Below are 55,741 nucleotides of genomic sequence, written 5' to 3'. Positions count from 1 at the left end.
GCCGCTCGGGAACCCCACCACGGGGTAATGCTTTTTTACTGGCCTGCTTCCTGCTGGAAGCGGGGCGCATCATATCAAATGAGACGCCCCTGTAAAGCATTCCTTTAGGGAAAAGAAGCTGTTTGCCTGCTTTTTATCCGTAAAGGCGCAAAGCTAATCAATTCATTTTCCGAAAGATTAAAGAATGATGGTTCTGTTACCGTAGACAAAGACACGCTGCGCCAGCACCTGATACAGGGCACGACTCAACACGTTCTTCTCAACGTCACGTCCGGCGCGCATCATATCTTCTGCGGTGTAGGTGTGATCCACGTGAATCACGTCCTGCATGATGATGGGACCTTCGTCCAGATTGTCATTCACGTAGTGCGCGGTTGCGCCGATAATCTTCACGCCGCGCTCGTACGCCTGGTGATAAGGCCGCGCGCCAATAAAGGCTGGCAGGAACGAGTGGTGAATGTTGATAATCTTGTTCGGGAAGCGGGCGACGAAGGAAGGCGTCAGCACGCGCATATATTTCGCCAGCACCACGTAGTCCGGGTTATGCGCTTCAATGGCAGCAGCCATCAGGTTGTCGTGCTCTTCACGGGTATGGCCTTCATGGCTCACCAGCTCAAACGGAATATCAAAACGCTCAACCAGCGTGCGCAGGGTTTCGTGGTTGCCGATAACAGCGGCAATTTCTACGTCCAGGCCGCCGTAATTGGCCTTCATCAACAGATCGCCCAGGCAGTGAGCTTCTTTCGTCACCAGAATCACAATGCGACGACGGCCCGCAGGATTCAGCTCACGCACGGAACCGTCCGGCAGCGCGCTGTCCAGATCGGCCAGCAGGGTGGTGTCGTTGAAAATGCCTTCCAGTTCGGTACGCATGAAGAAGCGACCGGTACGGTGGTCAACGAACTCGTTGTTCTGCACGATATTCAGTTCATGCTTGTAGCAAATATTGGTGATTCGTGCGATCAGCCCTTTTTGATCGGGACAGATAGTGCGCAGAACTTTACGTTGTAATGATTGCATCGCCGGGAAATCCTGTTTGTATTTGCGAAGTCTGGGTTGTCAGGCGTTACTGCCCGCAACACTTTTTGAATTTTTTTCCTGAACCACAAGGGCAGGTATCGTTACGACCAAACTGTGGGCGCGTACCGTCAATATAGTACCACTGCCCGCTTTCCTTTAAGAACCGGGAACGCTCGATAATGGCGCCAGGCCTGGCGTTCTCGGTAAAACGGGCAACAAAGCTGACAAAGCCTTCGTCGTGGTGGCTACCGGGTGAAGATTCAAACACGGTAAGCCCAAGCCAGTGGGTGTTGGCGAACCCGGCTTCGATCTCCTGTCGGAAATCGGCGGCGTGGCAGGACGGGTGCCAGGTTTTTATCAGGTAGTCTGCGTCTTTGATCACAAAAGCAGTATACCGTGAACGCATGAGGTGTGACGGATCCGGTGCAACCTGATTGCCAGAAAGATATCGCTGGCAACATAGGCTATACTCCAGAGCGCTACCACAGGGGCAGAGTTGAGACACGATTCTCTTCCTGGAACAAAAAATAAGGGCGTAAAACGCCTCGGGTAGCACTATGTTAACTGAGCAGTTGCGTTGACGCTATGTCAGGAATCCAGGGGAAGTAAAACAGGGCTAATGAGAAAGGTTAAAATTGGACTGGCGCTGGGATCAGGTGCAGCCCGGGGATGGTCTCATATCGGCGTGATTAATGCCTTAAACAAGATGGGCGTTGACGTTGATATCGTAGCAGGATGTTCAATCGGATCGCTTGTCGGCTCCGCCTACGCGTGCGGCAAGCTTCCGGATCTCGAAACCTGGGTGCGCTCCTTCAGCTATTGGGACGTGCTGCGTCTGATGGATCTCTCCTGGCAGCGCGGTGGGCTGTTGCGCGGTGAACGCGTCTTTAACCAGTTCCGCCGGGTGATGCCTCTCGAAGACTTTACTGACTGCCGGATGCCTTTCGGCGCCGTCGCAACTAATCTCAGCACAGGCCGTGAACTCTGGCTGACCGAAGGGGATATTCACCTTGCGGTGCGTGCTTCATGCAGTATTCCTGGGCTTATGGCGCCCGTGCCCCATAACGGTTACTGGCTTGTCGATGGTGGTGTCGTTAACCCGGTTCCCATCTCTCTGACGCGCGCCATGGGGGCGGACATCGTCATCGCCGTTGATTTGCAGCACGACGCTCATCTGATGCAGCAAGACCTTATGCCGGTCAATCTGCAGAGCGAAGATGCCGACATCGAAAAGCTTGCCTGGCATGAACGCCTGCGCGGAAGAATTGGTCGCCTGGCCGCACGACGCTCGGTTGCCGCACCGACGGCCATGGAGATCATGACCACCTCAATTCAGGTTCTTGAGAATCGCCTTAAACGTAACCGTATGGCTGGCGATCCTCCGGATATTCTTATTCAGCCTTACTGTCCGCAAATCTCTACCCTTGATTTCCATCGGGCTGAGGCCGCCATCGCAGCGGGCTCGCTAGCCGTCGAAAAGAAAATAGACGAGTTGCTGCCGTTTGTGCGAACAGCACGTTAAGCACCTTTTTTTGACTACTTCAGCAAAATCTGACAGGCGATAGTGCCGATAGCATGCCACTATTTAGTAACTGTCAGCCAGGGGAGGAACCATGACGCAGCCATTGGCCGGAAAACACATTTTGATTGTTGAAGACGAGCCCGTTTTCCGATCGCTACTGGATTCGTGGTTATCCTCGCTGGGAGCAAACACTTTACTGGCTGAAGATGGTGTCGACGCGCTGGAAAAAATGACCGGTATTACGCCCGATCTGATGATTTGCGACATCGCGATGCCGCGAATGAATGGACTGAAACTGGTTGAACATCTGCGCAACGAGGGTGACCAGATGCCCATTCTGGTGATCTCCGCGACAGAAAATATGGCGGATATTGCCAAAGCATTACGTCTTGGCGTTCAGGATATTTTGCTGAAACCCGTCAAAGATCTGAACCGGTTACGTGAAACGGTATTAGCGTGCCTTTATCCAAATATGTTTAATTCCCGCGTTGAGGAAGAGGAACGCCTTTTTCAGGACTGGGACGCGCTGGTGAGTAATCCGCCAGCGGCGGCGAAATTGTTGCAAGAACTTCAGCCTCCCGTTCAGCAAACTATTTCCCACTGCCGCGTAAACTATCGCCAGCTGGTGGCGGCCGATCAGCCTGGGCTGGTGCTGGATATTGCACCTCTGTCTGATTCCGACCTCGCATTTTATTCTCTGGACGTAACCCGTGCAGGGGATAATGGCGTATTAGCTGCATTGTTACTTCGCGCGCTCTTTAATGGATTATTGCAGGAACAGTTATCACATCAGGGACAACGGCTCCCTGAGTTAGGCAGTTTACTCAAACAGGTAAACCAGCTTTTTCGTCAGGCCAATTTACCCGGACAGTTCCCGCTGCTGGTTGGTTATTACCATAGCGGTTTAAAGAATCTTATCCTCGTTTCTGCAGGTCTCAACGCGTCACTGAATACCGGGGAACACCATATTCAGGTGAGTAACGGGGTGCCGCTTGGAACACTGGGAACGGCGTATCTAAATCAAATTAGCCATCGCTGTTCTTCCTGGCAGTGCCAAATTTGGGGTGCCGGGGGAAGGCTTCGCTTAATGTTGTCCACGGAATAAGCAATTGGATCTTAATTTTAAGATTGCTTTACCTGTGTTTTCTCGGGAGTGCTACTATCGCTGCCCAGATTCATGCGTATTTGTCCTAATTCATCGGCAACGCGTTCTTTTCAGACCCGGACTGCGGGGCGAGGCTGATATACTCAACGCGTTATTTATTGCATAAAAGTTCAAAACTTGAACAGCTCAGGAGAATTTGAATGGCTGCCCTAAATTCGAAAGTCAGAAAGGCCGTCATCCCGGTAGCGGGATTGGGGACCAGGATGTTACCAGCAACTAAGGCGATTCCTAAAGAGATGCTGCCTCTGGTTGATAAGCCATTAATCCAGTATGTCGTTAATGAGTGTATCGCGGCCGGCATTACTGAAATTGTGCTGGTTACGCATTCATCTAAAAACTCTATCGAAAACCACTTCGATACAAGTTTTGAACTCGAAGCCATGCTGGAAAAACGCGTTAAGCGTCAGCTGTTAGAAGAAGTTCAGTCTATTTGCCCTCCGCACGTCACCATTATGCAGGTTCGTCAGGGGCTGGCTAAAGGTCTGGGCCACGCGGTTATGTGTGCACACCCGGTTGTGGGTGATGAGCCCGTCGCGGTTATTCTGCCTGACGTGATTCTGGATGAATACGAATCCGATCTTTCCCAGGACAACCTGGCTGAGATGATCCACCGCTTCGACGAAACGGGCTGCAGCCAGATCATGGTTGAGCCAGTTGAAGACGTGACCGCTTACGGTGTGGTTGACTGCAAGGGCGTGAACCTTGAGCCAGGCGAAAGCGTGCCAATGGTTGGTGTCGTAGAGAAGCCTAAAGCCGACGTAGCGCCGTCTAATCTGGCAGTGGTGGGTCGCTATGTCCTGAGTGCTGAAATCTGGCCACTGCTGGCGAAAACGCCTCCAGGAGCAGGGGATGAAATCCAGCTGACGGATGCCATTGATATGCTGATCGAGAAAGAGACCGTTGAGGCTTACCACATGAAAGGTAAGAGCCATGACTGCGGTAATAAGCTCGGTTATATGCAGGCGTTCGTTGAATACGGCATTCGACATAATACGCTGGGTGAAGAATTTAAAGGCTGGCTCAAAGAGAGTATGGGTATTAAGAAATAATACAGGCGTAAATCTATGAAACCGGTGTGGCGCTGCCCACCGGTTTTTTTATGCCCATAAGACGCCATGACCAGCCTGTTTGTAAGCGAAACTAAATAGCCAAATAACGCTTTATGACGGAGTGTAAGAGGATGTTAGTGATAAATTGCGGGCAAAAAAAATCCCACCAGAGGCGGGATTTTTCTGAATTCGGCTTGATTAATCCTTGATCAGGAAGTCATCCAACTGTTTACCTTGCTCATCCATAGCTTTCTTGATTACAGCAGGAGTACGGCCCTGGCCGGTCCAGGTTTTAGTTTCGCCGTTCTCATCAACATAGCTATATTTAGCAGGACGGGCAGCGCGTTTTGCTTTGGTACCGGTTTTTGCAGCAGCAATGCTGTTCAGCAATTCATTTGGATCGATACCATCAGCAATCAGCATTTCACGATATTGCTGCAGTTTACGCGTACGCTCTTCGATTTCAGCTGCAGCAGCGCTTTCTTCTTCGCGACGTTCATTAACTACAACTTCTAATTTTTCCAGCATTTCTTCGAGCGTTTCAAGGGTACATTCTCTTGCCTGCGCACGAAGAGTACGGATGTTGTTCAGAATTTTAAGTGCTTCGCTCATTGTAGTAATCTCAAACTTATAATGGGGGGTGGTTTGTTGACCTAATAATAGAGCCATAAATTCAGATGTGCAATAGCCAGGAATGTAAGGAATTCAAAAAATACTAAATAAAGCCGCTATTATTAATTACGCTAACTTAAATTTCCTCTTTGGCAGTCTCGCTTGTTATCACGATAACCTGCTTAACCCCGCCGCTTGCATCTTTTTTTTGTGACATTTGCCGCAGGAATTATAGTTTCGGCGGATAAATATCAGCCTTTTGTATTAGTTCCAGGCGACGGTGTTAAGGCAGGAATAGTTAATAAATAGTGAATTTTAATGAACGTAGATTCCACAATAAAAAGAAGTGTTATGTTTGGCTAATCATATAACCTGTTCACCAGCATGACCGTCATTACTCTCTGTTTTAGCGGATTATTTTTGCGAAAAGAGGGCGTTTTACACCTTTCAGCACGGCATCGTTTGTGCGGCGTGTCGCTGATGACCAGACAAAATATGGTACAATGAATCATCGGGAATATTACACATTGATTAGGGTTTTACGGCCAATGGCACAACTTTATTTCTACTATTCGGCAATGAATGCCGGGAAATCCACCGCACTGCTGCAATCCTCATACAATTACCAGGAACGAGGAATGCGTACCGTTGTTTATACCGCTGAAATCGACGATCGCTTCGGTGCAGGGAAGGTGAGTTCCAGAATAGGCCTCTCTTCGCCAGCCAGGCTGTTTAACCCGCAAACTGACCTGCTGGAGGATATCCGCGCTGCGCATGCGTCAGAGCCCATTCACTGCGTGCTGGTTGATGAGAGCCAGTTCCTGACGCGTGAACAGGTGCACGCGCTCTCTGAAGTGGTTGATGAGCTCGATATCCCCGTTCTGTGCTACGGGCTGCGTACGGACTTCCGCGGGGAGCTGTTTGCCGGAAGCCAGTATTTGCTTGCCTGGTCAGATAAGCTGGTTGAACTAAAAACTATCTGTTTCTGCGGACGCAAGGCCAGCATGGTGCTTCGTCTCGACCAGGCTGGAAAACCTTATGCGGACGGTGAGCAGGTGGTGATTGGTGGCAATGAACGCTATGTGTCGGTCTGCCGTAAGCATTATAAGGAAGCGTTGTCCGTAGGCTCGCTGACGGCGATCCAGCACGACAACAGAAAATAATATCTGCCGTTATTCAGACATAAAAAAAACCCGCCATACAGGCGGGTTTTTTCCTCAGACTGTCAATTAAGCGCTTTTCTTCGCTTTCTTGTCAGCTTTAATGATCGGAGCTTCTGCTTTCACAGCAGCAACGACACCTTCTTTGAACTCACGACCGTAGTAGGTATCCAGCAGAATCTGTTTCAGCTCGGAGATCAGTGGGTAGCGCGGGTTAGCACCAGTACACTGGTCATCGAAGGCATCTTCAGACAGCTTGTCTACGTGAGCGAGGAAGTCAGCTTCCTGAACGCCTGCTTCACGGATAGATTTAGGAATACCCAGTTCAGCTTTCAGACTTTCCAGCCATGCCAGCAGTTTCTCAATCTTCGCAGCAGTACGGTCGCCCGGTGCGCTCAGACCAAGGTGGTCAGCGATTTCAGCATAACGACGGCGCGCTTGCGGACGGTCATACTGGCTGAACGCAGTCTGCTTGGTTGGGTTGTCGTTGGCGTTATAGCGGATAACGTTGCTGATCAACAGGGCGTTCGCCAGACCGTGAGGAATGTGGAACTGTGAACCCAGCTTGTGCGCCATAGAGTGGCAAACACCCAGGAAGGCGTTCGCAAACGCGATACCGGCGATGGTTGCTGCACTGTGGACACGTTCACGTGCTACAGGGTTTTTAGAACCTTCATTGTAGGACGCTGGCAGGTTTTCTTTCAGCAGTTTCAGAGCCTGCAGAGCCTGACCGTCAGAGAACTCAGACGCCAGTACAGAAACGTAGGCTTCCAGCGCGTGAGTCACGGCATCCAGACCACCGAACGCACACAGAGACTTCGGCATTTCCATTACCAGGTTGGCATCAACGATAGCCATATCTGGCGTCAGCGCGTAGTCAGCCAGCGGGTATTTCTGACCTGTTGCGTCATCTGTTACTACCGCGAATGGCGTCACTTCTGAGCCGGTACCGGAAGTAGTGGTGACGGCGATCATTTTCGCTTTCACGCCCATTTTCGGGAACTTGTAGATACGTTTACGGATGTCCATAAAGCGCAGCGCCAGCTCTTCGAAGTGGGTTTCCGGATGTTCGTACATAACCCACATGATTTTCGCGGCGTCCATTGGGGAACCACCACCCAGTGCGATAATCACATCTGGTTTGAAGGAGTTCGCCAGTTCAGCACCCTTGCGTACAACGCTCAGGGTTGGGTCAGCTTCAACTTCGAAGAACACTTCAGTTTCGACGCCAGCCGCTTTCAGCACAGAGGTGATCTGGTCAGCGTAGCCGTTGTTGAACAGGAAACGGTCAGTCACGATGAGCGCACGTTTGTGGCCATCAGTAATCACTTCATCCAGCGCGATTGGCAGAGAGCCACGGCGGAAGTAGATAGATTTCGGAAGTTTGTGCCACAACATGTTTTCAGCTCGCTTAGCAACGGTTTTCTTGTTGATCAGGTGTTTTGGACCAACGTTTTCAGAGATGGAGTTACCACCCCAGGAACCACAACCCAGAGTCAGGGAAGGTGCGAGTTTGAAGTTATACAGGTCACCGATACCACCCTGAGAAGCAGGGGTGTTAATCAGGATACGGGCAGTTTTCATCATCTGACCGAAGTGGGCAACACGCTCTGGCTGATTATCCTGGTCGGTGTACAGACATGAGGTATGACCGATACCGCCCATGGCAACCAGCTTCTCGGCTTTTTCTACCGCGTCTTCGAAATCTTTCGCACGGTACATAGCAAGCGTAGGAGACAGTTTTTCGTGAGCAAACGGCTCGCTTTCGTCGACAACTTTAACTTCACCGATCAGGATCTTGGTGGTCGCCGGAACGGTAAAGCCTGCGAGTTCAGCGATTTTATAGGCTGGCTGACCTACGATAGCAGCGTTCAGCGCGCCATTTTTGAGGATGATGTCCTGAACCGCTTTCAGCTCTTTGCCCTGCAGCAGGTAGCCGCCGTGGCTGGCGAAACGCTCGCGTACTGCGTCGTACACGGAATCAACAACAACTACAGACTGTTCTGATGCACAGATAACGCCGTTATCGAAGGTTTTAGACATCAGCACAGACGCAACAGCGCGTTTGATGTCAGCGGTTTCATCGATAACAACGGGGGTGTTACCTGCGCCTACACCGATTGCTGGTTTACCGGAGCTGTATGCTGCTTTAACCATACCAGGACCACCGGTCGCCAGAATCAGGTTAATGTCCGGGTGATGCATCAGCGCGTTAGACAGTTCAACAGAAGGTTGGTCGATCCAGCCAATCAGATCTTTTGGTGCGCCCGCAGCAATTGCTGCCTGCAGAACGATGTCTGCTGCTTTATTTGTTGCGTCTTTCGCACGTGGATGTGGAGAGAAGATGATTGCGTTACGGGTCTTCAGGCTGATCAGCGATTTGAAGATAGCCGTTGAAGTAGGGTTAGTCGTTGGAACAATACCGCAAATGATGCCGATAGGTTCGGCGATGGTGATCGTCCCGAAGGTGTCGTCTTCAGACAGAACGCCACAGGTTTTCTCATCTTTATAGGCGTTGTAGATATACTCAGAAGCAAAGTGGTTTTTGATCACTTTATCTTCAACGATACCCATGCCAGATTCGGCAACGGCCATTTTAGCGAGAGGGATTCGAGCATCTGCAGCAGCCAGAGCGGCCGCGCGGAAGATTTTATCAACCTGTTCTTGGGTGAAATTGGCATATTCACGCTGGGCTTTTTTAACGCGCTCGACGAGGGCGTTCAGTTCAGCGATATTAGTAACAGCCATAATGCTCTCCTGATAATGTTTAAACTCTTTTAGTAAACCAGCGCTCGATACGTCAGACAGTATAGACAGTGCCAATACGACTTGCGTTACATAAAGTAAAACAAAGGGTTACTTTATGCTCCAGTACACTAATTTACTAAAAGAGCCTTACCTTAGCATCATCCCTTTTTGTCAGGTGACCTCCCTGGGGGCGTAATCAAGATTACTCACTTCTGAGTACGGAAATCATGATCTGCGTCAATTTCCCACCAAGCTGATACCTTTCAGCAGGGTTATTTAATGGATATATTTCCACTGTTAATTAATTAAGTAACTATTGGAAGTGACGCTATCATTGTCTCAACATATGTTTAACATTCTGAAATGCTAACGTTTTGGCACAGATTTCTGGTGAAGTATGCTAATAAAAAGCGTATCTTCAGCGCGATTTTTCCTAACAATGTAACTGTCCCGGGCATGCGCAAAAGCGGAGCAAAACGTGATCCAAACGCTCTTTGATTTTCCAACGTATTTCAAATTTTTTATTGGTCTGTTTGCCCTGGTCAACCCGGTGGGGATCATTCCTGTCTTCATTAGTATGACCAGTTACCAGACGGCGGCGGCCCGGAACAAAACCAATCTTACCGCTAACCTGTCTGTGGCAATCATTTTGCTCACCTCGCTTTTCCTGGGTGATGCCATTCTCCAGCTCTTTGGCATCTCGATTGACTCCTTCCGCATTGCGGGCGGGATCCTGGTGGTGACCATTGCCATGTCCATGATCAGCGGTAAGCTGGGTGAGGATAAGCAGAACAAGCAGGAAAAGTCAGAAACCGCCATCCGCGAAAGTATCGGCGTGGTTCCGCTGGCATTGCCCCTCATGGCCGGGCCGGGTGCCATCAGTTCAACCATTGTCTGGGGCACGCGTTACCATAGCCTCATGCATTTGATTGGTTTTTCTGTCGCGATTGCCTTTTTCGCGCTCTGTTGCTGGGGCGTATTCCGTATGGCGCCGTTGCTGGTACGCCTGCTGGGGCAGACCGGCATCAACGTTATTACGCGTATCATGGGGCTGCTGTTAATGGCACTCGGGATCGAATTCATTGTCACGGGTATTAAAAGCATTTTCCCCGGCTTGTTACATTGATATTTCATACGAAAGAACGGCGCTTCGGCGCCGTTTTTTTTGTATCAATATCAGCAAATCATATAAATAAAGTTGAAAAGCTTACCTGTCATAATAAATTCTACTAATAATGTTCATCTCATATATTTCATAGAGTTATGAATTCATCTCAAGCCTGTCTGCACAGAAAATCTTCGAACGCACTGTTATTTTACTCACACGATAGTCTTGGGCTTGCTGCGGGATAACCGAAATGATATTAGTAATTTCAATATTTCGTTAGATGAATGTGCTAAATAATAATCAATTGTTAAATTTTTGTACAAAACTACGCGATGAGAATGCAGCGACGCGCCTGAAGAGAAAATCTTCCATATTAGTTTGAATTTCAAGTGTTTTTTAGGGTGCTCAACGTATGGAAGGGCTGGGCAAGACGATACGACCTGGGCCGTAAAAGAGAATTGCTTAACAAATTTGCAAAATGTATTGGCGCGTGTTTACGCCATTTGATACTTTCCGGCCTACTATTTTGCAGCCTAAAACAAGTAGATGAGAATTATTTTCATATAATCCTCTTCTCAGATATCCAGCACAGGTCTCAAACAGGGGAGGCCTGGCAAGAATCGACGCAAGACGGCCATACGAGCGGTCAGTAATAAAAAAGTCGGTGATAGCAAGCAGTAAAAAAAGAACCTGACAGCAGCAAAAAAAACTCCTGCGCTGTACAGGCCCCAACAGGGGATTAGACAGCTGGCGAAAGCCAGTAATTATAATGAGTGGAGTACCAACACAATGTCCATCATCACAAAAAAAAATCTGGTAGCGGCGGGGATTTTAACTGCGCTAATCGCGGGAAACGCTGCAATGGCTGCGGACGTTCCTGCAGGTGTTCAACTGGCGGAAAAACAGACGCTGGTGCGTAACAACGGTGCGGAAGTGCAGTCTCTCGATCCGCATAAAATTGAAGGCGTTCCTGAGTCAAACGTTAACCGCGACCTGTTCGAAGGTCTGCTGGTGACTGACGTAGACGGCCACCCGGCACCGGGTGTGGCAGAAAAGTGGGAAAATAAAGATTTCAAAGTCTGGACCTTCCATCTGCGTAAAGATGCCAAATGGTCCGACGGTACACCGGTTACCGCCGAAGATTTCGTGTATAGCTGGCAGCGCCTGGCGAATCCAAATACCGCCTCTCCGTATGCGAGCTATCTGCAGTATGGCCACATCGCCAATATCGATGACATCATCGCCGGTAAAAAGCCGGTCACCGACCTGGGCGTGAAGGCGATCGATGCTAATACCTTTGAAGTGACGTTGAGCGAACCTGTTCCGTACTTCTATAAGCTGCTGGTTCACCCGTCCGTCTCGCCGGTACCAAAATCCGCCGTGGAAAAATTTGGTGAAAAATGGACGCAGCCTGCAAATATCGTGACCAACGGCGCCTATAAGCTGAAAGACTGGGTGGTCAACGAACGTATGGTGCTGGAGCGTAACCCGCAGTACTGGGATAATGCGAAGACCGTGATTAATCAGGTCACCTACCTGCCAATCTCTTCCGAAGTGACTGACGTTAACCGCTACCGCAGCGGTGAAATCGACATGACCTATAACAACATGCCGATTGAACTGTTCCAGAAGCTGAAGAAAGAGATCCCGAAAGAAGTTCACGTCGATCCATATCTGTGCACCTATTATTACGAAATCAACAACCAGAAAGCACCGTTCACCGACGTGCGCGTTCGTACCGCGCTGAAGCTGGCACTGGATCGCGATATCATCGTGAACAAAGTGAAAAACCAGGGCGATCTGCCGGCGTACAGCTACACGCCTCCGTATACCGATGGGATGAAACTGGTTGAGCCTGAGTGGTTCAAATGGTCGCAGGAAAAACGTAACGAAGAAGCGAAAAAACTGCTGGCTGAAGCAGGATACACCGCAGACAAGCCGCTGACGTTCAACCTGCTGTATAACACATCAGATCTGCATAAAAAACTGGCGATTGCCGTCGCGTCTATCTGGAAGAAAAACCTGGGCGTGAACGTTAAGCTGGAAAACCAGGAGTGGAAAACCTTCCTCGATACGCGTCATCAGGGGACCTTCGACGTGGCGCGTGCGGGCTGGTGTGCGGACTATAACGAACCGACATCATTCCTGAACACCATGCTCAGCGACAGTTCAAACAACACGGCGCACTATAAGAGCCCGGCGTTTGACAAGATCATCGCTGAAACCCTGAAAGTCTCTGACGATGCGCAGCGCGCAGAGCTGTACGCGAAATCAGAAGAACAGCTCGATAAAGACTCTGCAATTGTACCGGTTTACTACTACGTTAACGCCCGTCTGGTGAAACCGTGGGTAGGGGGTTATACCGGTAAAGACCCGTTGGATAATATTTCCGTTAAGAATCTTTATATTATCAAGCATTAATGGCAATACGTGGGGCGAGCCTGGCTTGCCCCACTGTGTCTACTTTGTAACATTCATCAGGCACACGCCAGAAGGTACGGGCAATGTTGAAATTTATCCTGCGTCGCTGTTTAGAAGCGATACCAACGTTATTTATTCTAATTACGATTTCCTTCTTTATGATGCGTCTCGCGCCGGGAAGTCCATTTACCGGTGAACGTACGTTGCCGCCAGAAGTCATGGCCAACATCGAAGCGAAGTATCACTTAAACGATCCCATCACCACCCAATACTTCAATTATCTGAAGCAGCTGGCGCACGGTGATTTTGGACCGTCATTTAAATATAAAGACTATTCCGTTAACGATCTGGTGGCCTCCAGCTTCCCGGTCTCGGCAAAACTGGGTGCTGCAGCATTCATTTTGGCCGTCGTTCTCGGGGTCACCGCAGGCGTTATCGCCGCGCTCAGACAAAATACCAAATGGGATTATGCCGTAATGGGGGTGGCAATGACTGGGGTAGTCATACCCAGCTTCGTTGTCGCGCCATTGCTGGTGATGATATTTGCCATCACGCTGAAATGGCTGCCCGGGGGCGGCTGGAACGGCGGGGCATTGAAGTTCATGATTTTGCCGATGGTGGCATTATCGCTGGCGTACATCGCCAGTATCGCGCGTATTACCCGTGGTTCTATGATCGAAGTGCTGCACTCTAACTTCATCCGCACCGCGCGCGCGAAAGGGCTGCCGATGCGCCGGATCATCTTCCGCCACGCGCTCAAGCCGGCGCTGCTGCCTGTGCTCTCCTATATGGGACCGGCATTCGTCGGCATCATTACGGGTTCAATGGTTATCGAAACAATTTACGGCCTGCCGGGTATTGGTCAACTGTTCGTAAACGGGGCACTTAACCGTGACTATTCGCTCGTTCTGAGCCTCACGATCCTCGTGGGCGCACTGACCATTCTCTTTAACGCCGTTGTCGATGTGCTTTATGCCGTTATCGACCCGAAAATTCGTTACTAACGCTGGAGCACGCCATGATGTTGAGTAAGAAAAACAGCGAGGCGCTGGAAAACTTCAGTGAAAAACTGGAAGTAGAAGGTCGTAGCCTCTGGCAGGACGCGCGCCGTCGCTTTATGCATAACCGTGCGGCGGTCGCCAGCCTGGTTGTGCTGGTGATCATCGCGCTGTTTGTCACCCTGGCGCCAATGCTGTCGCAATTTACCTATTTCGATACGGACTGGGGCATGATGTCCAGCGCGCCTGATATGGAGTCCGGCCACTATTTCGGTACCGATTCATCCGGCCGTGATTTGCTGGTGCGCGTGGCGATTGGTGGCCGTATTTCTCTGATGGTCGGTATCGCCGCCGCGCTGGTGGCGGTGATCGTGGGGACGCTTTACGGCGCGCTTTCCGGCTACCTTGGCGGCAAAGTAGACTCGGTGATGATGCGTCTCCTGGAAATCCTGAACTCCTTTCCGTTTATGTTCTTCGTGATTTTGCTGGTGACCTTCTTCGGCCAGAACATCCTGTTGATCTTCGTGGCCATCGGGATGGTTTCCTGGCTGGATATGGCGCGTATCGTGCGCGGCCAGACGCTGAGCCTCAAACGCAAAGAGTTTATCGAAGCGGCGCAGGTAGGCGGGGTATCAACCAGTAATATCGTGGTTCGTCATATCGTGCCTAACGTGCTGGGCGTGGTGGTGGTCTATGCCTCACTGCTGGTGCCAAGCATGATTCTGTTTGAATCCTTCCTCAGCTTCCTGGGGCTGGGCACGCAGGAGCCATTGAGCAGCTGGGGTGCGCTGCTGAGCGACGGCGCAAACTCGATGGAAGTTTCACCGTGGCTGCTGCTTTATCCGGCGGGTTTCCTGGTCGTTACCCTGTTTTGTTTTAACTTTATCGGCGATGGCCTGCGTGATGCCCTCGACCCGAAAGACCGTTAAGGAGCGCCGTCATGACAATTATTGAAACGGCCACCGCGCCACAGGCGCAGCAGCAGAGCAATCTTCTGCTGGATGTTAAAGACCTCCGCGTGACCTTTAAAACCCCGGACGGCGATGTTACTGCGGTCAACGATCTCAACTTTAACCTGAGCAAAGGGGAAACGCTGGGGATCGTGGGTGAATCCGGCTCCGGAAAATCCCAGACGGCATTTGCATTAATGGGCCTGCTAGCCGCTAACGGCGTGATTGGCGGTTCGGCGAAATTCAACGGTCGCGAAATTCTTAACCTGCCGGAGCTCGAGCTGAACAAGCTTCGCGCCGAACAGATCTCAATGATTTTCCAGGATCCGATGACCTCCCTGAACCCGTATATGCGCGTCGGTGAGCAGCTGATGGAAGTCCTGATGCTGCACAAAGGTCTGGGCAAAGCGGAAGCTTTTGAGGAATCCGTTAAAATGCTGGATGCGGTAAAAATGCCGGAAGCGCGCAAGCGCATGCGCATGTTCCCGCACGAGTTCTCTGGCGGTATGCGTCAGCGCGTGATGATTGCCATGGCGCTGCTGTGCCGGCCAAAACTGCTGATTGCCGATGAACCGACTACCGCGCTGGACGTCACCGTGCAGGCGCAAATCATGACCCTGCTGAACGAGCTTAAGCGTGAGTTCAACACGGCGATTATCATGATCACCCACGATCTGGGCGTGGTTGCCGGTATCTGTGACAAAGTGCTGGTGATGTACGCCGGGCGCACCATGGAATACGGCAAAGCGCGCGACGTGTTCTATCAGCCAGCCCATCCGTACTCGATTGGCCTGCTGAACGCGGTGCCGCGTCTTGATGCGGAAGGGGAGTCCCTGCTCACCATTCCGGGCAACCCGCCAAACCTGCTGCGACTGCCGAAAGGCTGTCCGTTCCAGCCGCGCTGCCCGCACGCGATGGAAATCTGTAACAGCGCGCCGCCGCTGGAAGAATTTGCCCCAGGCCGTCTGCGCGCCTGCTTTAAGCCGCAGGAGGAGCTGGTATGAACGCAGTAGATGAAAAACGCAACGTGCTGCTCGAAATCGCCGACCTCAAGGTGCATTTCGACATCAAAGACGGCAAGCAGTGGTTCTGGCAGCCGCCGAAGACCCTGAAAGCGGTAGATGGCGTCACCTTGCGTCTGTACGAGGGGGAAACCCTGGGCGTGGTGGGCGAATCCGGCTGCGGTAAATCCACCTTTGCGCGTGCGATTATCGGTCTGGTGAAAGCCACCGGCGGCAAAGTGGCCTGGCTGGGTAAAGATCTGCTGGGCATGAAGCCTGACGAGTGGCGCGACGTGCGCAGCGATATCCAGATGATTTTCCAGGATCCGCTGGCGTCATTAAACCCGCGTATGACCATCGGTGAGATTATCGCCGAACCGCTGCGCACCTATCATCCAAAGATGCCGCGTCAGGAAGTCCGCGACCGCGTGAAGGCGATGATGCTCAAAGTCGGGTTGTTGCCTAACCTCATTAACCGTTACCCGCATGAATTTTCAGGCGGCCAGTGTCAGCGTATTGGCATTGCGCGTGCGCTTATCCTTGAGCCGAAACTGATTATTTGTGATGAACCGGTCTCCGCGCTGGACGTGTCGATTCAGGCGCAGGTGGTTAACCTGCTTCAGAAACTACAGCGCGAAATGGGGCTGTCGCTAATCTTCATTGCGCACGACCTGGCGGTGGTAAAACACATCTCCGACCGCGTGCTGGTGATGTATCTGGGCCATGCCGTGGAACTGGGAACCTATGACGAGGTGTACCATAACCCGCTGCACCCCTATACCAAAGCGCTGATGTCGGCTGTGCCGATCCCCGATCCGGATCTGGAAAAGAATAAAACGATTCAGCTTCTGGAAGGGGAATTGCCGTCGCCGATCAATCCGCCGTCGGGCTGCGTGTTCCGCACGCGATGCCCAATGGCCGGGCCGGAATGCGCGAAAACGCGACCGGTGCTGGAGGGCAGTTTCCGACATGCGGTTTCCTGCCTGAAAGTAGACCCGCTATAATCGCAAGGGCTGACATGATGTCAGCCCTTATTTTTTTGCGAGGTTACCGTGTCGCGTTTATTCACTTCAGCCCGTCGGCGGCTCTATCATCTTTTATTCGATCCTGAAACGGTATCGGGACGCCGTTTTGAAGGTCTGTGTGCGCTGTTTGCGCTATTGAGCGTAGTGGTCATCTTTATTGAATCGGGTGTTGGGACGCAATATCACCTGACATTTGAGGAATGGCATGCGTTTGTCTGGCTGGAACTTATTATTACCCTGGTCTTTACCGCTGAGTATATTCTGCGTGTTGTTTGCTGGCCCAACCCGGCAAAGTACGTCTTTAGCTTCTGGGGCTTTATTGATTTAGCGACGATCCTGCCGCTCTATGTAATGTGGCTGTGGCCGGAGATCAGCCTCAACTATGTTTTCGCCTGGCGAGCGATGCGCGTTATTCGGGTCTTGCGTATTCTGAAGTTACTGCGCTTTATGCCGTCGCTGCGCGTATTCTGGAGTGCGATCGTCAGCGCACGTCATCAGCTTATTCTGTTCTATTCGTTTATTGCCATCGTCATGATTGTTTTTGGCGCGCTGATGTATTTGATCGAAGGGCCGAAATATGGCTTCACGACGCTCAACGCGTCCGTCTACTGGGCGATAGTGACCGTTACGACCGTGGGGTATGGCGATATCACGCCCCATACGCCGCTGGGGCGGATTGTGGCATCCGTGCTGATTCTGATTGGGTATTCGGTAATTGCCATTCCGACGGGGCTTATTACCACGCACATGAGCAGCGCGTTTCAGAACCATAAACTGCGGCGCAAATGTCCGAACTGCCACCAGGTCGATCATGAACACAGCGCGCGGTTTTGCAACCGCTGCGGAAGCGCGTTGTCGGATTAAATAAAAAAGGCTGCTATCGCAGCCTTTTTTATTATTCGCGCCACAGTATGTGGCACAGCTTGTGGTCTTTCTCACGACACAGCAGGACGCGCGCAAAAATGTCGTTAATTTCACCGCCGTCTTCATCAGCCAGCCCAATAACCACTTCGGCAAAGAAGTCAGGGTTCAGGTCGAAATCTACATGTTCGGCCCAGTCCTCTGAAGGGTCGAACAATTCGGCACCGCCGCGCTCTTCGAACTGCAGATTAAAGAGGATCACGTCTGCGGGATCGAGGTTATCAACCGCCAGTTCGAGAAAAATGTCATAGGCCTGCTCGAGCGTTTCGTCTTCGGTCAGGCGATTGTTCAGATCCATTTCCATGATGACTACCTGTTTAACATCGTTGGGCACGTTTTACAGCAACGGACTAAAGAAGTAAAACAGTCGTTCAGCTATTCGCTGCCATAACGGACGTTTTACCCACAGCCTGGCATCCAGCAGCCGCGAGCGGGAGATATAGTCATCCTGAACCGCCGCCAGGTCACCGCCAAAGCCGGCATCATCAATCACCAGGGTGATTTCAAAGTTTAGCCACAGGCTGCGCATATCAAGGTTAACCGTGCCCACCAGGCTTAATTCGCCGTCGACCAGCACGCTCTTGGTGTGCAGGAGACCGCCTTCAAACTGGTAAATTTTCACCCCGGCGGCAAGCAGTTCGCTAAAGAAGGCACGGCTGGCCCAGCCCACCAGAAGGGAGTCATTTTTGCGTGGCAGAATGATACTGACATCGACGCCGCGCTGCGCTGCGGTACAAATCGCGTGCAGCAGATCATCGCTGGGGACAAAGTAGGGCGTCGTCATGATCAGATATTCACGCGCGGAGTAGGTTGCCGTCAGCAGCGCCTGGTGAATCAAGTCCTCCGGGAAGCCTGGTCCGGAGGCGATAGTATGAATTGTATGACCGCTGGCCTCTTCAAACGGCATAATATTGCCATCCGGCGGTGGCGGCAGGATACGCTTGCCGGTCTCTATCTCCCAGTCGCAGGAGTAAACGATGCCCATCGAGGTGGCAATCGGCCCCTCCATTCGCGCCATCAGATCCACCCATTGCCCGACGCCGGAGTCCTGTTTAAAGAAGCGCGGGTCAACCATGTTCATACTGCCGGTGTAGGCAATATAGTTATCGATCATGACCATTTTACGGTGCTGGCGAAGGTCCATCCGGCGCAGAAACACGCGCAGGAGATTCACCTTCAGTGCCTCAACCACCTCGATACCGGCGTTACGCATCATGCCCGCCCAGGGGCTACGGAAAAATGCCACGCTGCCCGCGGAGTCCAGCATCAGACGGCAGTGGATCCCCCTGCGTGCGGCCGCCATCAAGGATTCAGCGACCTGGTCAGCCATGCCGCCGGGCTGCCAGATATAAAACACCATCTCAATATTATGGCGAGCCAGCTGAATATCGCGGATTAACGCCTGCATGACATCATCGGACGACGTCAGAAGCTGGAGCTGATTGCCCTTAACGCCGCCAATCCCCTGGCGGCGCTCGCAGAGCTTAAACAGCGAGGAGGCGACGCTGCTGTTCTCCTCGGCAAAGATATGCTTACAGGCTTTGAGATCGTTAAGCCACTTCGCGGTGGAAGGCCACATTGCGCGCGCCCGCTCGGCACGGCGCTTACCCAGATGAAGCTCACCGAAAGAGAGATAGGCAATAATTCCCACCAGTGGGAGGATATAAATGATCAGAAGCCAGGCCATGGCAGAGGGTACGGCTCTGCGCTTCATCAGGATGCGTAACGTCACACCCGCGATTAACAGCCAGTATCCCAGAATGACCAGCCAACTCACCACGGTGTAGAAGGTTGTCATAGATAAAAAAATCCTTTTGAAAGCGTATTGTTATGAGTGTACGCATCAGGATTCATCTGGCAAATAAAAACGCCAGGTAAAAGCGCTGGTTTGCTGCCGGGTTGGGTTTATAATGTCGGCTCTGTTTGAGAAAGAGTTGTAGACATGAAGCGCAGTAGAACAGAAGTAGGGCGCTGGCGTATGTTGCGACAGGTGAGTCGTCGCAAGGCTCGTTGGCTGGAAGCACAATCCCGCCGCAATATGCGTATCCACGCCATCAGAAAATGTGGATTGACCCGGCACCGCAATGCGTTGCTGTTCGCAGTCCAGGATATCTGAAACCCATGAGGGCACCGCAAGGTGCCCGCTGATTATATTGTGTCTTATTTTGCGAATATCGTTATTGCGGCGATATTCCGGTTATTTTTAGCAAAAGGAGGGAGAGGTGTTTGCGGAGTTTGGTGTACTGAATTTCTGGACGTATGTTGTTGGCGCATTTTTTATCGTGCTGGTTCCCGGGCCAAACACCCTGTTTGTGCTGAAAACGGGGATCGGTCACGGTGTGAAAAAAGGATATCTTGCCGCGACCGGTGTGTTTATCGGTGATGCGGTATTGATGTTCCTGGCCTGGGCGGGTGTTGCGGCATTGATCCAGACGACCCCCGTACTCTTTAATATCGTGCGCTATCTCGGGGCTTTCTATCTGCTGTGGTTGGGCGGAAAAATGCTCTGGTCGGTGATCACACGTCAGAATAATACTCAAGAGAGCGGAACCGAGCCTGCCAGCACGATCATGAAACGCTCCCTCGTCCTGAGCCTGACCAATCCAAAAGCGATTCTGTTCTACGTTTCGTTCTTTGTGCAGTTTATCGACGTGAATGCGCAAAATACCGGGACCTCTTTCCTGATCCTCGCTACCACGCTTGAGCTGATTAGCTTTATGTACATGAGCTTTCTGATCTTCTCTGGGGCGTTTGTTACGCGTTATCTGAAAACCAAAAAGAAACTGGCAAAGCTGGGGAACGGGCTGATAGGGCTGCTGTTTGTCGGGTTTGCGGCGCGGTTAGCGTCACTGCATTAATGTGAAGAAAGGCTCCTGAGGGAGCCTTTTTACCTCAGAACACTTTCTTATACGGTCGCACCGTCACTTTTGCATACACACCCGCCGCAACGTATGGGTCTGCGTCAGCCCAGGCCTGCGCCGCTTCAAGAGACTCAAACTCAGCAATAACCGTGGAGCCAGAAAAACCGGCGGCTCCCGGGTCATTGCTGTCAACAGCAGGCATTGGACCCGCGGTCAGCAAACGGCCTTCGTCCTGGAGCAGCTGCAGGCGAGCCAGATGGGCAGGGCGAACAGAGAGACGTTTTTCGAGGGAATCAGCGACATCTTCAGAGTAAATCACGTAAAGCACGGTGAAGCTCCTTAAGCGTTATAAAGTGTCAGTTACGTTATGTGAAAGGGCAATTGACTGCAATGTAAAGATAAAAACAACGTTAATACCCCGATCTGGATGTCCTTTTTTTGACCACTCCTGCGCTTTAATTGCGCCAGAACAAAGTGTCTTATTGAATATGATTGCTATTTGCATTTAAAATCAGGGTCCGGTTTTTTAACGTTGATGATTATGACTTCGATGACCCTTGATTTACCTCGCCGCTTTCCCTGGCCGACGCTGTTGTCCGTCGTGATTCACGGTGCCGTCGTGGCGGGTTTGCTCTACACCTCGGTTCATCAGGTTATTGAAATGCCCGCACCCGCCCAGCCGATCTCGGTAACCATGGTCTCGCCAGCGGATCTCGAACCGCCGCAGGTTGCGCCACCACCGCCACAGCCGGTTGCTGAGCCTGAACCGGAACCCGAGCCTGTACCGGAGCCACCGAAGGAGGCACCGGTGGTGATCCACAAACCTGAACCGAAGCCAAAACCTAAGCCGAAGCCAAAGCCGGTGAAGAAGGTCGAGGAGCGTCCGAAACGTGAAGAACGCCCGGTTGAACCGCGCGCGACCCAGCCGGTCGAGAATACAGCGCCTTCGCGTCCGATCATGAATAACAGCGCACCGGCGGCGAAGCCGACGGTTGCCGCACCAGCGGGCCCACGTGCGTTGAGCCGTAATCAGCCTCAATATCCGGCGCGGGCTCAGGCCTTACGTATTGAAGGTCGCGTACGGGTGAAATTTGACGTCACTGCGGATGGCCGCGTGGATAACGTGGAAATCCTGTCTGCGCAACCTTCTAATATGTTTGAGCGCGAAGTGAAGTCGGCGATGCGCAGATGGCGCTACGAACCCGGTAAACCGGGAAGTGGACTGATCGTGAACATTGTTTTCCGCCTGAATGGCGGGGCGCAGATGGAATAAGAAAAGCCTCCGAAAGGAGGCTTTTTTTTGCCTGCCATTCAGGCTGGCGGAAGCTGACGAGGTTTACCCTCGCTATCGACAGCGACATAAATAAACAACGCTTCAGTTGCTTTATAGCGCTGTCCAATCGGTTCAGAAGAGACTTTCTTCACCCAGACTTCAATATTGATGGAGATGGATGTATTGCCGCGCTTTACGCAGCGGGCGTAACAGCAAACCACATCACCTACCGCAACCGGGCGCAGGAAGGTCATTCCATCCACCCGCACGGTCACCACGCGTCCGTGAGCAATCTCTTTTGCCAGAATTGCGCCGCCCATATCCATCTGCGACATCAGCCAGCCGCCAAAAATATCGCCATTGGCATTGGTGTCAGCGGGCATTGCCAGTGTGCGTAAAACCAGTTCGCCCTGAGGGGCGTTATTTGTTGTCATTGTTTTAACTCATAACGGAAGACTTCAGGCGGGATGCTACTATGATTTCACAGCGGAGAGAATAGACCAGAACGCCTGTCGAACACGTTCTGGTCAGTCAGCAATCAGTGCTTGTCGTCCTGCGGCATGTGGCGATAGATATAAATGCCGCTTAGCAGGGTGAATATCAGCGTCAGGGCCGTCAGGCCGAAGACCTTGAAGTTGACCCAGATATTCTGTGGCAGCCAGAAAGCGATATAGATATTGGCAAGACCGCAAAGGATAAAGAACACGGCCCAGGCGATATTCAGGCGCGACCAGACTTCCTGAGGCAGCGTCAGCTCTTTGCCGAGCATGCGCTGGATCAGCGGCTTTTTCATCACCCACTGGCTGATGAGCAGCGCACCCGCAAACAGCGCGTAGATCACCGTCACTTTCCACTTGATAAATTCATCATTGTGGAAGAAGAGGGTTAGCCCACCGAATACGGCGACCAGGACGAACGTTACCAGCGCCATTTTCTCAACTTTACGGTAGCGCACCCAGCTGTAGATCAGCACAACCGCTGTCGCAATAATCAGCGCTGTGGTGGCAGCATAAATGTCATACAGTTTGTAAAACGCGAAAAAGACCACCAGCGGTAAAAAATCAAGAAACTGCTTCATTCTGTGATTCCATCTTCTTTGTTGAGCCGGGCCCTGTCATGCACCCGGCATCAGGGTTACTGACGAATTAACATATACAGGCGGAACAGATAGACAAGCAGCACCGCTGAAATCAGGTTGCTCAGTGTATTCGCGACCACCGCGCCAACGTTCGGGGTTAATACCGCAAAATTCGGTGCAAACAGGAGCAGGAGCGTTTTTGCCAGCAGCCAGGCAATGACTGCGGGAGCCACCAGACGCATATTAGCCCATGCGAGTCGGATGCTGCTGCGCATCGCGGTAAAAATTCCCATTTTATCCTGCACGATCATTACTGGGGCAAAAGCGAGCACAATAGCCAGTAACACGCCCGGCACCACAACCAGCATAATTCCCATCTGCACCAGCATGGTGGTTAAAAAGATCAGGATAAACAGCTTAGGTAAGACCGGCGCGCTGGCGCCAATCGCCCGCAAGGCGCTGACCCGGTGGCCCGCCGACACCAGTTGGATCATCAGCAAAACGCCGCCCGCCAGAATGGCGTTACCAATCAGGCCAGAAAACGTGGATGCGGCAGACGCCCGGAGCAGAATTTGTTGCTGCTCTGGCGTCATGTTTTGCACCAGTTCAAATAGCCCCACGCTTCCTGCAAGATGGTCGCCCTGGCTCAGGCTGGCAATCTGTTCTTCACTCGGTGAGAACGCATGACCCAGCACCACAGTGATAAAGGCGCAAAGCAACGCGATCAGTAAAAAGGTAATGAACTGATTGCGGAAAAAATTTCCCGTGTCACGGTAGACAGACTTCGCCGTGATAGACATGCACTCTCCTTGCGTATTGCAGGTGTTAATTAGCCGGCAATTGTACACCGGATGAACCTGCTGTGGCAGCATCAAGGCTTGTATGGAAAAGCATATCTTTGTAAAGCGGCGGTAATCCAAAGCGTGCGCGGGCGCGATTACAGGCTTCGTTGACCTGCCCATCTTCCCCCGACATGGCAAATTCCCGGCACGGGCTGGGGCGATCCTCATAGATTGCGCACCGGGTCGAAACCCCGGGCTCCCCTTGTAAGGCCGCGCAGCGGGCCTGCTTTTGATTGGTGCCGCTCATGCAGCGCAGAAAGGGGGTTAACGGCTCAGTAAGATGAACCGGAACGGTACCGCCGCCATCGCTGGCTTCAGCCCAGTAGAAAGAGACTCGAAAATACGCACAACAGGCTCCGCACGTCATGCACGGGTTAACTTCACTCATAGCACACCTGCAAAAAAGAACGCATCAAATCAACCTGTGAGAGCGATAAATTATCCAGCCGACAGAGGAAGAGCAAGAGGGGGAAAAGAGAAAATTTTGTAACTGTGAAATGCCAAAAATTGACATAGAAACAACTTATTGCTTTTCAAAGCGCCACCAAAAATTAACCCAGATCAATGAATGTTAACTTACTGGTTTTAATGTGATCTGTGGCAGATCACTTATTACTCTTTTGTGAGTATATTCTCATCCGCGATTAAAACCACAACGATGGAGCGGATATGAAAAAATTAGCGGTGGCAGCCCTTGTATTAAGCAGTCTCTCTGGCGGCGCGTATGCGCATGAAGCAGGCGAATTCTTTATTCGTGCCGGTTCGGCTACGGTTCGCCCAACTGAAGGATCGGATAACGTACTGGGAATGGGCGGTTTTAACGTCAGTAACAACACCCAGTTAGGTTTAACATTCACCTGGATGGCGACGGATAACGTTGGGGTTGAGCTTCTGGCGGCAACGCCGTACCGTCACCGTGTCGGTCTTGGTGCGACCGGTGATATCGCCACGGTTCACCATTTACCGCCAACGCTGATGGCGCAATGGTACTTTGGCGATGCCAGCAGCAAGGTGCGTCCATATATTGGCGCGGGTGTGAACTACACCACCTTCTTCGATGAGAAATTCAACGATACCGGCAAAGAAGCAGGACTCTCCGATCTCAGCCTGAAAGACTCGTGGGGTATGGCTGGGCAGGTTGGTCTGGACTATCTGATTAACCGTGACTGGCTGATCAACGCCTCGGTCTGGTATATGGACATTGATACGGACGTACGCTTTAAGGCGGGCGGCGAGCAGCAAAGCATCAATACGCGTCTGGATCCGTGGGTGTTCATGTTCTCTGCGGGTTATCGTTTCTAATTCTGTATGTTTAATGCGCCCCCGAGGGGGCGCATTTCGTCTATTACTTCTGAATCAAATAGCGAATGGTTGGCCCGTCCTGCTGGATATCCAGCACCGTATAACCGTGGTTTTTTGCATCCAGCGGAATGTTGTTGATGGATTGCGGACAATCGCTCACCACCTCCAGAATTTCACCTTTTTCCAGCTGCGGCAGTGCCTCAAGCGTGGCAACCGCCGGATACGGGCAGGGTTCACCGACCATATCCAGACGATAGTCGGGGACGATCTCTTTCATGCAGCGTTCTCCTGCGTTTCAGTTTTGACGACGGCACGGCGGAAGAAGCGTTTCTCCTGCGCGACAACCAGTAAAAAAGCGACCAGCAGCAGGGCATAAGTCACCAGCAGGCCGCCGAGAGGGCCGAAAGCGCTCAGCAGGTTAACCTTGTCCCAGTTTGTGGCAAGCACCGGGGACACGTCGTCCCAGAAGTATGCGAGGAGTGTGGATCCAAGGACATTCCCAAGCCCGACCCACCAGTAGTGCACCTGTCCCTCAACCGCGCGGTACATCCAGCCGGTTTCACACCCGCCCGCCAGCACAATCCCGAAGCCAAACAGCAGACCGCCAATCACCGCGTTCGGGCCAGCCCACATGATCTTCGGTTCAACACCGAGCTGAACATAGCTGAAAATGCCGATAGCGCTCACCGCCATGCCGGCAATGATTGCCTTCGCCATCATCGTCCTTCCGGTGATCCACATATCGCGAAACGCAGAGGTAAAGCAGATCTGCGCGCGTTCGATCAGCAGGCCAAAGCCGACGCCGAACAACATCGCCAGGCCAAGCTTCGGCTGATTCATCGCCGTGCAAATGGCCCATGCGATCATAGCAAAAAAGACCAGCATACCCAGGCGGAAACGGCGCTTTGCCTGCTCCGGTTTTTGGGTTAGCGGGGACGCCGCGCTGACTTTTGTCATTTTCACCGGAATGCGGAACAGCGGCAGAAGGGTGAATTTTGCTCCGAAGTAAGAGCCAATCGCCGTGGCCACGGCAAAAAACCAGGCATGAAGGGAGAACTGCGGAATCCCCGTAAAGAACGCGGCCAGATTACAGCCCATCGCCAGGCGGGCGCCAAACCCGGCAATCATACCCCCGACTACCGCCTGCATGATGCGAACGCGGCTTTTGGGCATGCGCAGCTTAACGTTGTTTGCCCACAGCGCCGCAGCGAAACAGCCGCCGAACATGCCGATAATCATCATTCCGTCGATGCGGGTAAGCGGGGTGCCGTCCAGGTGAATGAGTTTGAAGTATCCCCACTCTTCGGTGTGCACGCCTGCGAGCTGCAGCAGTTGCCCACCCCAGCGGGTGAATTCACCGGTGACGGCCCAGAAGGTGCCGGTAATGCCGAAATAATAAGTAGAGAGAATGCCTGCCGCGATGACGGCCGGAACAGGTGACCAGAACTTAACCAGGTAAGTCTGTTTGAAGGATTGCCATGACATGAATAAGCCTCTGAACTCAGAAGGATTAGTGCTAAAAAGAGTCCAGATCATACGCTTACGCGAAAGTTTGAAAAGCTATTCACACCGAAAATATCGACGGGATCAATTTTGACGTAATCCTTTGTAGAGGATGGAGAAGGAGGAGTAACCGTCTGGCAGGGTTGCCAGACGGTGGAGGGATTATGCTTTACGCGTCGCTGCTTTCATTGCGGTCACGAACGCTTTCAATTCGCTCAGCATCTGCTCGGGCTTGTCCACGTTCTTCTCGATGATCTTCACAATCGCAGAACCGGAAATGGCACCCGCTGCCTTCGCGTCAATCGCCGCGGTGACCTGATCCGGAGAGGAGATCCCGAAGCCCTGCAGCGGCGGCGCGGCATGGTACTCGGCCAGCTTTTCCACCAGATGATGCAGCGGCAGTGCAGCTTTATTTTCGGCGCCGGTCACGCCCGCGCGCGAAAGCAGATAGGTATACCCGCGCCCGTAAGAGGCTATCTGGCGCAGCAGTTCATCGTCTGCGTTTGGCGGGCAGATGAAAATAGGGGCGACATTGTGACGCATCGCAGCCTGGCGGAACGGCGCGGACTCTTCCACGGGCACGTCTGCTACCAGGACCGAGTCGACACCTACGCGCGCGCATTCTGCATAGAACTCGTCAACACCACGGTTGAACACCAGGTTGGCGTACATCAGCAGGCCAATCGGAATGGTCGGGTGCTTCTGGCGGATCGCCGCCAGCATTTCAAAGCACTGGGTTGGGGTCACGCCTGCCGCAAAGGCGCGCAGGGTGGCGTTCTGGATGGTCGGGCCATCCGCCAGCGGATCGGAGAAAGGAATACCCAGCTCCAGCGCGTCGGCGCCGGCTTCAATCAGGGCGTCGATAATCTTCAGAGACTGCTCAGGGCCAGGGTCGCCCAGGGTAACGAAGGGGACGAACGCGCCTTCCTGGCGGGATTTCAGTTCTGCAAATACGTTATCGTAGCGTTCCATCAGATTTCCCCTCGTGCTTTCAAAATATCGTGAACGGTGAAGATATCTTTGTCACCGCGACCGGAAAGGTTCACCACCAGCAGTTGCTCTTTTTCCGGGTTTTCTTTCATCATTTTCAGCGCGTGCGCCAGCGCGTGAGAAGACTCCAGCGCCGGGATGATCCCTTCGCTGCGGCACAGCGTTTTGAAGGCTTCCAGCGCTTCGTCATCGGTAATGGAGACATAGTCCGCGCGCCCCGTGCTGTTCAGGAACGCGTGCTGTGGCCCAACGGACGGGAAGTCCAGTCCGGCAGAAATTGAGTAAGACTCTTCAATCTGCCCTTCATCGGTCTGCATCATCGGGGCTTTCATGCCGAAGTAGATCCCCACGCGGCCATGCTTCAGCGGCGCGCCGTGCTCGCCGGTTTCAATCCCATGACCGGCAGGCTCGACGCCAATCAGCCCTACGCGGGTTTCGTCGATAAAATCGGCAAACATGCCGATGGCGTTAGACCCGCCGCCGACGCAGGCAATGACTGCATCCGGCAGGCGACCCTCTTTTTCAAGGATCTGCGCTTTGGTCTCTTCACCGATCATGCGCTGGAATTCGCGCACGATGGTCGGGAACGGGTGAGGACCTGCCGCGGTGCCGAGCATATAGTGCGCGGTTTCGTAGCTGCCGGACCAGTCGCGCAGCGCTTCGTTACAGGCATCTTTCAGCGTCGCAGAACCGCTGTGCACCGGGATCACTTCCGCACCCATCAGGCGCATACGGAACACGTTCGGCGACTGACGCTCAACGTCTTTAGCACCCATATAGATGCGGCACTTCAGGCCGAGCAGGGCGCTGGCGAGCGCAGAAGCCACGCCGTGCTGGCCCGCGCCGGTTTCGGCGATGATTTCGGTTTTACCCATACGCTTCGCGAGCAGCGCCTGGCCCAGCACCTGGTTAGTTTTATGCGCGCCGCCGTGCAGCAGATCTTCACGCTTAAGATACAGCGTGGTTTTGGTGCCTTCGGTCAGGTTGCGGCATTTGGTCAGCGCGGTTGGACGCCCGGCGTAGTTTTTCAGCAGGTCGGTAAACTCCGCCTGAAACGCCGGATCTTTCTGCGCGCTCACGAACGCTTCTTCCAGCTGGCGCAGCGCGGGCATCAGGATTTGCGGAACGTACATCCCGCCGAATTCACCAAAATACGGGTTAAGTAATGTCGTCATCTTCTCTTCCTTAATATGCACGCAGAGTTTTAAACACCGAGGCCAGCTTGCTGGCATCTTTGATACCCGGTTGCGACTCTACGCCTGAATTAAAATCGAGGCCTGCGCAGCCGGTTTTCGCGGCTTCCACACAGTTATCCGGGCTTAGTCCGCCCGCCAGCAGGACGTTGTCCAGCTTTTCGCCGTTCAGCAGCGACCAGTCAAAACGTTGTCCGGTGCCGCCCTGGCCGTTGTCGAGCACGTATTTGTCAACGTGGTGAAGATTACGTGCGGGCAGGGTGGTGCCCACGCTTTGTGCTTTCCAGATTTGAACCTGCGGTGCCAGCGCGTCGCGCAGGGCATTGATATACGCCTGATCTTCATCGCCATGGAGCTGAACGGCACTCAGGGATAACGCGTCGGCTTTTGCCACAACATCCGCGACATCCGCATTGCGGAACACGCCAACATAGCTCAGCGGGGCCGCCGCGATTACCTTGCGGGCCTGTTCCTCATTGACTGCACGAGGAGAGGTGTCGACGAAGATTAAACCGCCATAGATTGCTCCAGCCTCATACGCGGCCAGCGCATCCTGTTCGCGGGTTAGGCCGCAGACTTTGTTTTCACCCAGCAGCACGCGACGCACCGCCGCATTGAGGTCGTCATGTTCCATCATGGCGGAGCCAATCAGGAAACCGTTGGCGAAGTGGCTCAGCTCGCGCACCTGGGCGTAGCTGTTAATGCCGGACTCGCTGATCACCGTGACGCCCGCACCCAGACGCGGCGCCAGCTGGCGGGTGCGGTTCAGGTCAATCGACAAGTCGCGAAGATCGCGGTTGTTGATGCCGACCACTTTGGCTTCCAGCGCGATGGCGCGCTCAAGCTCTTCTTCGTTACTCACTTCGGTCAGCACGCCCATTTTCAGGCTGTGCGCCACGGCAGCAAGCTGCCGATACTGTTCGTCGTCCAGTACCGAGAGCATCAGCAGGCAGGCATCGGCCTGGTAGAAACGCGCCAGCCAGATCTGATACGGGTCGATAATAAAGTCTTTGCACAGGATCGGCTGCGGTGCGATGCCGCTGACGATCGGCAGAAAATCGAAGCTGCCCTGGAAATATTTCTCATCCGTCAGCACGGAGATTGCCGACGCATGATGCTTATAAATACCGGCGATACGCGCCGGGTCGAAATCGTCACGAATAACGCCTTTTGAGGGAGAGGCCTTTTTGCACTCCAGAATAAAGGCGGTACGTGCACCCTGCAGGGCGTCATAGAAACGACGGCTGCTCGGGACGACGTCATTCTGGAAACTGGCAAGCGGCTGCTCTGCTTTGCGTGCTTCCACCCAGATGGCCTTATCGGCAACGATTTTCGCTAAAACGGTCTGCATTCTTTACCCTCTTGCCGCAAGTGCGGTAACGCGATCGTAAGCTGCACCGGAGCGCAGTACATCCAGAACTTTTTGAGCATTGGCCTTCAGGTCTTCCTCACCGTGCAAACGCATCAGCATGGCGACGTTGGCAGCCACGGCGGCCTCATGAGCGGCCTCACCTTTACCTTGTAGTAAGCGCGTCAGAATGTCACGGTTTTCTTCCGGCGTACCGCCTGCCAGCGCTTCCTGATGGTACGGCGTTAAGCCGAAATCAGACGCCTCAAGCTGATAGCTGAGTACTTCACCATCGTTAAGCTCGGCCACCAGCGTCGGTGCATGCAGCGAAACTTCATCCATTCCGCCGCTGTGCACCACGGCGGCGCGTTTGTAACCCAGCACGCGCAGCGTCTCGGCAATCGGCAGGACCAGCTCAGGGCTGTAAACGCCAATTAATGCCAGCGGCGGATGGGCCGGGTTGATCAGCGGGCCGAGCACGTTAAACAGCGTGCGGGTTTTAAGCTGCTGGCGAACCGGCATCGCGTGGCGGAAACCGGTGTGATATTTCGGCGCAAACAGGAAGCAGACGCCCAAATCGTCCAGCGCTTCACGCGAACGCTCGGCATTCATCTCCAGATTGATGCCAAACGCGGCCAGCAGATCGGACGAGCCTGAACGGCTGGAGACGCTGCGGTTACCGTGTTTTGCCACTTTCAGTCCACACGCTGCGGCGACAAAGGCACTGGCGGTAGAAATATTGATACTGTTGCTACCGTCACCGCCGGTCCCGACGATATCCGCAAACTGATAGTCCGGGCGCGGGAACGGAGCAGCATTTTCCAGCAACGCGGTTGCCGCACCGGCGATCTCCTGCGGGCTTTCGCCGCGCACTTTCATGCTCACCAGCGCCGCCGCCAACTGCTCAGGCTTCAGCTCGCCGCGCACCACGGCGGAAAAAAGCTGGTGGCTCTCCTGTTGGCTCAGGGTCTGTGCCTGATACAGTTTTTCCAGAATCGGCTGCAGGGTGTTGGTCTGCTCCAGCTTCTGTAACGCCCAGTCAAGGGTCTGCTCCAGCAGGCGGGCGCCATTGGAGGTCAAAATAGATTCCGGGTGGAACTGCATCCCGCAGACGCGATCCGCATCGTGGCGTACCGCCATCACCATCCCTTCAAACGAGGCGTTGATGGTCAGCCCGGCCGGAATGTTGCTGCCGACCAGCGAATGATAGCGCGCGACCGGGAGCGGATTCGGCAGCCCGGCAAACATTGCCTGGCCGTCATGTTCAATGCTGGAGGCTTTACCGTGCAGGATCTCGCCCGCCTGGCCGACGTAACCGCCGTAAGCTTCCACGATTGCCTGGTGACCAAGGCAGATACCGATAATCGGCAGCTTGCCGCGCATGCGGGTCAGCAGTTCGGGCATACAGCCCGCTTCGCTCGGCGCGCCCGGCCCCGGGGAGAGCATCAGCACCGGGTTTTGCATGGTCGCCAGACGGTCAATCAGGGTCTGAGCCGGAACGTGGTTGCGGTAGATAACGACGTTGTGACCATTCGCACGCAGCTGATCTGCCAGGTTATAGGTAAAGGAGTCGATGTTATCGAGCAGCAGAATGTCAGCCATCAGAAAATCTCCTGTGCGTGGTGTGCGGTAGCGATGGCGCGCAATACCGCGCGTGCTTTACTGCGGGTTTCGTCAGCTTCAGACTGCGGAACAGAGTCAAGAACAATCCCGGCGCCGGCCTGAACGGTGGCAATACCGTCTTCGACGTAGGCGGAGCGGATCACGATGCAGGTATCGAGGTCGCCGTGGGCGGTGAAGTAACCCACCGCGCCGCCGTAGCTCCCGCGCCGACGTCCTTCCGCTTCGGCGATAAGCTGCATGGCGCGCACCTTCGGCGCGCCGCTCAGCGTGCCCATATTCATGCAGGCGCGGTAGGCGTGCAGCACGTCGAGGTCGCTGCGCAGTTCACCCACCACGCGGGAGACCAGGTGCATCACGAAGGAGTAACGGTCAACTTTGGTCAGGTCTGCCACGTAGCGGCTGCCCGGGGTGCAAATGCGCGCCAGGTCGTTACGCGCCAGGTCAACCAGCATCAGGTGTTCGGAGAGCTCCTTGTGGTCGGTTCGCATTTCCAGTTCGATGCGGCTGTCCAGATCGCGGTCCAGCGAGCCATCGGCACGACGGCCACGCGGACGGGTGCCCGCAATCGGGTAGATCTCAATCTGGCGGCTGGTGGCGTCGTACTTCAGCGAGCTTTCCGGCGAGGCGCCGAACAGCGTGAAATCATTGTCCTGCATAAAGAACATATATGGGCTCGGGTTGCTCTTCTTCAGCACGTCGTAAGCCGCCAGCGGTGACGGGCAGGGCAGCGAGAAACGGCGGGACGGCACAACCTGGAAAATCTCCCCGGCGCGAATAGCCTTTTGCATCTGGCGAACCACGGCCCCGTATTGATCGTCGGTCTGGTTAACGTCGCATGTCATTTTTTCCACGTGCTGTACCGGCAGCGCAGGCGGCGCTTCCGTCATCTGCTGCCGGAGCTGGGCGATGCGATGCTCAAGGCGGTTTTTCTCAGACGCAGAGGGCGTGAACAGGCTTGCCTGGATGCGGGTATATTTTTTCTGATGGTCGATCACCAACAGGGTTTCGGCCAGGTAGAAACAGTAGTCCGGGCAGCGGTTGCCCTGCTCGGTTTCCGGCAAATCTTCAAAACCGGCGACGAGGTCGTAAGCAAACAGCCCGCCGAAGAACATTGCTTCGCGCTCATCTTCCGGCACGGTGACAAGATTTTGCAGCAGGCGGAAGGCATCGAACACGGACAGCGAGCAGAGGCGCGCATCTTCGTCGAGCAGCTGGCTTACCGGCGGGAAATGCAGAATTCGCAGGTCCGGGTGACGTTCATTGTCGATGCCCGCGGGCAGAGCCGCATCCAGCAGCGGCAGCAGCGATGCACCATTATCAGAGAGCGCCTTAATGGTGACGGTGTCACCTAACGCGGTAATGCGCAGCGCGCTGTCGACCAGCAGCAGGCTTTTCAAATCGTCCTTGCTGTCGATATCCGCAGACTCCAGCAGCAGCGTCGCCGGACGCGCGCCGCACACCTGATGAAACAGCGCGGTCGGGTTGTGGCGATAGACCGCCTCGCAGGTCAACAGTTCGAGATGAGGTTTGGCTGTTTGCATGTTGTGATTCTCATTTATTCTGTTCAAAAAAAAGCCCGCTGGGTAGCGGGCGGGTATCTGTTTGCATTTCGCAGATGCGTGACACTGCCCGAAGATCAGGAAGTGCGCCACCAACCGTGCAGAGTGAAATGTGCTGTCATTTTCAGATACCTTTCTCGTGTGAACTTGCGTACTAGTTAACTAGTTCGATGGCGTATTGTCAACCCTTGATTTCAGAATTTCATATTAAGTCGGTATCATGGCGTTTTCGGATGTCTCCAACCTGTTATGGGAAGTGCTTTGAGCGATACCACCTACGCGATTATTTATGATTTACACAGCCATACTCAGGCCTCTGATGGCCTGCTGACACCCGAAGCCCTGGTTCATCGCGCGGTTGAAATGCGTGTCGGCACGCTGGCGATAACCGATCACGATACCACCGACGCCATTCCGGCAGCGCGCGCCGAGATTGCCCGCAGCGGGCTGGCGCTGAATCTGGTGCCCGGCGTCGAGATCTCGACCGTCTGGGAAAACCATGAGATTCATATCGTTGGCCTGAACATTGATATAGAACATCCGGCACTTCTTGCCTTTTTGCAAGAACAAAAAACGCGCCGCAACCAGCGCGCGGAGATGATCGGCGAGCGTCTGGAGAAGGCGCATATTCCGGGTGCGCTGGAAGGTGCGCAAAAGCTGGCGAACGGCGGGGCGGTCACCCGCGGTCATTTCGCCCGCTTTCTGGTTGAAGCGGGCAAAGCGACGACCATGGCGGATGTCTTTAAAAAGTATCTGGCGCGCGGGAAAACCGGATACGTTCCGCCACAGTGGTGTACAATAAAACAAGCTATTGATGTCATTCATCATTCTGGCGGTAAGGCCGTGCTGGCCCATCCGGGACGGTATAATCTTTCTGCTAAATGGCTGAAACGGCTGCTGGCGCACTTTGCCGAATGCGGTGGCGAGGCGATGGAAGTCGCCCAGTGTCAGCAGGCGCCCAACGAGCGCGCGCAGCTCGCGACTTACGCCCGCCAGTTTGGCCTGCTAGGGTCACAGGGCTCTGATTTCCACCAGCCCTGCGCGTGGATCGAGCTGGGACGCAAGCTCTGGCTACCCGCTGGCGTTGAGCCGGTCTGGCAGCTCTGGGAGCAGCCGCAGCAAATTGAAGAGAGGGAAGTATGAGTCAGTTTTTCTATATCCATCCGGACAACCCGCAGCCACGTCTGATTAACCAGGCCGTGGAGATCGTCCGCAAAGGCGGCGTGATAGTCTACCCGACCGATTCCGGCTACGCGCTGGGCTGTAAAATTGAAGATAAAGGAGCGATGGAACGCATTTGCCGTATTCGTCAGCTGCCGGACGGCCATAACTTTACCCTGATGTGCCGCGATCTCTCTGAGCTGTCGACCTATGCGTATGTCGACAACGTGGCGTTTCGCCTGATCAAGAACAACACGCCGGGTAACTACACCTTCATTCTGAAAGGGACGAAGGAGGTGCCGCGTCGCCTGCTGCAGGAAAAGCGTAAGACTATCGGCATGCGCGTGCCGTCGAACCCGATTGCCCAGGCGCTGCTGGAAACCCTCGGCGAGCCGATGCTCTCCACCTCGCTGATGCTGCCGGGCAGCGAGTTTACCGAGTCCGATCCGGAGGAGATTAAAGATCGTCTGGAGAAGGTAGTGGAGCTGATTATTCACGGCGGTTATCTCGGCCAGCAGCCGACTACCGTTGTGGATCTGACCGAAGACGCGCCTGAAGTGATTCGTGAAGGCGTGGGTGATGTTAAGCCTTTCTTGTAAAGGTGTAAGCAGATATACTACGCGGCCATCAAAGCAGGGCTCGGCTCTGCTTTTGACCTGATTCGACGCCTGTGAAGGCGACACCTGAGGAAGCTCAATGAGCGAGAAGTTACAGAAAGTGCTGGCGCGCGCCGGCCACGGCTCACGCCGTGAAATCGAAGCCATTATTGAAGCGGGCCGCGTGAGTGTGGACGGTAAAATCGCCACGCTGGGTGACCGCGTAGAAATCGTACCGGGGCTCAAGATCCGCATTGACGGTCATCTTATCTCCGTGAAAGAGTCCGCGGAACAGATCTGCCGCGTGCTGGCGTATTACAAGCCGGAAGGCGAGCTGTGTACGCGCAACGACCCGGAAGGTCGTCCAACGGTGTTTGACCGTCTGCCAAAACTGCGCGGCGCCCGCTGGATTGCGGTGGGGCGTCTGGACGTGAACACCTGCGGTCTGCTGCTGTTCACCACCGATGGTGAACTGGCAAACCGCCTCATGCACCCAAGCCGTGAAGTAGAGCGTGAATACGCCGTTCGCGTTTTCGGCCAGGTCGACGAAAATAAACTGCGCGATCTGTCGCGTGGCGTGCAGCTGGAAGACGGCCCTGCGGCGTTCAAAACCATCAAATTTACCGGTGGTGAAGGGATTAACCAGTGGTACAACGTGACCCTGACCGAAGGCCGTAACCGCGAGGTGCGTCGTCTGTGGGAAGCGGTAGGCGTGCAGGTTAGCCGCCTGATCCGCGTTCGCTACGGCGACATTCTGCTGCCGAAAGGTCTGCCGCGCGGTGGTTATACCGAGCTGGATCTTACCCAGACTAACTACCTGCGCGAGCTGGTTGGCCTGACGCCGGAAACCACATCTAAAGTGGCGGTGGAGAAAGATCGTCGTCGTATGAAGGCGAATCAGATCCGTCGTGCGGTTAAACGCCACAGCCAGGTGAACAGCAATCGTCGCTCTGGCAACCGGAATAACAACGGTTAATTGAAAAAGCCCGGTGAACTCACCGGGCTTTTTCTTTAGTAATCAATGCCAATTTGTGCTTTGATGCCTGCATCAAACGCATGCTTGACCGGACGCAGCTCGCTGACGGTATCTGCCAGCTCCAGAATCTCACGATGACACCCACGACCTGTAACGATAACCGTCTGGTGCGCAGGGCGGTTCTTCAGTGCATTCAGCACCTCCTCCAGCGGCAGGTAGTCGTAGGCGACCATATAGGTGATCTCATCCAGCAGAACCATATTCAGCGAGGGATCGGCCAGCATTCTTTTAGCGTGCTCCCAGACGGCCAGACAGGCTGCGGTATCGGTTTCCCGGTTCTGCGTATCCCACGTAAACCCGGTCGCCATCACCTGAAACTCAACGCCGTGAGGCTCAAGCAAATTACGTTCGCCGTTGGGCCATTCACCTTTAATAAACTGGATAACGCCAACCTTCTGCCCGTGACCGACCGCGCGGGTAGCGGTGCCAAACGCGGCAGTAGTTTTGCCTTTACCATTGCCGGTAAAAACGATGACGATCCCTCGCTCGTCCTGAGCTGCCGCGACGCGCGCGTCAACCTGTTCCTTCAGACGCTGCTGTCGCTGCTGATGACGTTCTTCACTCATTGCGAAATTCCCGGTTTGCGGCCCGGCTGGGCATCAAAGGTCATTCCGGTTTTGCGGCGGCTGTCGTCGCCCATCAGCCAGAGATAGAGTGGCATAATGTCTGCCGGGGTTTTCAGCTTCAGCGGATCTTCCGTCGGGAACGCGCTGGCGCGCATGCTGGTGCGCGTACCCCCCGGATTAATGCAGTTTACGCGCAGATGGCGGCTCTGATACTCATCCGCCAGCACCTGCATCATGCCCTCGGTCGCGAATTTTGAGACAGCATAAGCCCCCCAGTTTGCGCGTCCCTCGCGGCCTACGCTGGAAGAGGTGAAGACCAGAGATCCAGACTCGGATTTGAGTAATAAAGGAAGCAAGGCCTGCGTGAGGAAAAAAGTACCGTTAACGTTAACCTGCATCACCTGCTGCCAGATTTCAGGATCCTGTTCATCCATTGGACGCACTTCACCTAACAAACCAGCGTTGTGCAGTACGCCGTCAAGACGTGGGTAGTGGGTACTGATACGGTGAGCAAGCTCCTGGCAGAGCGCTGGGGTGCAGGTCAGCAAATCGAGCGTGTACCAGGGGGCAGGTGTGCCGCCTGCGGCCTCAATTTCCTGAGCGACCCCTTTGAGCTTTTCTTCGTTGCGCCCAATCAGAATTACGCTTGCGCCATATTCAGCGTACGTCAGGGCCGCTTCGCGACCAATACCATCGCTGGCGCCAGTGACAAGAATGATTCGGTTCTGCAGCAGGTTTTTTTGCGGTTGATAATGCACGGTGACTCCTCAGGCGCACGGTGTCTCTATCACGCCTTCATAATGACTTTTCGGCTTTATGCCCGAATTAGCGTGAGAATTCAATCAGTCTACAGGACGCATTGCTGCAAAATTAACAATTTGCAAATATTTAAACCGCAGCGCGGGGATTCCTGAAGACGGCTCGCAGAGGTAATGTCACGGGCGAGACGCAGGGGCAGGGCTGTTGTACACTGCCGTGAAAGATTCGTGGTTAAATCAAGGTGGAACGCGTGGAATTACTTTCTCAATATGGGTTGTTTTTGGCCAAAATCGCGACGGTGGTGATTGCCATTGCCGTGGTTGCCGTTCTGATTGTCAACCTGACGCAGCGCAAGCGTCAGCGTGGGGAGTTACGCATCACCCGCCTGAGCGAGCAGTATAAAGAGATGCAGGAAGAGATGTCCCTCTCGCTGCTCGATAGCCATCAGCAGAAGCTGTGGCTGAAAGCCCAGAAGAAAAAACACAAGCATGAAGCCAAAGCCGCGAAGGCGAAGGCAAAGCTCGCGACGCCGCAGGGCGACGCAAAACCCCGCGTCTATGTGCTCGATTTTAAAGGCAGCATGGATGCGCATGAAGTCGCTTCGCTGCGCGAAGAGGTGACTGCGGTTCTGGCCGTGGCAACGCCGCAGGATCAGGTGGTGGTGCGTCTTGAGAGCCCGGGCGGGGTGGTTCACGGTTACGGGCTGGCCGCTTCACAGCTGCAGCGTCTGCGCGAGAAGCAGATCCCACTTACCGTGGCGGTAGATAAAGTCGCGGCGAGCGGCGGCTATATGATGGCCTGCGTGGCGGACAAAATCGTTGCGGCGCCGTTTTCCATCATAGGTTCGATTGGCGTGGTCGCACAGATCCCTAACTTTAACCGCTTCCTGAAAAATAAAGAGATTGATATCGAACTTCACACGGCGGGTCAGTACAAACGCACCCTGACGCTGCTGGGGGAAAACACGGAAGAGGGGCGCCAAAAATTCCGTGAAGATCTGAATGAAACCCACCATCTCTTTAAAGACTTCGTACATCGCATGCGCCCAACGCTGGATATTGAACAGGTGGCGACCGGTGAGCACTGGTACGGCATCCAGGCGCAGGAAAAAGGGCTGGTGGATGAAGTAGGTACCAGTGATGACCTGCTGCTCAACCTGATGGAAGGCCGGGAACTGGTAGGCGTGCGCTTTACACAGCGCAAACGGCTGATGGACCGCTTTACCAACAGTGCGGCGGAAAGCGCGGACCGCCTGCTGCTTCGCTGGCTACAGCGCGGACAAAAACCGCTGCTGTAAACAAAAACGCGAGGCATATGCCTCGCGTTTTGCATTAATCGACCAGGTGATATTTCTCTGAAAGCGTATGCGCCAGGTATTTAAACATATTAAACACGGCAGTGCTTTTCGGGGTCGGTAACCCCTGCTCGTCAAGGAAGTATTCGCCGCTGAAAACCAGCACGCCATTACGTTGCTCAACGCCGGTGGCTTCAATGCCTGCCAGCGTATCTTCATGGTCACGAATAAGCTTGTTTGCTTCGATAAGCAGAGAGGCTCGGTCAATGGGTTGGGTCGTATTCTGCATAATCCACTCCTTAAACAGTGACAATAGTCTACGCCGGGGGCGCTTTGGGGGCAAATTTTCCCTGTAATGTGAGGGGATAAGATGCAGAGGGCAGGTTGGCGGGATTTGCTTTTGCATGCTAATAAAGTTGCGTAACGAATTTTATCAGGTAGAGTGTGCGCTTTCGTCATTCTGGCAACAGAATTGCTTGACATTCGACCGGGAATTCGTCACGAATTATACGAGATGTGAGAAAAATACCCGAAAACTCAATGACCTGGATGTCGCCATTCTGACGTTCGGTAAGACATAGGGGTTGATATCCCCTGACGCAGTCGCAATATCATTGGCTCGTCGTCAGCGGAAGGGAAATCAACGTGCGGCGTATTCCTGGAAGAATTAAATTAGGTAAAGGTGAATATGGGTAAAGCTCTCGTCATCGTTGAGTCCCCGGCAAAAGCCAAAACGATCAATAAGTATCTGGGTAATGACTACGTGGTTAAGTCCAGCGTTGGTCACATCCGCGATTTGCCGACCAGTGGCTCAGCCAGCAAAAAGAGCGCAGACTCTACCTCCACCAAAGGGGCTAAAAAGCCTAAAAAGGATGAACGTAGCGCGCTTGTCAACCGCATGGGTGTTAACCCATGGCACAACTGGGATGCACAATATGAAGTGCTGCCCGGGAAAGAAAAAGTCGTTAACGAGCTGAAGCAGCTGGCTGAAAAAGCAGACCACATCTATCTCGCAACCGACCTTGACCGCGAAGGGGAAGCCATTGCGTGGCACCTGCGGGAAGTGATCGGCGGGGATGACAAACGCTACAGCCGCGTAGTGTTTAACGAAATTACAAAGAATGCGATTCGTCAGGCGTTTGAGAAGCCGGGCGAGCTGAATATCGACCGTGTGAACGCCCAGCAGGCGCGTCGCTTTATGGACCGCGTTGTGGGCTACATGGTTTCTCCACTGCTGTGGAAAAAGATTGCCCGCGGCCTGTCTGCAGGACGCGTGCAGTCTGTAGCCGTGCGTCTTGTCGTTGAGCGTGAACGCGAAATTAAAGCTTTCGTGCCGGAAGAGTTCTGGGAAGTTGACGCCAATGTCACCACCCCGGGCGGTGATGCGCTGCCCCTGCAGGTAAGCCATCACAACGATAAGCCTTTCCGTCCTGAAAACCGCGATCAGACCATGGCCGCCGTGGCGCTGCTGGAAAAAGCGCGCTATCAGGTACTGGAACGCGAAGATAAGCCGACCAGCAGCAAGCCTGGCGCGCCGTTTATCACGTCCACACTGCAACAGGCGGCGAGCACCCGTCTGGGTTACGGCGTGAAGAAAACCATGATGATGGCCCAGCGATTGTATGAAGCGGGTTACATCACCTACATGCGTACTGACTCCACCAACCTGAGCCAGGACGCGGTGAACATGGTGCGCGGCTACATCAGCGACAACTTCGGTAAAAAATACCTGCCGGAAAGCGCCAACCAGTTCGCCAGCAAAGAGAATTCTCAGGAAGCGCACGAAGCGATTCGTCCCTCTGATGTCTCTGTTTTAGCCGAGTCGCTGAAGGATATGGAAGCCGACGCCCAGAAGCTGTATCAGCTGATCTGGCGTCAGTTTGTCGCGTGTCAGATGACGCCAGCGAAATATGATTCCACTACGCTGACCGTTGGCGCGGGCGACTTCCGCCTCAAGGCACGCGGTCGTATCCTGCGCTTCGACGGCTGGACGAAAGTGATGCCTGCGCTGCGTAAAGGTGATGAAGACCGTACGCTGCCTGCGGTAAACAAAGGCGACGAGTTGTCGCTTGTCGACCTGGTTCCGGCCCAGCACTTCACCAAGCCGCCTGCGCGCTTTAGTGAAGCGTCGTTGGTTAAAGAGCTAGAAAAACGTGGGATTGGCCGTCCGTCAACCTACGCCTCAATCATCTCTACCATTCAGGACCGCGGTTACGTTCGCGTAGAGAATCGCCGTTTCTATGCCGAAAAAATGGGTGAGATTGTCACTGACCGTCTGGAAGCTAACTTCCGCGAATTGATGAACTACGACTTCACCGCGCAGATGGAAGACAGCCTCGACGAAGTGGCCAGTCACAAGGCGGAATGGAAGAAGGTTCTCGATAGCTTCTTCAGCGACTTTACCAACCAGCTTGAGAAAGCGGAGAAAGATCCTGAAGAGGGCGGCATGCTGCCTAACCAGATGGTTCTGACCAGCATCGACTGCCCGACCTGCGGCCGCAAGATGGGGATCCGTACTGCGACAACGGGCGTGTTCCTTGGCTGTTCAGGCTATGCGCTGCCACCAAAAGAGCGCTGCAAAACAACCATCAACCTGGTGCCGGAGAACGAAGTTCTCAACGTGCTGGAAGGTGATGATGCGGAAACCAACGCCCTGCGCGCGAAACGCCGCTGCAAAAAATGCGGCACGGCGATGGACAGCTATCTGATCGATCCTAAACGCAAGCTACACGTGTGTGGTAACAACCCAACGTGCGACGGGTATGAGATCGAAGAGGGTGAGTTCCGCATTAAAGGTTATGACGGCCCGATTGTGGAGTGCGAGAAGTGTGGCTCTGAAATGCACCTGAAAATGGGGCGTTTCGGTAAGTACATGGCCTGCACCAACGACGAGTGTAAGAACACGCGCAAAATTCTGCGCAATGGTGAGGTTGCTCCGCCGAAGGAAGATCCGGTTCCGCTGCCAGAATTGCCGTGTGAAAAATCCGACGCGTACTTCGTGCTGCGTGATGGTGCCGCAGGTGTCTTCCTGGCCGCCAACACCTTCCCGAAATCGCGTGAAACGCGCGCACCGCTGGTGGAAGAGCTGCATCGCTTCCGCGATCGTCTGCCTGAGAAGCTGCGTTATCTGGCCGATGCGCCACAGCAGGATCCTGAAGGCAATAAGACGGTGGTCCGTTTTAGCCGTAAAACGAAGCAGCAGTACGTTGCGGCAGAGAAAGAGGGTAAAGCGACCGGATGGTCCGCCTTCTTTGTCGATGGCAAATGGGTTGAAGGCAAGAAATAATCTTTCTTAACCGTAGCTTACCCGTGAAAGGGCCGGACTTCCGGCCCTTTTTTATTACCTTATTATTATTTTTTGTTCCGTACTATACAGTCAGGCTATAAGTGATATAGTGGTTATAGTTAACCCTTTTTTTATTATCAAATCGTCTTAAGCGATTGACCGCGTGCGCTAAATCGGATGGTCTGGCATGAAATTACAACAGCTTCGTTATATCGTTGAGGTGGTGAATCACAACCTTAATGTCTCTTCCACCGCCGAGGGGCTATATACCTCGCAACCGGGCATCAGCAAGCAGGTTCGCATGCTGGAGGATGAATTAGGTATTCAGATTTTCGCCCGCAGTGGTAAGCACCTTACCCAGGTGACGCCAGCGGGGCAGGAAATCATCCGTATTGCGCGGGAAGTCCTTTCCAAAGTCGATGCGATTAAGTCTGTGGCGGGGGAACATACCTGGCCGGATAAAGGCTCGCTGTATATTGCCACGACGCACACCCAGGCGCGCTATGCGCTACCAGGCGTTATCAAGGGCTTTATTGAGCGTTATCCGCGCGTCTCCCTGCATATGCACCAGGGATCGCCGACGCAAATTGCGGAGGCGGTGTCGAAGGGCAATGCAGATTTTGCCATCGCGACGGAAGCGCTCCATCTCTATGACGATCTGGTCATGCTGCCGTGCTATCACTGGAACCGCTCCATTGTGGTGACCCCGGATCATCCGCTGGCGGGCAAAGGGTCGGTGTCAATCGAAGAGCTAGCGCAATATCCTCTGGTCACCTACACGTTTGGCTTCACCGGACGATCTGAGCTTGATACCGCCTTCAACCGGGCCGGGTTAACGCCGCGGATTGTCTTTACCGCCACCGATGCAGACGTTATAAAGACCTATGTACGGCTTGGCCTGGGGGTAGGGGTGATCGCCAGCATGGCGGTCGACCCGGTGTCAGACCCTGACCTGGTGCGTCTTGATGCGCATGATATTTTCAGTCACAGCACGACAAAAATTGGCTTCCGCCGCAGTACCTTCCTGCGAAGCTATATGTATGATTTTATTCAGCGCTTTGCACCGCATTTAACGCGTGACGTGGTGGATACCGCCGTGGCATTACGATCAAATGAAGATATCGAAGAGATGTTTAAAGATATCAAACTCCCCGAAAAATAATCACACCCGGTATCTTTCCCTTAGGGAAAGATACCGAAATATCGGCTTAAAGCTAAATTAGAATTATCATCATCTGCACTTCCCCTGCCATATATTGTCATTATCCTTTTAATTTGTGTGGCTTTAATGTCGTGAATTGGCGACAAAAATAGAAACTAATTAACGGCTACGCAAATTTTTCTTTTCAAATATTTATTTCTGGTCAAAAGATTGAATTTTTCATGCCTCTTGATGCGTAAATTCACTGGCTTTTCGGCTAAAGTTTCTTTAGGATTTATCTCAACAGATGATTAATTGTACCAATTGTTTGGTCCTAAATGATAAGCGATATCGATTGTATGAGGTTAGCAATGCCTTCAGGAAGTGAAGAACCGCAAAGGGATCCTGCGCTCAAGCGTAAAGCCTGGCTGGCGGTCTTTCTCGTTTCCGCCCTGTTCTGGGTGATGGTTGCTCTCCTGGCCTGGAAATATTGGGGTTGAATATGGCAGTGACGGTACGTACAGAAACGGCTAAGCGGATGTGTCAGCATCATGACACTGTTCACAAGGGACGCAAAGCGCCTGCAACAGCAGTGCCAGCATCCTGGAAACTGACGCCGCAGCAGCAGGCTTTTATTGATGTGTTCGCGGAAGACGAACCCAAAAAACAATAATTTAGTTTATTGCGTAATGATGCAGTTAGTATGAATAATGACTATGCGCCTTTGTACTCTTTAATAAATACACATCAGCAATATAGCACGAGGACCTGCCTCGGAATGTTTAATAAATAATGCCTGGTGTCCCTATGATGAATAACATGATGTCTCAAAAATACTGGTCATGGATCGGCGTTTTTACCCTGTCGATTCTGTTCTGGAGTCAGCTCATCTGGCTGGCCGTCCACTAAATCATAAAACCTCGCTGCGGCGGGGTTTTTTTGTTTTACCCTCCTCTGGACCATTCCTAAATTTATCAATTTGGGTTGTTATCAAAACGTTACGACATCTTTGTGTTATCTTTAATTACGGCCCTGATGATTGTCAGGACATCTCTGTAATTAAGGAGGAGCTTATGTCGTTAACCCTACGCGAAGCCAGTAAGGACACGTTACAGGCAGAAAATAAAACCTGGCACTACTATAGCCTGCCGCTGGCTGCCAGAACGCTTGGGGACATTTCGCGTTTACCCAAGTCCTTGAAAGTTTTGCTGGAAAATCTCTTGCGCTGGCAGGACGGTGACTCCGTGACCCTCGACGATATTCAGGCGCTGGCAGGGTGGCTTAAGAATGCCCATGCCGACAGAGAAATTGCCTACCGCCCGGCAAGGGTCCTGATGCAAGACTTCACCGGCGTTCCTGCCGTGGTGGATCTCGCCGCCATGCGTGAGGCGGTTAAACGCCTCGGCGGCGATACGGCTAAAGTGAACCCGCTTTCACCCGTTGACCTCGTGATTGACCACTCCGTAACCGTTGACCACTTCGGTGATGACGATGCCTTTGGCGAGAACGTGCGTCTCGAGATGGAGCGAAATCACGAGCGTTATGTCTTCCTGAAGTGGGGTCAGCAGGCGTTCAGCCGCTTTAGCGTGGTTCCACCCGGCACCGGTATTTGTCACCAGGTTAACCTTGAATATCTCGGTAAAGCCGTCTGGAGTGAATTGCAGGACAAAGAGTGGGTGGCTTATCCGGACACACTGGTGGGTACAGATTCCCACACCACCATGATTAACGGCCTCGGCGTGCTGGGCTGGGGTGTAGGTGGTATCGAAGCGGAAGCCGCCATGCTCGGTCAGCCGGTCTCCATGCTTATCCCTGATGTTGTGGGCTTTAAGCTCACCGGGAAGCTGTCTGAAGGCATTACCGCCACCGATCTGGTGCTCACCGTTACCCAGATGCTGCGTAAGCATGGTGTGGTGGGAAAATTTGTTGAATTTTACGGTGACGGGCTGGATTCGCTGCCGCTGGCAGACCGCGCGACCATCGCCAACATGGCGCCAGAATATGGTGCAACCTGCGGATTTTTCCCCATTGATGACGTCACGCTGGAGTACATGCGCCTGAGCGGACGCAGCGAAGAGCAGGTGGCGCTGGTGGAGGCGTATACCAAAGCGCAGGGTATGTGGCGCAATCCGGGGGATGAGCCGGTATTTACCAGCACGCTTGCGCTTGACATGGGAAGCGTTGAGGCGAGCCTCGCCGGTCCGAAACGTCCGCAGGATCGCGTGGCGTTAAGCGACGTGCCAAAAGCGTTTGCCGCAAGCAACGAGCTGGAAGTTAACGTGGCGAAGAAGGACCATCGCCCAATCGACTATGTTCTGAACGGACATCAGTATCAGCTCCCGGACGGCGCGGTTGTCATAGCCGCCATTACCTCCTGCACCAACACCTCAAACCCCAGCGTATTAATGGCTGCCGGCCTGCTGGCTAAAAAAGCGGTTGAGCTGGGACTGAAACCACAGCCCTGGGTCAAAGCCTCTCTGGCACCGGGCTCCAAAGTGGTCTCGGATTACCTGGCGCAGGCCAGGCTAACGCCGTATCTTGATGAGCTGGGCTTTAACCTCGTGGGCTATGGCTGTACCACCTGCATCGGTAACTCCGGCCCGCTGCCTGAACCTATTGAAACGGCGATCAAGCAGGGCGATCTGACGGTTGGCGCAGTCCTTTCCGGTAACCGTAACTTTGAAGGACGTATTCATCCGCTGGTGAAAACCAACTGGCTCGCTTCGCCGCCGCTGGTGGTGGCCTACGCGCTCGCCGGGAACATGAATATCAACCTGGCTACCGATCCTATTGGTCACGACCGCAAGAATGAGCCGGTCTATCTGAAAGATATCTGGCCGTCCTCATGTGAAATTGCGATGGCCGTTGAAAAGGTCTCCACCGAGATGTTCCGCAAAGAGTATGCGGAAGTGTTTGAAGGCACGCCGGAATGGAAAGCCATCAACGTTGTGGGCTCGGACACCTATGACTGGCAGGACGATTCCACCTATATCCGCCTGTCGCCGTTCTTTGATGAGATGCTGGCCGAGCCTGCACCGCTTCAGGATATTCACGGGGCGCGCATACTGGCGATGCTGGGGGATTCCGTCACCACTGACCATATCTCTCCGGCGGGGAGCATCAAAGCCGACAGCCCGGCGGGCCGTTATCTGCAGAGCCGGGGCGTGGAGCGCCGCGATTTTAACTCCTACGGATCGCGCCGCGGTAACCATGAAGTGATGATGCGCGGGACGTTTGCCAACATCCGCATTCGTAACGAAATGGTTCCGGGCGTGGAAGGGGGGATGACGCGCCATCTTCCGGGGACGGAAGTCGTGTCGATTTATGACGCAGCCGTCAAATATCAGCAGGAAGGTACGCCGCTGGCGGTGATCGCCGGGAAAGAGTACGGGTCCGGCTCCAGTCGTGACTGGGCGGCGAAAGGTCCGCGACTGCTTGGCGTTCGCGTGGTCATCGCCGAGTCGTTTGAACGTATTCACCGCTCGAACCTGATTGGCATGGGGATCCTGCCGCTTGAGTTCCCGCAGGGCGTCACGCGCAAAACGCTGGGCCTGACGGGGGAAGAGCAGATTGATATTAGCGGCCTGCAAGACCTGCAGCCGGGCAAAACGGTGCCGGTGAAGCTTACGCGAGCAGACGGGAAAAGCGAGGTACTGGAATGCCGGTGTCGTATTGATACGGCAACCGAACTGACCTACTACCAGAACGACGGCATTTTACATTATGTGATTCGTAAAATGCTGGATTGATAAAAAAAGCCCGGCATCTGTGCCGGGCTTTTTACTTTCACTCTTTCAGAAGATGTCCCATTTTAGCCGCCTTGGTATCGAGATAGTGGGCATTTTTCGGGTTGCGGCCGACAATCAGCGGTACACGCTCGACGATGTTGATCCCGGCTTCGGTGAGGATTTCCACCTTTTTGGGATTATTGGTCAGCAGGCGAACCTCGTCCACGCCCAGCAGCTTGAACATATCGGCGCAGAGGGTGAAATCACGTTCATCGGCGGCAAAACCGAGCTGGTGGTTGGCTTCCACCGTATCGTAGCCCTGGTCCTGCAGCGCGTAAGCGCGGATTTTATTCAGCAGACCAATGTTACGACCTTCCTGACGGTGATAGAGCAGCACGCCGCGGCCTTCTTCGGCAATATGGGTAAGGGCAGCTTCGAGCTGGAAACCGCAATCACAGCGCAGGCTGAACAACGCGTCGCCGGTCAGACACTCCGAATGGACGCGGGACAGCACCGGCGTCTGCCCTGAAATGTCGCCGTAGACCAGCGCGACATGATCCTGTCCGGTTGCCAGTTCTTCAAACCCCACCATCAGGAAATCGCCCCATGGGGTTGGCAGTTTGGCTTCTGCCACACGTTTAAGCTGCATGTGATTCTCCAGAGTAGGCTGACACGTTTCGTGCCTTGCGCCTGTTTTGCTTTCTGTATTTGTCCATTTTGCCACAAGCTCAGCACGTTCGCCTAATGGGCGCCATGCTATATGAACGTTAAACGCACGATCCGACATATCCACCCATCGAATGAATTTCAGTTATGATTGTGAGGCTTAGCGAAAAAGGAGAAGACATGCTTTCAATCGCCAGACGTACGGCAGCAGGCGCGGCCATTTTATTGATTATGCCTTTGGCCGTGTGGGTCTCCGGCTGGATGTGGCAGCCGGGGCAGAATGCCACGTGGCTGAAAACGTTATACTGGGTAACGGAGACGGTCACGCAGCCGTGGGGAATTATTACCCACGTTATCCTCTGCGGCTGGTTCTTGTGGTGCCTGCGCTTTCGACTGCGCGCAGCGTTGATGCTCTTTGCTATCCTCGGTGGCGCGATCGTTATTGGACAGGGCGTGAAGTCCTGGGTGAAGGATCACGTTCAGGAGCCAAGACCTTTTGTGGTCTGGCTGGAAAAAGCGCACCATGTTCCGGTGGATGAGTTCTACAATTTAAAGCGTAAAGATCGCGGCGCGCTGGTGAAAGAACAGCTTTCAGAACAGGAAGATATTCCAAAGTTCCTGCGTAAGCACTGGCAAAAAGAGACGGGATTCGCGTTTCCTTCCGGCCATACGATGTTTGCAGCCAGTTGGGCGTTGCTGGGCGTTGGGCTGCTTTGGCCTCGACGTCGCACCATGACCATCGCGATTTTACTGGTTTGGGCGACAGGGGTGATGGGCAGCCGCTTGCTGCTGGGAATGCACTGGCCGCGGGATCTGGTGGTCGCTACGCTGATCTCCTGGTTGCTGGTGACGCTGGCAACCTGGCTTGCAGAACGGTTCTGCGGCCCGCTCACGCCACCACCTGAAGAGAAAGAAGAGATCGCCGAAAGGGAGCAAAGCGATGCCTGACGGTTGATATTGTGCATTTTGCCCATAAATCCATGACGTGCGCGTTACTTTTTCCGTTTCGCGCCCGTCGCTAAAATGGTAGTTTATAAGGCTGATTGCGGTAAGTTGAACACACTTTATTCGCTAGAACCACATAACGGGAAGTAATGTGAAATATTTACTCATTTTCTTACTGGTATTGGCGATTTTTGTCATTTCAGTCACATTGGGTGCACAAAACGATCAACAGGTGACGTTTAACTATCTGCTGGCGCAGGGTGAGTATCGGGTCTCCAGCCTGCTGGCGGTCTTATTTGCTGCAGGCTTTGCCATCGGCTGGCTGGTTTGCGGTCTTTTCTGGTTGAAAGTTCGTGTTTCTCTTGCGCGCGCTGAACGTAAAATTAAACGACTTGAACAGCACATTGCGCCTGCGTCCGACATGCCGGAAAGTTCAGGTGTGCCGGTCGTGAAGGAATAATCGACTATGCTGGAGTTGTTGTTTCTGCTTTTGCCTGTAGCCGCAGCCTATGGCTGGTATATGGGCCGCAGAAGTGCGCAACAAACGAAACAGGATGAGGCTAACCGACTCTCCCGCGACTACGTTGCGGGGGTGAACTTCCTCCTGAGCAATCAGCAGGACAAAGCGGTAGACCTGTTCCTCGATATGCTGAAAGAGGATACGGGGACCGTCGAAGCCCACCTCACTCTCGGTAACCTGTTCCGCTCGCGCGGCGAGGTTGACCGCGCTATCCGTATCCACCAGACCCTGATGGAAAGCGCCTCCCTGACCTACGAACAACGTCTCCTGGCGGTACAACAGCTGGGCCGAGACTATATGGCCGCGGGGCTGTACGATCGCGCTGAAGATATGTTCACACAGCTAGTGGATGAAACGGATTTCCGTATCGGCGCGTTGCAGCAGTTACTGCAGATTTACCAGGCCACCAGCGACTGGCAGAAAGCCATTGATACGGCCGAGCGTCTGGTGAAGCTGGGCAAAGACAAGCAGCGCGTTGAAATTGCGCATTTCTACTGCGAGCTTGCCCTTCAGCAGATGGGCAACGACGACATGGACAAAGCCATGGCGTTGCTGAAGAAAGGTGCCGCCGCAGACCGCAATAGCGCGCGTATCTCTATCATGATGGGGCGCGTTTTTATGGCCAGCGGCGACTACGCTAAAGCCGTTGAAAGCCTGATGCGGGTGATTGACCAGGACAAAGAGCTGGTCAGCGAAACGCTTGAAATGCTGCAAACCTGCTATCAGCAGCTGGACAAGCAGGAAGAGTGGGTGGCATTTCTGCGTCGTTGCGTGGAAGAGATTACCGGCGCGACCGCTGAGCTGATGCTCTCTGACGTGGTTGAGCAGTATGAGGGGAGCGACACCGCACAGGTTTATATTACCCGTCAGCTGCAGCGTCATCCCACGATGCGCGTATTCCACAAGCTGATGGACTACCATCTGAACGATGCGGAAGAAGGGCGCGCGAAAGAGAGTCTGATGGTGCTGCGCGACATGGTTGGCGAGCAGGTGCGCAGCAAGCCGCGCTACCGTTGTCAGAAGTGTGGTTTTACCGCGTATACGCTCTACTGGCACTGTCCGTCCTGCCGGGCCTGGTCCACCATCAAGCCAATTCGCGGCCTGGATGGGCAGTAATTTTTTTAAAAGCCTTCATTTTAGTTACAACATACTGATGGCTTTTCCGTTTTCTCAACACCGTGCGGCTTGCTGGCCTGGCAGGGGCATAAATGGATTCTGTCAATTTGCGGCGACGGCAGGTAGAATGCAGGCCGTTTATCTGTTCCGCGCCGCTGCGCGCCCATAGACGAAAAGGGCTGGTCATGACGTCTGTTACTTCCTCCACTTCCCGCGTTATTACGGATTCTCCTGTTGTTGTTGCGCTTGATTACAATAAGCGTGACGCAGCGCTGGCCTTTGTCGACGGTATCGATCCTCGCGATTGTCGTCTGAAAGTTGGTAAAGAGATGTTCACGCTGTTTGGACCGCAAATCGTCCGCGATCTGCAGCAGCGTGGTTTCGATGTCTTCCTCGATCTCAAATTCCATGATATCCCGAACACCACGGCGCACGCGGTTGCCGCCGCTGCGGAACTGGGTGTATGGATGGTCAACGTCCACGCGTCGGGCGGGGCGAGAATGATGACAGCCGCTCGCGAAGCACTCCTGCCGTTCGGCAACGATGCGCCATTACTGATTGCGGTTACCGTGCTGACCAGCATGGACGACAGCGACTTGCGCGACCTCGGCGTGACGTTGTCACCTGCCGGGCACGCCGAGCGTCTCGCGCGTCTGACGCAGAGCTGTGGTCTCGATGGCGTCGTTTGCTCCGCGCAGGAAGCGGTACGCTTTAAGTCAGAGTTGGGCAAAGATTTTAAACTGGTCACGCCAGGCATTCGTCCTGCTGGCAGCGACGTGGGCGATCAGCGACGCATTATGACGCCTGAGCAGGCGTTGGCAGCAGGCGTTGACTACATGGTTATCGGCCGGCCGGTGACGCAGTCTGTGAACCCGGCGGAGACGCTTAAGGCTATTAACGCATCACTGAAAAAGGGGGCGCAATGACTGATTCCAACAGTCGGCTGGTCTACTCGACGGAAAGCGGGCGCATAGACGAACCGAAAACGAAAGCAGAACGTCCGAAAGGTGACGGTATTGTTCGTATCCAGCGTCAGACCAGCGGGCGAAAAGGAAAGGGGGTCTGCCTGATCTCCGGGATTGATATGGATGATGCGGAGCTGAACAAGCTGGCAGCAGAGTTGAAGAAGAAATGTGGCTGCGGCGGCGCCGTGAAGGACGGCATTATCGAAATTCAGGGTGATAAACGCGATTTAATTAAATCGCTCCTTGAAGCCAAAGGCATGAAAGTTAAACTGGCAGGCGGCTAAAATAAATAAGCCACGGCAAATGCCGTGGCTCGTGTTATATACGTGCGTTAGTCAGACCTGAAATGCGATGCTAAATCGCCTTAACGGGAAGGCTAAAAAAATAATTATTTGCCAACCTGGTGACCGATAATACCACCGACAGCAGCGCCGCCTAATGTACCCAGCGTACTACCATCCGTTAATACTGCACCACCGAGCGCACCAGCACCGGCGCCAATTGCGGTGTTACGGTCACGTTTAGACCAGTTAGAGCACGCGCTCAGGGACATTGCTACAGTGATTGCCAGAACAGCGGCGGCTAATTTTTTGCTGGTTAAGGTCATAATACTTTCTCCTGAATTATCGATTCACGGAAAGATGTACACATTAAGTATAGTCAAAATGAATACTCAATTCTTTTTTCCGTGAAAGCTGGTCGCGCAGGCGTTACGTAATCACGCAGGTGATAGTCACTTCCTGTTATATCGCTAACATTAATTTTACGACTTTACGGCAGGTTAAACAGGTAAAAACTCTTAAAGGATGGATAGGAATCCTCTCAGACGAAGGGGGCATATGCGCCCGGAATACGGGCGCAAAGGGACTCAGGCGGGCGTTTTAATAATATCGACAATGAGACCGTCATCTTCCAGTTTATTACGATGTTCGTCGCTTAACCTTTCGTCGGTAATTACGCGGCTAAAGCGTGAGGCTGGACCCATGGTGTAAGGATGGACGGCGCCAAATTTAGAGCTGTCGGTCAGCACAATGGCTTCACACTCTTTTTCCAGAACGGCATTCACAACGTCAGATCGCATCATATCCCGGCCGGTGAAGCCTGTCTCCGGCTGCCAGCCGTCAATACCGATAAACGCCTTACTGAAATGAACCTGCTGGACATACTGCCGGGTTAGCGGGCCTACCATGCTCTCACTTTTTTTCTGGTAAATGCCGCCCAGCAAAATCACCTCACAGCGCGTCTCTTTGAGCAAATGGGCGATATAGCTGCTGACGGTGATGATGGTAACGTCTTTTTGTTCGGCGAGCGTACGTGCCAGAAGAGCGTTGCTGCTGCCGTTTTCAATAAAGACCGTCTCGCCAGGGTTTACCAGCGATGCGGCAAATTCTGCCAGTTCTCGTTTAAGCGCGTAGTTATTCATCATGCGCGTCTCAACGTCGTCGCTGTCCAGCGGCACGGCATAGCCATGCGCACGGCGCAGGTAGCTCTGTTTTTCCAGCAGATTAAGATCCTGACGGATGGTCACTTCTGAAACGCCGGTGGTTTTAGCCAGCTCAACGACGCTTACGCGCCCCTGATCGATGACCATCTGCAAAATGAGTTGTTGTCGGGAATTCATAGCATCCAATTAATAAAGCGAAACGAGGTCTGAGACAGTGGGTTTAGACTTCCCACGGCGCTTTAGGCTGTCGGTTTTCGGGGGCATTGTCAGCGCCATCCTGAGCGAGAAGTTCAGACTTCAGGATCTCGAGATTACGGATTGCAGAGTGATAATCACCCGCCACCAGTATATCCAGCACGGTATCAATACGTTGTGCTACAGCTTGTGGATCAATAGTAGACATCATCTCTCCCCAGGAGCGAAAAGTTAATAATTTCAATGATGCAGAAAATAGGTTCAAAAGAGAAGGGAAAAAACGCCATAACGAAATTACCTATACGAAAGTGAACCTCTGTATGACGTTAACGTTGTTGTCGCGCTTGATATCGTTTTAGCCAGCGCTCGAATGCGGCAGCGGGCATCGGCTTAGCGAAAAGAAAACCCTGCCGTTCGTTGACGCCGTTTTTGGTCAGAAAGGCATCTTCTTTTGCGTTCTCCACCCCTTCGGCAATCACCTGCAGGTTTAACGCCTGCGCCACTGCGACAATGGCGCGTACCAGAGACTGGGAGACAGAGTGCTTGTGAATATCTCTGACAAAAGCCTGATCGAGTTTAATGGCATCAATAGGAAAACGCGCCAGCTGGGAAAGGGAGGAGTAGCCGGTACCGAAATCGTCCAGATGAATTTGTGCCCCAAGCCGACTGAATTGCTGGATCACCGAGAGCGCCAGCTCTTCGTTTTCGATAAGACAGCTTTCGGTTAACTCAACGTCGATAGGGCAGTACTCAAAATGCAGATCCTTAAGCGCCTGCTTTAGCTCGCTGAAAATCGTCTGGTCGGCCAACTGACGTGCAGAGACGTTCACGGCCACGCGCAGGTTAATTCCCTTGTCACGCCATTTTGCCACCTGGCGAACCACATCAAGCATCACCCAGCGACCCAGCGGCACAATCAAACCGGACTCCTCGGCATAAGAGATAAATTCCAGAGGGGGGATAAGCCCGCGCTCGGGCGACTGCCAGCGGACCAGCGCTTCAAGGCTTCGGACTTCGCCGCGCCAGGTCATTTTCGGCTGGTAGTGGATCAGGAGCTGATCGTTATCCAGCGCTTTACGCAGGTTGGTGTCCAGCCACAGGTACTCAAACACGCGCTGGTTCATCTCGGGGGAGAAGACGCAGAATTTGCCACGGCCATTCTCCTTGGCGGTGTACATGGCAATGTCGGCATTGCGAATCACGCTTTCCCGATCGTTCCCGTGCTGCGGCGCGAGGGCGATCCCCAGGGAGCAACCGGTGTAAACCTCAATCAGACCGATTCTGAACGGCTGGCGCAGGCGTGTCAGAATACGCGACGCCATCGCTTCCAGCGAGCCCTGAGAGGTATTAGTGGCCATAACGATAAACTCATCGCCGCCGAGCCGCGCTAAAACCTGCCCCTCATCCAGACAACTCAGAAGGGCAAGTGCAACCGCCTGCAGGAGCTGATCGCCGAACATATGCCCGTAGGCATCGTTAACCTTTTTGAAGTTATCGAGGTCGAGGTATACCACGCCAACCTGCGTGTCGCCTCGGCTATTGATGGCGTCTGAAATCAGCTCATGGATCGCATTGCGGTTGGGCAGGCCGGTGATGGTATCGGTATTGGCCAGCACGCGCAGGCGCTCCTGTGCCCGCCGTTCTTCGGTAATGTCGGTCCCGGAGCAGATAAGGAAAATTTCATTTTTACCGCTGCCGCTGTGAACGAATTTATTTCTGAACAGAAACAAGCGTTGCCCTTTTCGCGTTTTAATCCAGCGTTCGACTTCGTAGGAGCTGCCGTTGCGAAAGAAACCCGCAATGTTGCGCTTCGAGGCTGCCGCTTCGCTGCGGCTCATGAACAGTTCAAACACGTTTTGACCAATGACTTCATGTTCTTTCAGACCGGTATACTCTTCGCTCAGGCGGTTAAAGCGCTGGATATTGCCGTTTTGATCGAGAATGACAATGACGGAATTCGCTTCAGAAACAACCTGTTCCGCAAAGGAGAGCCCCTGAGCCAGATCGCGTGCCACGGAGGGCGTATCGTTCCAGGCGGAAGCCGTTCCGGCCCACTCGTTTCGGGTGATTTTGCGTCCGACAAGATGGACGGGAACTTGCTCGCCGTAAAGAGAGAGGTTCAGGGAAATGCTGGTGGTCATTACCGTTAGCTGACGGATCTGTGCGGCCTGTTCATCATCCAGTACGATCTCCTGAGTCACGTCAGCATTTTCGCTGGCGGCAAGGTGCAGAGCGTTGCTGTCAGCCGACAATCGCCACCACGGGCTGTGAGTACCCATGTAACGAAACAGCAAATTTTGCTCAAGTTCGTCGATCATGATTTCTCCCGCCGCGACGCATTAGCGAACAAATTATTCATTAGTCGTCGACTTTTCCGTTGAAAATAGCGGCAAAGCCGCAGTGAAGGTATTGTTTTTCGCAGCTTTTTTATAATAAAACGCATCAGACAGATAAAAATGCTGAGCGTATGAAATCCACGTGCCCGAACAGGGCAGCACTCTTTAACTGTAGATAATTATGGCTATTTTGGGCGGGCTGGGGCGGAAAAAGTAAGAAAAATGATGCTTTTGCGAGGGGAAAGACAGGGAGAAAATTGTCGGCCTTTCTGAACGGAAATGACCGACAATTGAGCAGGTTATCAGGCGACAGGGCGCGCAATAATACTGCGGGTTTCCATGCGAACTTCAGCGATAGTTACATCAATCACGTCAGTGACTTTGTAAACCGTCTCGCCTTTAATTTGCACGGTGCCGCTTTCCTGACTGCAGACCAGTTCGTCTCGAACGGCGTGCAGGAACGGGGCAGGGATAAAGGCGACCGCACCGTTATCCACCAGACGTACGCGCATTCCCCCGCGGCTGATATCAATAATTTCTGCCGCGAAGCGGGTATCGGTACCGGCTTTATCCTGCAGGAAGCGCGCGTATAGCCAGTCTCCAACGTCACGTTCCGCCATGCGGTTCAGACGGCGACGCTCGGCCATCTGTAGGGTCGTGTCGTCCTGTGGACGGGCAATGGTTTCGCCCTTAATAATCGCTTTCAGCAGGCGGT

The 55,741-nt window shown here is 53.6% G+C and carries 58 protein-coding genes and 1 other annotated feature (1 of these 59 running past the window's edge); of the genes, 30 read left to right on the top strand and 28 right to left on the bottom strand.

The annotated features are described in order from the left end of the window. Window positions 1-177: 177 nt before the first annotated feature. Together purU and IM295_RS20225 are read right to left on the bottom strand one after the other, a co-directional pair. Window positions 178-1,020, bottom strand: a complete 843-nt coding sequence (purU, locus tag IM295_RS20230; protein ID WP_028013439.1) for a formyltetrahydrofolate deformylase — start codon at window positions 1,018-1,020, stop codon at window positions 178-180. Between the two features lie 46 nt (window positions 1,021-1,066). Continuing rightward, window positions 1,067-1,525, bottom strand: a complete 459-nt coding sequence (locus IM295_RS20225; protein WP_041909602.1) for a YchJ family protein — start codon at window positions 1,523-1,525, stop codon at window positions 1,067-1,069. Window positions 1,526-1,639: 114 nt separating this feature from the next. Between IM295_RS20225 and rssA the strand changes: the two genes are divergently transcribed. From rssA to galU, 3 genes are all read left to right on the top strand, one after another. Next, window positions 1,640-2,542: a patatin-like phospholipase RssA gene (gene rssA / locus IM295_RS20220; RefSeq protein ID WP_047368711.1), complete on the top strand. Its 903-nt coding sequence runs from the start codon at window positions 1,640-1,642 to the stop codon at window positions 2,540-2,542. 91 nt (window positions 2,543-2,633) lie between these two features. Beyond that, window positions 2,634-3,647, top strand: coding sequence for a two-component system response regulator RssB (gene rssB / locus IM295_RS20215; RefSeq protein WP_028013436.1), 1,014 nt, complete (start codon window positions 2,634-2,636; stop codon window positions 3,645-3,647). A gap of 200 nt (window positions 3,648-3,847) precedes the next feature. Next, complete coding sequence (galU, locus tag IM295_RS20210; protein WP_028013435.1) at window positions 3,848-4,756, top strand: UTP--glucose-1-phosphate uridylyltransferase GalU; 909 nt, start codon at window positions 3,848-3,850, stop codon at window positions 4,754-4,756. Between the two features lie 198 nt (window positions 4,757-4,954). Here galU and hns read toward each other — a convergent pair whose 3' ends face one another. Beyond that, on the bottom strand, window positions 4,955-5,368 hold the full coding sequence (hns, locus tag IM295_RS20205; RefSeq protein ID WP_028013434.1) for a histone-like nucleoid-structuring protein H-NS: 414 nt from the start codon (window positions 5,366-5,368) through the stop codon (window positions 4,955-4,957). A 548-nt stretch (window positions 5,369-5,916) separates the two neighbouring features. Here hns and tdk point away from each other — a divergent pair. Then, the gene (gene tdk, locus IM295_RS20200) at window positions 5,917-6,531 is read left to right on the top strand and encodes a thymidine kinase (protein ID WP_028013433.1); all 615 of its coding nucleotides are present in this window, start codon (window positions 5,917-5,919) and stop codon (window positions 6,529-6,531) included. A gap of 66 nt (window positions 6,532-6,597) precedes the next feature. On the opposite strand, the gene adhE is transcribed toward tdk, so the two are convergent. Then, window positions 6,598-9,276 (bottom strand): bifunctional acetaldehyde-CoA/alcohol dehydrogenase, encoded by a 2,679-nt coding sequence (gene adhE, locus IM295_RS20195; RefSeq protein WP_193067246.1) that lies wholly within the window; start codon window positions 9,274-9,276, stop codon window positions 6,598-6,600. A gap of 478 nt (window positions 9,277-9,754) precedes the next feature. On the opposite strand from adhE, the gene IM295_RS20190 reads away from it, so the two are divergent. The 7 genes from IM295_RS20190 to IM295_RS20160 all read left to right on the top strand — a co-directional run bounded on the left by IM295_RS20190 (window position 9,755) and on the right by IM295_RS20160 (window position 17,643). Further along, window positions 9,755-10,402: a YchE family NAAT transporter gene (locus IM295_RS20190; RefSeq protein WP_028013431.1), complete on the top strand. Its 648-nt coding sequence runs from the start codon at window positions 9,755-9,757 to the stop codon at window positions 10,400-10,402. A 771-nt stretch (window positions 10,403-11,173) separates the two neighbouring features. Continuing rightward, on the top strand, window positions 11,174-12,805 hold the full coding sequence (oppA, locus tag IM295_RS20185) for an oligopeptide ABC transporter substrate-binding protein OppA (protein WP_028013430.1): 1,632 nt from the start codon (window positions 11,174-11,176) through the stop codon (window positions 12,803-12,805). A gap of 83 nt (window positions 12,806-12,888) precedes the next feature. Next, a complete protein-coding gene (gene oppB / locus IM295_RS20180; protein ID WP_028013429.1) occupies window positions 12,889-13,809 on the top strand; it encodes an oligopeptide ABC transporter permease OppB in 921 nt (306 codons plus the stop codon). Between the two features lie 14 nt (window positions 13,810-13,823). Continuing rightward, entirely contained in the window at window positions 13,824-14,732 is a 909-nt protein-coding gene (gene oppC, locus IM295_RS20175) for an oligopeptide ABC transporter permease OppC (protein WP_028013428.1), read from the top strand. An 11-nt stretch (window positions 14,733-14,743) separates the two neighbouring features. Continuing rightward, complete coding sequence (locus IM295_RS20170; RefSeq protein WP_028013427.1) at window positions 14,744-15,757, top strand: ABC transporter ATP-binding protein; 1,014 nt, start codon at window positions 14,744-14,746, stop codon at window positions 15,755-15,757. Then, a complete protein-coding gene (gene oppF, locus IM295_RS20165) occupies window positions 15,754-16,758 on the top strand; it encodes a murein tripeptide/oligopeptide ABC transporter ATP-binding protein OppF (protein WP_041909608.1) in 1,005 nt (334 codons plus the stop codon). Before IM295_RS20170 ends, oppF begins: the two co-directional genes overlap by 4 nt. 48 nt (window positions 16,759-16,806) lie before the next feature. Beyond that, window positions 16,807-17,643: an ion transporter gene (locus IM295_RS20160; RefSeq protein WP_063942350.1), complete on the top strand. Its 837-nt coding sequence runs from the start codon at window positions 16,807-16,809 to the stop codon at window positions 17,641-17,643. A 31-nt stretch (window positions 17,644-17,674) separates the two neighbouring features. On the opposite strand, the gene IM295_RS20155 is transcribed toward IM295_RS20160, so the two are convergent. Beyond that, window positions 17,675-18,004 (bottom strand): HI1450 family dsDNA-mimic protein, encoded by a 330-nt coding sequence (locus IM295_RS20155; protein WP_006810881.1) that lies wholly within the window; start codon window positions 18,002-18,004, stop codon window positions 17,675-17,677. Between the two features lie 33 nt (window positions 18,005-18,037). Next, window positions 18,038-19,498 (bottom strand): cardiolipin synthase, encoded by a 1,461-nt coding sequence (gene cls, locus IM295_RS20150; RefSeq protein WP_028013424.1) that lies wholly within the window; start codon window positions 19,496-19,498, stop codon window positions 18,038-18,040. A 144-nt stretch (window positions 19,499-19,642) separates the two neighbouring features. On the opposite strand from cls, the gene IM295_RS20145 reads away from it, so the two are divergent. Together IM295_RS20145 and leuE are read left to right on the top strand one after the other, a co-directional pair. Beyond that, complete coding sequence (locus IM295_RS20145) at window positions 19,643-19,816, top strand: YciY family protein (protein ID WP_086379783.1); 174 nt, start codon at window positions 19,643-19,645, stop codon at window positions 19,814-19,816. Between the two features lie 106 nt (window positions 19,817-19,922). Next, a complete protein-coding gene (gene leuE / locus IM295_RS20140) occupies window positions 19,923-20,558 on the top strand; it encodes a leucine efflux protein LeuE (protein WP_048999271.1) in 636 nt (211 codons plus the stop codon). A gap of 34 nt (window positions 20,559-20,592) precedes the next feature. On the opposite strand, the gene IM295_RS20135 is transcribed toward leuE, so the two are convergent. After that, window positions 20,593-20,889, bottom strand: a complete 297-nt coding sequence (locus IM295_RS20135; protein WP_045260670.1) for a YciI family protein — start codon at window positions 20,887-20,889, stop codon at window positions 20,593-20,595. A 222-nt stretch (window positions 20,890-21,111) separates the two neighbouring features. Between IM295_RS20135 and tonB the strand changes: the two genes are divergently transcribed. Continuing rightward, the gene (tonB, locus tag IM295_RS20130; RefSeq protein ID WP_193067259.1) at window positions 21,112-21,834 is read left to right on the top strand and encodes a TonB system transport protein TonB; all 723 of its coding nucleotides are present in this window, start codon (window positions 21,112-21,114) and stop codon (window positions 21,832-21,834) included. Window positions 21,835-21,872: 38 nt separating this feature from the next. Here the strand turns inward: tonB and yciA are convergent, their stop codons facing one another. The 4 genes from yciA to IM295_RS20110 all read right to left on the bottom strand — a co-directional run bounded on the left by yciA (window position 21,873) and on the right by IM295_RS20110 (window position 24,142). Continuing rightward, complete coding sequence (gene yciA, locus IM295_RS20125) at window positions 21,873-22,268, bottom strand: acyl-CoA thioester hydrolase YciA (RefSeq protein ID WP_028013420.1); 396 nt, start codon at window positions 22,266-22,268, stop codon at window positions 21,873-21,875. Between the two features lie 104 nt (window positions 22,269-22,372). Next, complete coding sequence (locus IM295_RS20120; RefSeq protein WP_028013419.1) at window positions 22,373-22,912, bottom strand: septation protein A; 540 nt, start codon at window positions 22,910-22,912, stop codon at window positions 22,373-22,375. Between the two features lie 56 nt (window positions 22,913-22,968). Next, window positions 22,969-23,712 carry a YciC family protein gene (locus tag IM295_RS20115; RefSeq protein ID WP_028013418.1) on the bottom strand — a complete coding sequence of 248 codons (744 nt, stop codon included), beginning with the start codon at window positions 23,710-23,712 and terminating at the stop codon, window positions 22,969-22,971. Window positions 23,713-23,737: 25 nt separating this feature from the next. Next, the gene (locus IM295_RS20110) at window positions 23,738-24,142 is read right to left on the bottom strand and encodes a YkgJ family cysteine cluster protein (protein WP_052682991.1); all 405 of its coding nucleotides are present in this window, start codon (window positions 24,140-24,142) and stop codon (window positions 23,738-23,740) included. A gap of 281 nt (window positions 24,143-24,423) precedes the next feature. On the opposite strand from IM295_RS20110, the gene ompW reads away from it, so the two are divergent. After that, window positions 24,424-25,056, top strand: coding sequence for an outer membrane protein OmpW (ompW, locus tag IM295_RS20105; protein ID WP_193067245.1), 633 nt, complete (start codon window positions 24,424-24,426; stop codon window positions 25,054-25,056). Window positions 25,057-25,099: 43 nt separating this feature from the next. On the opposite strand, the gene yedF is transcribed toward ompW, so the two are convergent. The 8 genes from yedF to trpL all read right to left on the bottom strand — a co-directional run bounded on the left by yedF (window position 25,100) and on the right by trpL (window position 33,394). Further along, a complete protein-coding gene (yedF, locus tag IM295_RS20100; RefSeq protein ID WP_045260667.1) occupies window positions 25,100-25,333 on the bottom strand; it encodes a sulfurtransferase-like selenium metabolism protein YedF in 234 nt (77 codons plus the stop codon). Further along, window positions 25,330-26,541: a selenium metabolism membrane protein YedE/FdhT gene (yedE, locus tag IM295_RS20095; protein WP_048960531.1), complete on the bottom strand. Its 1,212-nt coding sequence runs from the start codon at window positions 26,539-26,541 to the stop codon at window positions 25,330-25,332. Before yedE ends, yedF begins: the two co-directional genes overlap by 4 nt. Window positions 26,542-26,721: 180 nt before the next feature. Beyond that, entirely contained in the window at window positions 26,722-27,531 is an 810-nt protein-coding gene (trpA, locus tag IM295_RS20090; RefSeq protein ID WP_063437440.1) for a tryptophan synthase subunit alpha, read from the bottom strand. Beyond that, entirely contained in the window at window positions 27,531-28,724 is a 1,194-nt protein-coding gene (gene trpB, locus IM295_RS20085; protein ID WP_028013413.1) for a tryptophan synthase subunit beta, read from the bottom strand. The genes trpA and trpB overlap by 1 nt, the downstream gene beginning before the upstream one ends. Window positions 28,725-28,734: 10 nt before the next feature. Continuing rightward, the gene (trpCF, locus tag IM295_RS20080) at window positions 28,735-30,093 is read right to left on the bottom strand and encodes a bifunctional indole-3-glycerol-phosphate synthase TrpC/phosphoribosylanthranilate isomerase TrpF (protein WP_041909630.1); all 1,359 of its coding nucleotides are present in this window, start codon (window positions 30,091-30,093) and stop codon (window positions 28,735-28,737) included. Between the two features lie 3 nt (window positions 30,094-30,096). Next, entirely contained in the window at window positions 30,097-31,692 is a 1,596-nt protein-coding gene (trpD, locus tag IM295_RS20075) for a bifunctional anthranilate synthase glutamate amidotransferase component TrpG/anthranilate phosphoribosyltransferase TrpD (protein ID WP_028013411.1), read from the bottom strand. Next, window positions 31,692-33,254 carry an anthranilate synthase component 1 gene (locus IM295_RS20070; protein ID WP_063942357.1) on the bottom strand — a complete coding sequence of 521 codons (1,563 nt, stop codon included), beginning with the start codon at window positions 33,252-33,254 and terminating at the stop codon, window positions 31,692-31,694. Before IM295_RS20070 ends, trpD begins: the two co-directional genes overlap by 1 nt. 25 nt (window positions 33,255-33,279) lie before the next feature. Beyond that, window positions 33,280-33,373 (bottom strand) — a sequence feature (Trp leader region). Then, on the bottom strand, window positions 33,350-33,394 hold the full coding sequence (trpL, locus tag IM295_RS23310) for a trp operon leader peptide (protein ID WP_106993556.1): 45 nt from the start codon (window positions 33,392-33,394) through the stop codon (window positions 33,350-33,352). Its footprint overlaps the feature before it by 24 nt. 139 nt (window positions 33,395-33,533) lie before the next feature. Here trpL and rnm point away from each other — a divergent pair, with 139 nt between their 5' ends. The 3 genes from rnm (at window position 33,534) to rluB (ending at window position 36,005) form a co-directional block, all read left to right on the top strand. Continuing rightward, window positions 33,534-34,415: an RNase AM gene (gene rnm, locus IM295_RS20060; RefSeq protein ID WP_028013409.1), complete on the top strand. Its 882-nt coding sequence runs from the start codon at window positions 33,534-33,536 to the stop codon at window positions 34,413-34,415. Further along, the gene (locus IM295_RS20055; RefSeq protein ID WP_003856793.1) at window positions 34,412-35,032 is read left to right on the top strand and encodes an L-threonylcarbamoyladenylate synthase; all 621 of its coding nucleotides are present in this window, start codon (window positions 34,412-34,414) and stop codon (window positions 35,030-35,032) included. The genes rnm and IM295_RS20055 overlap by 4 nt, the downstream gene beginning before the upstream one ends. Before the next feature lie 97 nt (window positions 35,033-35,129). Next, window positions 35,130-36,005, top strand: a complete 876-nt coding sequence (rluB, locus tag IM295_RS20050; protein ID WP_045260662.1) for a 23S rRNA pseudouridine(2605) synthase RluB — start codon at window positions 35,130-35,132, stop codon at window positions 36,003-36,005. Window positions 36,006-36,040: 35 nt separating this feature from the next. Here the strand turns inward: rluB and cobO are convergent, their stop codons facing one another. After that, complete coding sequence (gene cobO / locus IM295_RS20045) at window positions 36,041-36,631, bottom strand: cob(I)yrinic acid a,c-diamide adenosyltransferase (RefSeq protein ID WP_193067244.1); 591 nt, start codon at window positions 36,629-36,631, stop codon at window positions 36,041-36,043. Continuing rightward, window positions 36,628-37,389, bottom strand: a complete 762-nt coding sequence (locus IM295_RS20040; RefSeq protein ID WP_028013406.1) for a YciK family oxidoreductase — start codon at window positions 37,387-37,389, stop codon at window positions 36,628-36,630. The genes cobO and IM295_RS20040 overlap by 4 nt, the downstream gene beginning before the upstream one ends. A 251-nt stretch (window positions 37,390-37,640) precedes the next feature. On the opposite strand from IM295_RS20040, the gene sohB reads away from it, so the two are divergent. Next, window positions 37,641-38,687 (top strand): protease SohB, encoded by a 1,047-nt coding sequence (sohB, locus tag IM295_RS20035; protein ID WP_193067243.1) that lies wholly within the window; start codon window positions 37,641-37,643, stop codon window positions 38,685-38,687. 34 nt (window positions 38,688-38,721) lie between these two features. Here the strand turns inward: sohB and IM295_RS20030 are convergent, their stop codons facing one another. Then, entirely contained in the window at window positions 38,722-38,973 is a 252-nt protein-coding gene (locus IM295_RS20030) for a YciN family protein (RefSeq protein WP_003856804.1), read from the bottom strand. A gap of 399 nt (window positions 38,974-39,372) precedes the next feature. Between IM295_RS20030 and topA the strand changes: the two genes are divergently transcribed. From topA to acnA, 6 genes are all read left to right on the top strand, one after another. Further along, on the top strand, window positions 39,373-41,970 hold the full coding sequence (gene topA / locus IM295_RS20025) for a type I DNA topoisomerase (protein WP_041909639.1): 2,598 nt from the start codon (window positions 39,373-39,375) through the stop codon (window positions 41,968-41,970). A 187-nt stretch (window positions 41,971-42,157) separates the two neighbouring features. Further along, a complete protein-coding gene (gene cysB, locus IM295_RS20020; protein WP_028013403.1) occupies window positions 42,158-43,132 on the top strand; it encodes an HTH-type transcriptional regulator CysB in 975 nt (324 codons plus the stop codon). Between the two features lie 338 nt (window positions 43,133-43,470). Next, window positions 43,471-43,611 (top strand): YmiA family putative membrane protein, encoded by a 141-nt coding sequence (locus IM295_RS20015; protein ID WP_213743510.1) that lies wholly within the window; start codon window positions 43,471-43,473, stop codon window positions 43,609-43,611. A gap of 2 nt (window positions 43,612-43,613) precedes the next feature. Beyond that, window positions 43,614-43,784 (top strand): hypothetical protein, encoded by a 171-nt coding sequence (locus tag IM295_RS20010; RefSeq protein ID WP_032644881.1) that lies wholly within the window; start codon window positions 43,614-43,616, stop codon window positions 43,782-43,784. 137 nt (window positions 43,785-43,921) lie between these two features. Further along, window positions 43,922-44,020 (top strand): small membrane protein YmiC, encoded by a 99-nt coding sequence (gene ymiC / locus IM295_RS23130; protein ID WP_032644994.1) that lies wholly within the window; start codon window positions 43,922-43,924, stop codon window positions 44,018-44,020. 164 nt (window positions 44,021-44,184) lie between these two features. Further along, window positions 44,185-46,860: an aconitate hydratase AcnA gene (gene acnA, locus IM295_RS20005; protein ID WP_193067242.1), complete on the top strand. Its 2,676-nt coding sequence runs from the start codon at window positions 44,185-44,187 to the stop codon at window positions 46,858-46,860. A 37-nt stretch (window positions 46,861-46,897) separates the two neighbouring features. Here the strand turns inward: acnA and ribA are convergent, their stop codons facing one another. After that, window positions 46,898-47,488, bottom strand: coding sequence for a GTP cyclohydrolase II (gene ribA, locus IM295_RS20000; RefSeq protein ID WP_028013401.1), 591 nt, complete (start codon window positions 47,486-47,488; stop codon window positions 46,898-46,900). A 197-nt stretch (window positions 47,489-47,685) separates the two neighbouring features. On the opposite strand from ribA, the gene pgpB reads away from it, so the two are divergent. The 5 genes from pgpB to yciH all read left to right on the top strand — a co-directional run bounded on the left by pgpB (window position 47,686) and on the right by yciH (window position 51,335). After that, window positions 47,686-48,453, top strand: a complete 768-nt coding sequence (gene pgpB, locus IM295_RS19995; RefSeq protein ID WP_193067241.1) for a phosphatidylglycerophosphatase B — start codon at window positions 47,686-47,688, stop codon at window positions 48,451-48,453. Between the two features lie 148 nt (window positions 48,454-48,601). Continuing rightward, window positions 48,602-48,910 carry a LapA family protein gene (locus IM295_RS19990; RefSeq protein ID WP_028013399.1) on the top strand — a complete coding sequence of 103 codons (309 nt, stop codon included), beginning with the start codon at window positions 48,602-48,604 and terminating at the stop codon, window positions 48,908-48,910. Between the two features lie 6 nt (window positions 48,911-48,916). Next, the gene (gene lapB / locus IM295_RS19985; RefSeq protein ID WP_193067240.1) at window positions 48,917-50,086 is read left to right on the top strand and encodes a lipopolysaccharide assembly protein LapB; all 1,170 of its coding nucleotides are present in this window, start codon (window positions 48,917-48,919) and stop codon (window positions 50,084-50,086) included. A gap of 185 nt (window positions 50,087-50,271) precedes the next feature. Continuing rightward, a complete protein-coding gene (pyrF, locus tag IM295_RS19980) occupies window positions 50,272-51,012 on the top strand; it encodes an orotidine-5'-phosphate decarboxylase (RefSeq protein WP_028013397.1) in 741 nt (246 codons plus the stop codon). Continuing rightward, window positions 51,009-51,335: a stress response translation initiation inhibitor YciH gene (yciH, locus tag IM295_RS19975; protein WP_028013396.1), complete on the top strand. Its 327-nt coding sequence runs from the start codon at window positions 51,009-51,011 to the stop codon at window positions 51,333-51,335. The genes pyrF and yciH overlap by 4 nt, the downstream gene beginning before the upstream one ends. 104 nt (window positions 51,336-51,439) lie before the next feature. Here yciH and osmB read toward each other — a convergent pair whose 3' ends face one another. The 5 genes from osmB to IM295_RS19950 all read right to left on the bottom strand — a co-directional run. Continuing rightward, entirely contained in the window at window positions 51,440-51,658 is a 219-nt protein-coding gene (osmB, locus tag IM295_RS19970; RefSeq protein WP_008501216.1) for an osmotically-inducible lipoprotein OsmB, read from the bottom strand. Between the two features lie 261 nt (window positions 51,659-51,919). Beyond that, window positions 51,920-52,672 carry a DNA-binding transcriptional regulator YciT gene (locus IM295_RS19965; RefSeq protein ID WP_041909650.1) on the bottom strand — a complete coding sequence of 251 codons (753 nt, stop codon included), beginning with the start codon at window positions 52,670-52,672 and terminating at the stop codon, window positions 51,920-51,922. 43 nt (window positions 52,673-52,715) lie between these two features. Continuing rightward, window positions 52,716-52,898 carry a hypothetical protein gene (locus IM295_RS19960; protein WP_041909652.1) on the bottom strand — a complete coding sequence of 61 codons (183 nt, stop codon included), beginning with the start codon at window positions 52,896-52,898 and terminating at the stop codon, window positions 52,716-52,718. 118 nt (window positions 52,899-53,016) lie between these two features. Continuing rightward, on the bottom strand, window positions 53,017-55,008 hold the full coding sequence (gene pdeR, locus IM295_RS19955; protein ID WP_028013393.1) for a cyclic di-GMP phosphodiesterase: 1,992 nt from the start codon (window positions 55,006-55,008) through the stop codon (window positions 53,017-53,019). Window positions 55,009-55,328: 320 nt separating this feature from the next. Next, a protein-coding gene (locus IM295_RS19950) for an exoribonuclease II (protein WP_047368696.1) crosses the window boundary here: on the bottom strand, window positions 55,329-55,741 show its 3' end. Its footprint extends 1,522 nt past the window's final position; 413 of the gene's 1,935 nt are visible here — the last part of the coding sequence; its start codon lies off the right edge, out of view; the stop codon is at window positions 55,329-55,331.

The organism is Enterobacter cloacae complex sp. P14RS (genome assembly GCF_014895895.1).
In the GTDB taxonomy this organism is placed as follows: domain Bacteria; phylum Pseudomonadota; class Gammaproteobacteria; order Enterobacterales; family Enterobacteriaceae; genus Enterobacter; species Enterobacter bugandensis.
Note: the sequence above shows the minus strand (reverse complement) of the source record. Positions and strands in the feature narration are given on the sequence as shown.

Coding starts and splice junctions, on each gene's coding strand:
- rssA (WP_047368711.1), top strand. CDS start 1,640: ATGAGAAAGGTTAAAATTGGACTGGCGCTGGGATCAGGTGCAGCCCGG.
- IM295_RS20015 (WP_213743510.1), top strand. CDS start 43,471: ATGAGGTTAGCAATGCCTTCAGGAAGTGAAGAACCGCAAAGGGATCCT.
- IM295_RS20055 (WP_003856793.1), top strand. CDS start 34,412: ATGAGTCAGTTTTTCTATATCCATCCGGACAACCCGCAGCCACGTCTG.
- IM295_RS19960 (WP_041909652.1), bottom strand. CDS start 52,898: ATGTCTACTATTGATCCACAAGCTGTAGCACAACGTATTGATACCGTG.
- ompW (WP_193067245.1), top strand. CDS start 24,424: ATGAAAAAATTAGCGGTGGCAGCCCTTGTATTAAGCAGTCTCTCTGGC.
- IM295_RS20010 (WP_032644881.1), top strand. CDS start 43,614: ATGGCAGTGACGGTACGTACAGAAACGGCTAAGCGGATGTGTCAGCAT.
- cysB (WP_028013403.1), top strand. CDS start 42,158: ATGAAATTACAACAGCTTCGTTATATCGTTGAGGTGGTGAATCACAAC.
- IM295_RS20070 (WP_063942357.1), bottom strand. CDS start 33,254: ATGCAAACAGCCAAACCTCATCTCGAACTGTTGACCTGCGAGGCGGTC.
- lapB (WP_193067240.1), top strand. CDS start 48,917: ATGCTGGAGTTGTTGTTTCTGCTTTTGCCTGTAGCCGCAGCCTATGGC.
- IM295_RS20120 (WP_028013419.1), bottom strand. CDS start 22,912: ATGAAGCAGTTTCTTGATTTTTTACCGCTGGTGGTCTTTTTCGCGTTT.
- oppB (WP_028013429.1), top strand. CDS start 12,889: ATGTTGAAATTTATCCTGCGTCGCTGTTTAGAAGCGATACCAACGTTA.
- topA (WP_041909639.1), top strand. CDS start 39,373: ATGGGTAAAGCTCTCGTCATCGTTGAGTCCCCGGCAAAAGCCAAAACG.
- trpD (WP_028013411.1), bottom strand. CDS start 31,692: ATGGCTGACATTCTGCTGCTCGATAACATCGACTCCTTTACCTATAAC.
- IM295_RS20110 (WP_052682991.1), bottom strand. CDS start 24,142: ATGAGTGAAGTTAACCCGTGCATGACGTGCGGAGCCTGTTGTGCGTAT.
- galU (WP_028013435.1), top strand. CDS start 3,848: ATGGCTGCCCTAAATTCGAAAGTCAGAAAGGCCGTCATCCCGGTAGCG.
- IM295_RS19965 (WP_041909650.1), bottom strand. CDS start 52,672: ATGAATTCCCGACAACAACTCATTTTGCAGATGGTCATCGATCAGGGG.
- trpCF (WP_041909630.1), bottom strand. CDS start 30,093: ATGCAGACCGTTTTAGCGAAAATCGTTGCCGATAAGGCCATCTGGGTG.
- pyrF (WP_028013397.1), top strand. CDS start 50,272: ATGACGTCTGTTACTTCCTCCACTTCCCGCGTTATTACGGATTCTCCT.
- oppC (WP_028013428.1), top strand. CDS start 13,824: ATGATGTTGAGTAAGAAAAACAGCGAGGCGCTGGAAAACTTCAGTGAA.
- ribA (WP_028013401.1), bottom strand. CDS start 47,488: ATGCAGCTTAAACGTGTGGCAGAAGCCAAACTGCCAACCCCATGGGGC.
- yciA (WP_028013420.1), bottom strand. CDS start 22,268: ATGACAACAAATAACGCCCCTCAGGGCGAACTGGTTTTACGCACACTG.
- osmB (WP_008501216.1), bottom strand. CDS start 51,658: ATGACCTTAACCAGCAAAAAATTAGCCGCCGCTGTTCTGGCAATCACT.
- cls (WP_028013424.1), bottom strand. CDS start 19,498: ATGACAACCTTCTACACCGTGGTGAGTTGGCTGGTCATTCTGGGATAC.
- yedE (WP_048960531.1), bottom strand. CDS start 26,541: ATGTCATGGCAATCCTTCAAACAGACTTACCTGGTTAAGTTCTGGTCA.
- oppF (WP_041909608.1), top strand. CDS start 15,754: ATGAACGCAGTAGATGAAAAACGCAACGTGCTGCTCGAAATCGCCGAC.
- IM295_RS20145 (WP_086379783.1), top strand. CDS start 19,643: ATGAAGCGCAGTAGAACAGAAGTAGGGCGCTGGCGTATGTTGCGACAG.
- trpB (WP_028013413.1), bottom strand. CDS start 28,724: ATGACGACATTACTTAACCCGTATTTTGGTGAATTCGGCGGGATGTAC.
- IM295_RS20155 (WP_006810881.1), bottom strand. CDS start 18,004: ATGGAAATGGATCTGAACAATCGCCTGACCGAAGACGAAACGCTCGAG.
- pdeR (WP_028013393.1), bottom strand. CDS start 55,008: ATGATCGACGAACTTGAGCAAAATTTGCTGTTTCGTTACATGGGTACT.
- yciH (WP_028013396.1), top strand. CDS start 51,009: ATGACTGATTCCAACAGTCGGCTGGTCTACTCGACGGAAAGCGGGCGC.
- ymiC (WP_032644994.1), top strand. CDS start 43,922: ATGAATAACATGATGTCTCAAAAATACTGGTCATGGATCGGCGTTTTT.
- purU (WP_028013439.1), bottom strand. CDS start 1,020: ATGCAATCATTACAACGTAAAGTTCTGCGCACTATCTGTCCCGATCAA.
- rssB (WP_028013436.1), top strand. CDS start 2,634: ATGACGCAGCCATTGGCCGGAAAACACATTTTGATTGTTGAAGACGAG.
- adhE (WP_193067246.1), bottom strand. CDS start 9,276: ATGGCTGTTACTAATATCGCTGAACTGAACGCCCTCGTCGAGCGCGTT.
- rluB (WP_045260662.1), top strand. CDS start 35,130: ATGAGCGAGAAGTTACAGAAAGTGCTGGCGCGCGCCGGCCACGGCTCA.
- pgpB (WP_193067241.1), top strand. CDS start 47,686: ATGCTTTCAATCGCCAGACGTACGGCAGCAGGCGCGGCCATTTTATTG.
- tonB (WP_193067259.1), top strand. CDS start 21,112: ATGACCCTTGATTTACCTCGCCGCTTTCCCTGGCCGACGCTGTTGTCC.
- cobO (WP_193067244.1), bottom strand. CDS start 36,631: ATGAGTGAAGAACGTCATCAGCAGCGACAGCAGCGTCTGAAGGAACAG.
- trpA (WP_063437440.1), bottom strand. CDS start 27,531: ATGGAACGCTACGATAACGTATTTGCAGAACTGAAATCCCGCCAGGAA.
- acnA (WP_193067242.1), top strand. CDS start 44,185: ATGTCGTTAACCCTACGCGAAGCCAGTAAGGACACGTTACAGGCAGAA.
- IM295_RS20170 (WP_028013427.1), top strand. CDS start 14,744: ATGACAATTATTGAAACGGCCACCGCGCCACAGGCGCAGCAGCAGAGC.
- IM295_RS20030 (WP_003856804.1), bottom strand. CDS start 38,973: ATGCAGAATACGACCCAACCCATTGACCGAGCCTCTCTGCTTATCGAA.
- yedF (WP_045260667.1), bottom strand. CDS start 25,333: ATGAAAGAGATCGTCCCCGACTATCGTCTGGATATGGTCGGTGAACCC.
- oppA (WP_028013430.1), top strand. CDS start 11,174: ATGTCCATCATCACAAAAAAAAATCTGGTAGCGGCGGGGATTTTAACT.
- tdk (WP_028013433.1), top strand. CDS start 5,917: ATGGCACAACTTTATTTCTACTATTCGGCAATGAATGCCGGGAAATCC.
- hns (WP_028013434.1), bottom strand. CDS start 5,368: ATGAGCGAAGCACTTAAAATTCTGAACAACATCCGTACTCTTCGTGCG.
- IM295_RS20115 (WP_028013418.1), bottom strand. CDS start 23,712: ATGTCTATCACGGCGAAGTCTGTCTACCGTGACACGGGAAATTTTTTC.